The organism is Lujinxingia sediminis (assembly GCF_004005565.1).
Classification (GTDB): domain Bacteria; phylum Myxococcota_A; class Bradymonadia; order Bradymonadales; family Bradymonadaceae; genus Lujinxingia; species Lujinxingia sediminis.
Genome location: NZ_SADD01000005.1, coordinates 230,685 through 288,355 on the forward strand (window position 1 = coordinate 230,685; position 57,671 = coordinate 288,355).

Genomic DNA, 57,671 nt, shown 5'->3' on the forward strand with positions numbered 1-57,671 from the left:
AGGGGCCTTCACCTTCGTACGTCAGCGCGGAGGCTTCGGTACGCAGATCGACGGTGGGATGTGATGCGGTGCCGCCCAGGGTCAGGGCGAGGTCGATGTGACCGCCGATGTCGGGAAGTTGATCGAAGTGGAAGTCGTGCGCCAGCTGACCGGGGGCGAGGTTGCGCAGGCCGAGCTCCAGATCCTGGGAGCGTCCGGGAGTGAAGGTGCCGTGGGCGCGGATGGATTGGTTGCCGTCCTGTCGGTTGAGCTCCACGTCGTCGAGGGTCAGGCGGCGTCCGTCGAAGCCGATGCGGGACTCCTCGGTGGTCTCCCAGCGGGTCAGGTCGCTGGCGAGGTGGAGCTCAGTGAGGGTGAGGTCGGTGTAGCGGCGGCGATGCTGCACGGTGACACCGACATCGTAGCGGCGTGTGGCATCGCGGAAGAGGTCGGCGTCGAGGCGGGCGGTATCGCCGGAGGCCATGGCCAGGTGAAGGTCGGCGCGCTCGAATGTGTCGGTGCCCAGCGTGAGTTCATGAAGTTGGAGGCGTACATCACCCAGGGGCGCGTCGAGCTGGCCTCGAAGGTCGAACTCAAGGGTTGCCGAGGTGATGGTCGCGTCGGAGGCCGGGGCGCGCAGGGCCTCGGCGGAAAGATCTCCCTTTAAGGTGAACGCGCGAAGGGACTCAAAAGGATCCGTGCCGCTTCCCAGGCGGGCGGTAGCGCGCAGGTCGCTCTCGACGCTGCCGACGGAAGCATCCGGGGTGTGGATGCCCGAGGCCCGCAGGCGCAGGCGAGATTGAAGGGAGCGGGGGGCGTCGGGGCGCTTCTGGCTCGTGGCGCGGAGCGATGCTCGCTCAAGGCGATTGCCCTGAGCGCGAAGGTTGGTGAGGTCGATCCGCAGGTCGTTGGTAAGGTCAGTGAGACTGGCCAGCGGGTCTTCGAGGGGAAGCTGAAGCTCGATGCGGCCCTGATCGCGGGCGCGCAGGGTGCCCAGGCTCATGCCGTCGAGACGCACGCCAGCGGCGCGTGCATCGAGGGTGTAGCGAGCGCGGTAGCGTTCGTTGGCGTGCTCCACCCGCTCCAGATCGGCGGTGAGGGTGCCGCGGCTGTTGTTGATGACGATGTCGAAGGCGTCGAAGCCCTCAAAGCGCCAGGAGGCATCGAGATCGAGAGAGCGGGCGGCCTGAAGGAGATCGTTTTGCTCAGGGTTGAACCTGGCGTCGAGGTCGATGTCCAGGTCGGCGGTGACGGGTGGTGTGCCGGTGAGTTCGGCGGCGCGCTCGGCCTGGTCGGGATCGGCTGTGGTGCGTACGACCGCACGTGCACGTCCCTCGGGATCCAGGTGCGCCGAGGCGAAGAGGTTGAGGTAGGGCGAGAGTGCGGCCAGGCGCTGCGCGCGAATGTCGCCCTCGGAGAGGTCGCCGGCAAGGTAGGTCAGCGAGGCTTCGTAGGCGTCGTATCGGGTCTCGTCGAGCCGGGCGCGCAGGCCGGCGTGGAGGGTCTTCGGGTCAAAACCCATGCCCATGACCTGGGCGCGCAGGCGGGTGCTGGCCTGCGGAAGATCAAGGCCGGGGGCCAGCGTCGTGGTGTCGAGGCGTGGGGTGCTCAAGGTGGCCAGGTAGCGGGGTGTCTCGGAGGTGAGGTCCGCAAGTTGGGCGCTGAGCCGGATGGGTTCTGCGAGGTCCGGGAGGTGAAGTTCGGCCAGCGCGCCGATCTGGTCGCCTCCGCCGATGCGGGCGCTCAGGCGAAGATCGCCGGGAAGGCCGAGTGACTGGCCGCTGAAGCGCTCCAGGGTGGCCGCCGGGAGGGTCAGGGTGTCGAGGTGCGCGAAGATGTCCTGGACGGGGGGCGCGTCGGTGGTGGGCTGGTCTGTCTCGCCCGGGCTCGTGTCGGCGGGAGCCTCAGGGGAGATCAGGGTGGCGCGAAGCGCACTGAGCGAGAGCAGCTCGCCGACGTGAAGGGCGCCGAGTTCGACGTGGGTGAGGTTGTCGCTGATGCGAACCTCGCTTGTGCCGAGTGTGATGGTGTGGGTGCCGGCAAGCCAGTCGATTCCCGCGTTGACCTCAAAGCGGGTGAGGTCGGCGAGGATGTCGCCCTGGTAGAGGCTCGCGGTAACCCCGGCGTTGAGCGCGGTGAGGGTGGCGCTCAGCGGTGCGGCCGGAGCGCCGTCGGTCAGCCGAGGGGAGGCGTTCCACGCGCTGAGCCAGATCGTTCGGAGCTCGGCCGGTGAGGCCGATGCCTCAGAGAGGGCGTTGAGCAGAGTATCGCGCAGGCCGAGGAGGTCGGGCGTGTCGGGGGATTCGGTGGCCTGGTCGACATAGGCCAGCATCGCGTCGTTGATCGAGACGCGTTCGACGAAGATCGGGGTGGCCAGGGGTTGGCCCTCTTCGTCGGAAGGGGCGGTCAGGGTGGTCCAGTTGAGGGTGCCGTCAGGGTAGGTGCGCACGACGAGTGAGGCACGTTCTGCCGTGACATCTTCAACGATCAGTTGGCCGCGGATGAGTGAGCCGAGCGAGTACGAAAGGGTAGCCTCGGGGATAAAAGCAGCGAGGTTGCTACGACCATCGTAGATGGCGATGTCGTGAATGGAAGCACCGCCGAGCAAGGGTCCGTTAACCTCCCCGACTTCAATGCGACCTTCGAGGGATGCGTTGACGCTGGCGAGGATACGCTGGACGAGCGGGTCGCGCACCGCGCCGATCTGGACGACGAGCAGTGCGAGCACAACAAGGCCCAGGATGATCGCCAGGATCAACCCGAGTGCTTTTCCAATTCTAATCATCCAGCGTTTCATCATTATCCGGCGCCAGGCGCGACATGAAGCGGCGCGTCATCTTCCCAGATTCCATCGAAGGCGCAAGGCCGGCCGGTATGACTGCGCGGGGATATCAGGGAGGGCGATGGGCAAAGGCGGAGGTTGCGCGCGTTGGCGGCCCGGCGTTACGATGACACGCGTGAGACGATGTCCAGGATACTTTAAGCATTCTACGTGAAGCCCGGCTCGCCGGAGTCACGCATCGACGCGCAAAAACTCGGCGCGTCAGTCATTTTGAGGAGGCAGGTGATGGTGGTTTTTCGTAACAACGCGCCGGGCGCGCTCTGGCGAACGCTGGTGGGGCTTTGTCTTCTGGTGGGCGCGTTGGCGCTGAGCTCGCCCGTGATGGCGCAGGGAATGTCGATGTTGGAGACGATCCGCGCAGCCAACGACGCGTTCGAGTCCGAGGACTACCAGACTGCCTACGACCTTTATAGTGAGGCGTATGAGGAGCTTCCGGAGCCGACGATCCTGTATCGGATGGGGCAGGCCGCCGAGAGCCTCGGGATGTATCGCGAAGCGATCGAACACTACACGACCTATCTCGATGAGGGGCAGGATATCGAGTTCATCGGGCGCATCGCCGAGGTGGTGCCGATGTTGCGCGAGAAGGTTCCCGCGATCCTCGATGTGAGCAGTGAGCCTGCCGGTGCGACGATCGTAGCCGTGGATGCCGAGGGAGGAGAGCAAGAACTCGGTGTGACGCCTGCCCGGGTGGATGTGGGCCCGGGAGAGGTGACCGTGGTGCTGCGCGCCGAGGGGTATGAGGAGGCGATCTGGCAGGAGAGTGCCGAGGCCGAAGGCAGCTACACCTGGGCTCCGGTGCTCGTTGAGGCGGCGCCGGTGTTGGTGGCTCTGGAGGATGTCAGCAGCGTGGAGGGAGAGGGCGGCACGCTGGGAACGTGGGGCTGGACGACGACCGGTCTGGGGGTGGCGGCGCTGGCCACCGGCGGGGTGTTTACGCTCCTTCAGAACAGTGCGACCGAAGAGGTGAACTCCTACGACAAACAGGCTGTTGGCGCGACCCGCGGGGAGCTTGACGGGCTGAAGAGCGACGCCACCGGTTACTTTCAGACCGCGCGGGTGGCCTACATTGCCGGCGGTGTGCTGACCGCGGCCGGTGTGGGTATGCTCATTTATAACGTCAGCCAGGGCGAAGGTGCCTCGGATGAGGGCTTGAGCTTTGAGGGCGGTGTTAGCCCTGAGGGCGGGTTTGTGCAGCTGCGTGGTCGATTCTGAGGGTATCTCCATGAGCGGAACAGGCGTGTGGTTGGTGGCGCAGGTCGCGGATTACGTGGACCTGGCTGAGGGTGTGGGCTATGGCACCAGCCTCTCGTCCTGGATTGCGCTGGTGGGGGGACTTGTCGCCGTCGGTGTGCTTGTCGGGGTGGTATTTGCGGGGATGCGTTGGGTGCGCGTGGCGATGAGCGCGAGCAACAGCGCGCCGGTGCAGATGCTGCCGCGGGAGACTCGGGCTCGGGTCGATAAGGCGATTGCGTCGGGAGAGTTTGAGGTCGCCGGCGATCTTTTGACGCGGGCCGAGGCGCTCGATGAGGCGGCGGAGGCGTACTTTAAGGGGGGCGTGTTTTTGAAGGCTGCGCGCACCTTTGAGCAGGCGGGGAGCCGACTTCAGGCGATCTATTGCTTCAAACGCGCCGGGGATCACGAACAGGCCGCACGGGTTTATGAGCAGATGGGTGACGAGCGCTCGGCAGCCGCGGAGTACTTTCAGTCGGGGGCCTGGGAGCGTGCGGCGCAGCATTATGAGCGGGCCGATGATATGCGCCGCGCGGCCGAGAATTATGTGCGCGCGGAGCGTTGGCTGGAGGCGGCCCGGGCCTACGACGCGGCCCGGCGCCCGGGGGAGGCGGCGGAGTATTATGCGCGCCATGTGGAGCGGCATCGCGCCGAGCATGGTGTTGATGTGGCGGCGCTTCCCGATGAGCTTCGGGAGCAGGCTCGACGCGCCGGGGAGTTGTTCCGGGAGGCCGGCGAGAATCAGCGCGCCGGTGAGATCTTTCTGGCAGCGGGCTTTGCGGCGGAGGCCGCTGAGACGCTGCGCGTCTCGGGTGACTTTACCCGGGCAGCAGATCTGTTGATCGAAGCGCGTCAGCCGGAGCTCGCCGCGAAGTTCCTGGAAGAGGCCGGTGAGGCCAAGCGGGCCGCGCGTATGCGAGCGCAGGTAGCCCTGGCCGATGGCGAGCGTGGAGAGGCGGCGGCACATCTTCGCGACGCCGGGGAGTACGCGCAGGCAGCGGAGCTCTTCGCGGAAGTCGGTAAGATGGAGCAGGCAGCGGAGCTCTACGAGCGGCTCGGCGAGTTTGAGGAGGCGCTCAAGCTCTATCTGGAGATTCCACGTTTTGCGCATGCCGCGCGTTGCGCCGAGCAGGCCGGTCAGTTGGCGCGGGCCGCCGAGTATTACCAGGAAGCCGGGGATGTGGAGGGGCAGCTGCGGGTGCTTGAGGAGCAGGGCGACTACTTCAGGGTGGGACGTCTGCGTTTTGAGCATCGCATGTACGAGGAGGCCCTCGGTGCGCTCTCCAAGATCGACTCTCGCGACGCGATGTACAGTCGCAGTCTGGAGCTGCAGGGCGATGTGTTGCGCGCGCAGGGCCGTGCGGAGAAGGCCTATGGCAAGTACCGCGCTGCTCTGGGCAATCGTGAGGCATCGCCAGCGACGCTGCCGCTGCTCTACAAGATGGGGCGTGCGCTGGAGGAGGAGCCCGACCTGGCCGGAGCCCTGGAGTGCTACAGCAAGGTCCTGGAGGTTGAGCCCAACTTCGAGGATACAACGATGCGTGTGGGGGCGATTCGCAAACGGATGCGCCGCGGGACGCTGACCGGTCGAACCACCAGCGGGCTTTTCGGTGGGGGTGGGGCTGAAGGCGAAGAGACGCGGCGCTACGAGATTCTCGAAGAGATCGCGCGGGGCGGGATGGGCATTGTCTATAAGGCGCGCGATACGGTGCTGGGCCGCGTGGTGGCGTTTAAGATTCTTGGCGAGAACCTGCGCGATAACGAAACTGCGGTGAAGTACTTTCTGCGTGAAGCGCGCGCTGCCGCGGCGCTCTCCCACCCGAACATTGTCACGATTTACGACGCCGGCGAGCAGGATGGCGAGTATTATATGGCCATGGAGTTTGTGGAGGGGACGACGCTTAAGGAGCTTGTTCGCCGCACCGGAGCGCTATCCGACGACAAGGTGCGCCATATTTTGATGGGGTGCAGTCGAGCGCTGCACTATGCGCACGGCAAGGGCATCATTCACCGCGATATCAAGAGCGGCAACGTGATGACGACCCGCGACCGGGCGCTCAAGGTGATGGACTTTGGTCTGGCGAAGTTTTTGAAGGAGTACCAGAACAACCACACCCAGCAGGTGGGCACGCCCTTCTACATGTCGCCAGAGCAGATCATCGGCAAAGACATCGATTTTCGCAGCGATCTTTATAGCCTGGGATGCACCATCTTTGAGTGTGCGACGGGCACCGTCCCCTTCTTCAAGGGGGATTTGAGCTACCATCACCTGCATACGCGTCCGCCCTCGCCGCGCTCGATCAACCCGGGGTTGAGCGAGGAGACGGACGCGATGATCTTGAAGCTGCTGGAGAAGGAACCCAATCGACGTTATCAGTCGGCCAATGAGGTGATCGACGCGCTGAGTGCTGCCATGCCAGCGCGTGCCTGAGGGTTTGCTGTTGCATTAGCGCAGGGGGCGCATGTCGTCGCGTTGCTCCAGGGCGGGCATGGCGTCGCGGGCGCGAGCCTGCATCTGGCGGGCATCTTCTGGACGGCCCTGACGCTCCAGGAAGGCCGCGTAGCGAAAGAGTAGCCCGGGCTGCTCACCGAGGCGATCCAGGAGCTCGTCGAAGACTACAGTGGCCTGAGAGGGGCGATTCAGATGCTCCAGGGCGTCGGTGAGGTTGAGGCCCACCTGAAGATCGTCGGGGTGACTCTCGTAGAGGGTGTTTAGGTAGGAGAGCGCTTCGCGGTGGCGGCCCTCGGAGAGGAGAAGGATGCCCAGGCGCAGGCCGGCCTGGCGGTCGCCTGGCGAGGCGGTCCAGAGCCAGAGGTAGTGGGCGATGGCATCGTCGATACGGCCGAGCTCTTCGAAGGCGCGGGCGGTGTCGCGGTGAAGTTCGGGGTCATTGGGAAAGAGATTGAGGGCGTCTGTGAGCAGGGGTTGCAGGCGATCGGCCGGCAGCGTGATCTCGCGGGCCATGGTGAGGGCCTGGCGCAGGTCGACGCGGCGCTGCGCTGTGGCCGGCTCCACGGCAGCGGCCTCGCGGAGCCTGGCGATGGCGTCTTCCGGGCGGCCCTCGGCCCGGGCCTTCTCAGCCAGGGCGCGGTGGGTGCTGGCAAGCAGCAGGAGGGCGTCGCGCCGGGAGGTGTCTTCCTCATCAAGGGCCAGTTCAGCGAGCGCGCGAGCTTCGTCGGGGCGATCGCTATCGAGCGCGGCGCGTGCGTCGGTCAGGTAGAGCTCACCGGGACCAGGCTTGTGGGCGCAGGCTGCACTGCTGAGAAGGGTCGCGAGGATGGCTGCTGAAGACAGGCCTCGCCAGCTGTGGTGGGACATAGGTAAACTCCCGAATGAGGGCGTCGCACGGTGAAGCGGGTGGCGAGGGGGGCGTCGCCATTCGCATCGCCCGGTGACGTCATGAGGACGAATCACCTTCTTCGCTAACATTGACGAGCGCGCTTTTGAAGATCTTCGATCCCCATATCCGAAGTCGCACCCAGAGCGACGCTGACCTTAAGAACCTGGCCTACTTCGGAACCGAGCGCGTGGTGAGCTGCCTGTCGCTGGGGCAAGCGCCAGAGCGGGCCGAGGAGCTTCTTGCGGCGATGGAGGCGCATGCAGGCGCCGAGGTTCGCCGGATGGAGCGCTGCGGCCTGGAAGCCAGCGCAGCGCTGGGAGTGTTGCCGGGGATGCGACCGCGGCGTGCACATTATGAGGTGTGGCGTCGCATGCCCGAGCTCCTGGCCTTGCCTGCAGTGGTGGCACTTGGAGAGGTGGGCGTGTGGGAGGACTCGGCGTCGCAGTGGGAGCTCTTTGAACGGCAGGTGAAGATCGCGCAGGAGGCGGGGATCAAGGCTGTCATCGTGACGCCGCCGCGCGATCTTCGTGTGACGCTGACCTATAAGATGATGCAACGCCTGGAGAAACTTCGGGCCGATCCGTCGCGGGTTTTGATGATGCACGTCGACGCGACGACCCTGGTCAATGTGGTGCAGAGCGGCTTTGGGGCCGGCGTGGCGGTGGGGGCTTCGACGCTGGAGCCTCGCCGTGCGGCCCGGGTGGTGCGCGATGCGATGGAAGCGTTGGGCTCATGTGAGCGCATCGCGTTGAGCTCGGCACTTCGGGTGGGGGGATCGGACCTGCTCGCGATCCCCAAGACGGTCGAGGCGTTGCGAGCGCTGGGCTCAGGGGATGGCGAGGTCGAGGCGCTTGTGTGTGGAAACGCCCGCGCGGTCATCGATGGTTGAGCGTGCCTGGTGGTGCGCTGGAGCCGGCGAGGGGCTGGGGGCGACGTCGAGGGCAAGGCCACGGCGCGTGCGGGGTACGCCGCGCGCGTCAAAGCGGGTGTTATAAACCAGCGTCGAGATCAGGGTCCCCACCGCCGCGCCGACGACGACGTCGGAGAGAAAGTGTTTCTGATCGTAGAGTCGACTCACCGCAACGGTGGTCGCCGCGCCGTAGAGCAGGGTGTAGGGCAGCGCGCGACCGAGCAAAAAACGCTCGGTCGGTTCGGCGTCGGCCAGCACGCGGTGGTAGAGCCCATCGCTTATATCTCGGGCCAGAAAGGTCGCCGCCGCAAAACTCAACGAGGAGTGACCCGAAAAGAACGAGAGGTAATCCTCGCCGCCGTGCCAGCCGTAGGCGCGTCGCTCCAGTGCGACGTAGGGGCGCGCGCGGCCCACGAAGAATTTGGCGGCGGTGGTCAGGAGCGCCGTCCAGGTAAAGCTCTCCAGATACGCCATCGTGGAGTGCAGGTGGTAGGGGCCCTGCCAGGGGTAGAGGCTCTTGCCTGTGAGTCCTGACCAGGTGGCGCCCAGTCCGTAGTAGAGCATCGGGAGCGCGCTGAGGGCGTACCCACCATAGTCGGGGATGCCTCCCAGGAAGGGCGCGCCGGTTTCGAGATTGCCGTGAAAGGTTTCGGCGACGCGGTAGTCGAGGCTCCCCGGGGTGGGCGTGCCCATCGCGGGCACCGGTGCGGCGAAGAGGCGACCGCCGAAGACGGTGAGCACCGCCGAGGTGGGAAAAAGCACGCCCAGGGTGCCCAGAGCCACGGGGGAGTAGTTCTGGGACAGGGGAACCGTCGCCGTAGTGGAGGGGGGCTGTGATGCTTCTACGGCAGGCGCGGGCTCCGAGGCGGGCTGTTGGGCGAGGGTCAGCGCGGGCGCGCTGAAGACGAAGAGCAGCGCCGCGAAGAGCGCGCTGAAATGGGGGCGAGTGAAGTTCATGATGTATGCGTGCACAGAAGGTGGGCGCTGTCGGAGCGCATGAGAGTGGCGCTGTCGGAGCGAGGCGTTTGCCTGCAAGCGGGCTCGCTGCCTATAAGGAGCGGGTGTGGCGGTCGGCGAACTTATGGTTCCGACCTTCAGAAAGATCAAGGATGCCGCAGTGGCGTCCGGTCGAATATGTGAAAGTTCAATCAAAGCAGGTGGTTGTGGCAGATCAATCGCAGAAGCATCCTTCGCACGCGCTGACGCCGGGGGATCTCTTACGCGCCTTCGGGCAGCGTACCAAGAAGCAGTTTGGGCAGCATTTTCTGGTGGATCCGAGCATTCTCGATGAGATCGTGCGCTGCGCCGGGCTCAAGCCTGGTGAGTCGGTGTTGGAGATCGGGCCGGGCTGCGGGACGCTTACCCTGATGATGTTGCAGGCGGGGGCGCGGGTGGACTCGATCGAGATCGATCGCGACGCTGTGGCGTTTTTGCAGGAGGCCCTGCCCCAGGCGTGGGGATTTACGCTGCATCCGGGGGATGCGCTGAAAACCGACCTGGCCGCGATTGTGAGCAGCCGCCCCGGCCCCTGGAAGGCGGTGGCGAACCTCCCGTACAACGTGGGGACGGAGGTTACCTTTCGGCTCTTTGAGCTGCGCGAGACGATTGGCTCGATGACGTTGATGTACCAGCGGGAGGTGGCGCAGCGCATGGTGGCGAAAGCCGGCGAGGAGGACTACGGCGCGCTGAGCTTGATGGTGGAGCTTTATGCGGACGCGGAGATCGTCATGAGCCTGCCGCCCGGAGCCTTCGTGCCGCCGCCGAAGGTGCATAGTTCGGTGGTGAACTTCGAGATGTTGCCGAAGACACGCATTGAGGATCATGAGCGACGCGCGTTTTTTGAGCGGGTGGTCAAGTCGGCGTTTCAGGCGCGTCGCAAGACCTTGCCGAACGGGCTTAAGGCGCTCAAGCTCCCCAAAGATCAGGTTGTGGCGGCGATTGAGTCGGCCGGGCTTTCGCCGAAGGTGAGGCCGGAGCGGGTGGGGTTTGACGACTTTCTGAAGATCGCCGACGCGCTTCGGGCTTAAGTGGGGCGGGGGGAGGAGCTGCGGTGAAGGTGGGGGGGGAGGAATGTCTCGGCGCGGCGGGCCTCAACTTCGTAAGAGATGTTGAGGTAGGCCTGGCGGTCGCCCAGTCCCGCGAGCAAGCCGGCGGCGTACTCACGGAAGTAACGCGCCAAAAAGTTGGCGGAGCCATCGCGGAGGTATTGCACCACGTGGGCCATCTCGTGGGTGACGAGGTAGAGAGGCAGGCGCAGGTCGGCCGAGAAGATGCGCTGGCGGATGTAGATGCGATCGTGCAGGGCAATGCCTGCGGCGCTACGACGGAGCGCGGTATGAGCGATGAGATCGCGCGGTCCGTAGAGGGCGGGGCGATCGTCGGGGTAGGCGATAATGCGCGCGATGTGGGCGGCGCGCTCGACCAGGAGGCGCGGGCCGACCCCGGCGTTGGTGAGCGCCTCGATGACTACGGGGCGCTCGTCATCGAGCAGCGGGCGCAGGCTCATGCGCCGGCCCGGCGTCGACGCCAGATCATGCCGAGCGCCAGAAGTGCGCCGGCGAGCAGAGCGCTATGGTCGGGCTGGTCCGGGGCGACAAGTGAGCAGATGCCGCCCTGTTGCGCAGGTTGCGAGGGTGGGGTGACATCGGGTGTGCCCAGGGGATAGATCGCGCAGAGTCCCTCGATGTCGCCGGGGTGCAGATCGCGCTTATCGATCTCACCCTCGCGGGCAGTGGCATACATGGTGGTGTCGGGATTGGGGGCGTGGTCCAGTCCCAGGAAGTGGCCGACTTCGTGGGTAAGGGTGTTGCGAAGATCCATGGTGCCGGCTTCGCCGCTTTCGGCGTTGCTAAAGACATAGTCTGCGCCGTTCATTTCGATGTCGGCGTCGAGGATGCGGCCGTCGAGTCGGCTGAAGGTCACGGTCGTCAGCGCGATGGCCTGGCCGTTCTGGCCTGGCCAGGATTCATCCCGGAAGACGAAGACGTTGACGTTCTGCGATGGAGGTCCGTTGATGTAGTCGGCCTGAAATGCAGTGGTGCCGCGGTAGTCCAGCAAGAACTCGGAACATTCGGGGGCGTTCCACGCGTCAAATGCGCTGACGATGTCGGCTTCAAGCGCCGCCGGGATGGTGGTGTCGTCGGGGTGCAAATTCGGCGAACCCGATTCGTTGATATAGTAAGGGACGGTGAGCGAGGGCCACTCCACCGGTACTTTGGGGTAGCCGTCGCAGGGCAGCCCCAGATCGGGCTCGCAGGTCATGGTGCGACGGAAGTCGTTGCTCAGCGGGACTTCCTCTTCGACCATCGGCTCTTCATCCCAGGCATCTTCGTGAGTGCACGAGGGAAGGGCGATGGCGGCGAGGAGGCCCAGGAGAGTGATGTGACGCGTATCAGGCAGCATCATCGCGGCTCCTCGGGCTGAGTCTCGTCGACGATGGTGCGAATGCGGGCCTTGAAGGTGTTGAGGTCATGGGCCTGCTGGTGCAACTCGGCCGGAGCAACACTCCGGAGCTGCGAGGTTGTCGCGGCGGTCTGTGCGCGATCGCGGACGACGAGGTTCAGGTTGTTGACCTGGGGGATGGCAAACTCGGTGGCGCTATCGGGGCCGAGTGCCACACGGAAGAAGCCCTGGGCCAGGCCCGTGACAGAGGCAGGGTGTTGCGCGACATTTCCGCTTAAGAAGAGGACGCCCCGATCGGCGATCTGAAAGACGGGCATGCCGGGCACGCGGGTGCCAACATCGCCGTGGTAGCCGCCGAGTTGTCGAATGGCGACGGTGCGCCGGGCGGGGCCTTTGAGGGTTTCGCGCACCGTGAGCGTGATGGTGGAGACGACGCGGCCGCGCGCATCGAGTTCTGTGGTGATCGTCTCGACCTGGGCGACGACCACCGCATCGGAGCGCACGACAAGCTCCTCGAGATCCATACGGGGCAGCGTGGCGGCCGTGGCGTTCGCGGCCAGCAGCCATAGCGTCAGCGTTGACATCAGTGCGATGAGAGGCTTGAACATCGTGACCTCGAAGGTCGGGCAGGGGAGGAGCTGGCAAGGGGCGGAGAGCACATATCGGAGAACCACACCTGCGCGCCTGGCATTCTCAAGAAGATAATCAGGGCAGCTCCCCTGACGAGCGACAGCTTATTTGAAGACCTTGCCAATGGTGTCTTTGGCGCGAGCCAGCGTGACGCCCTGGAGCATCTTGCGGATTTTCTCGTCGCGCTCGACCACCGCGAGCAGGGCTTCCTTGCGGAGGGCGACGACCTGGGCTGGACCGGTCTTGACTTCGACGGTGGCGGTGGCGGTGTTGCCGCTCATCAGCGAAACCTCCCCGAAGTAGGCGCCGGGGCCCATCGTTTTAAGTTCCACCTCACCGGCGGGGCCGAGGGTCCAGACGCGGATGCGGCCGGTGAGCACGATGTAGAGATGATCGACAGCCTGAGCCTCTGCGATAATGCGTTCGCCAGGCTGAAAGATCTTAAGATCGCTGGCGCTGATGAGCGCCTTCACATCGGCCTCACTCAGGTGTTTGAAGAGGGGGCTTTCCTGGATGGTTTCGGCGATCTTTTCGGTCATTGTGTTCTCATCACAGGGGGTCAAGGGGATGCCAGACGTCTGCCTGGCAATGCCATAGGCCGGGGAGGGTATCAACGGGGACGAGGGCGATGCAATCATCGTGGCAGACGAAGCGTCGTGATGGCGTTGACGGGACGTCCGCGAGGGTGGGGGAAGTCAGGGGCAATTTCTTGAGCGCGAGCCGATGCGTGGTAGCTCTAAGGGGTGCACGGGGCTCGCGGGTTGCGGCCTTGATGCGATGCCATGGTGGCGTGTGATGAAGGGTCTTGTGAGAGGCCCAAGACGACAGGGAGGTCGATATGACGGAGCAACGTAAACAGCAGCGCGTAGGCTGTGATATGATCCTCAATAAGATCGAGTCCGGGCATACCAACATCTGCCGGGCGACCGATGTGTCGCTGGGGGGCATCCGGCTGGAGCGGGTGGCCGAGGCCTACCGCAGTGAGGGCGAGTCGGTGCAGTTGCAGTTTGCGCTTCCGGGTGAGGAGGAGCCGATCTGGGTGGCCGGCCAGAAGGTTTATGATGCAGACGGGCAGGTGGGCGTGCGCTTTACGAACATCTCGCACGGACATTTTGTGAAGTTGCGGGCGTGGCTGCGGGCTCAGGCGATCTCGGAGGGGTTTCCGGAGTTTTCGCTCTGAGGGCATGCAGAGCATGATCGCCTCGGGTTTTCGGGGAGAGCCGTGACATCGTAACATTGACTAAGAAAACGCCCCGCCGGCTGATGCCGGCGGGGCGTTTTCTTAGTCAGACTGGATGCGTGGATTCAACCTCAGTCGCGCTTGAGGCCGAAGAAGCCGATCGCAAGGCTGAGCAGTCCGTTGGCCGCGAGCCAGACGCGGTCAAGGATGTTCATGCCCGGGATCCAGCTGACGTCGGAGGTGAGCTGGAACGCCTCGGTGAGGCTGAAGCCGGCCATGCCCAGGGCGATGCCGCCGGCCAGGGCGCGCCCGACGCGGTGACCACCGAGGAAGGCGTAGGCCACCAGCGGGATGAGGAAGCTGGCGAGCAGCGGGTTCTGGTGTGCGCCAAGACCGGAGACGAGCACGTTGGCCTCGGCCAGGGGACGTCCGATGACGTTGGCCACGAAGCCAAGTGTGCCGCCGGCCGGGACAAGAAGGGGGACGAAGAAGAGGCCGCCGGCGACCACTGCGGCGCTGGTGGCAACCAGGGGCAGGTGGTCGGGGAGGCGTCCCATCATGTCGCGACGGCGCAAACCGAAGGCGGTGAGGAGCACCAGGAGAAGGGCACCGCCGTAGCGGGTGGTGCCCTGGTCGGTGGTGGATTGCACGACGGCCTTATCGGCCTGAAGCAGGCCGGCGCCGTAGCGCTCACGGTACTCTTCCTCGCTCTTGTACTTGTCACGCATGGAGGTGTTTGCCGCCTTCTGCAGGACCTCCTGTACCTTGTCAGGGTGGGTGACGCCGGTGGCGATGACGAGTGCGGCGGCCGCGGCGACATGCGGGCTGGCCATGGAGGTGCCCATGTAGAGGGCAAACTCGTGCTTGTTAGTCTGCCCGGCAGGGTGAGTCTCCTGCATGATACCGTCGGGGCGTCCGTCGCCGTTCTGGTCGATGCGGGTGTTTCCTCCGGGAGCGGCGATATCGACGTAGGTTCCCCACTGGGAGTAGAAGGTGGTGCGCTGATCAAACTGGGTGGCAGCCACGGCGAATGCGTGGTCGTAAGCCGCCGGGTAGCTCGGCGAGCGCTTTCCGCCGTTGCCGGCGGCGGCCACGACGGTCACACCTTTCTTGTGGGCGTAGTCGACGGCTCGTTTAAGGACCAGGCTGGGAAGCGGGCCGCCCAGGCTCATGTTGATGACCTGCGCGCCGTTGTCGGCGGCGAAGCGTACGGCATCGGCGATGTCGGCGACCGAGCCAAAGCCCCGGCTGTTGAGCACGCGCAGCGGCATGATTTTGGATTCAAAGGCCAGACCGGCCACACCGTAGCCGTTGTTGGTGGCCTGAGCGATGGTGCCGGCAACGTGGGTGCCATGGCCATGACCGTCGTAGACGAAGTCGGTTTTATCGACGAAGTCATAGCCGGGGACGGTCGCAACACCCTGGAGGTCTTTACCGACTTTGATGCCCCGGCGGGCGTCGTCGGAGACAGTCACGCCGGTGTCGATGACGGCGACGACCACGTCGCGGCCGGTGGAGACTTTCCAGGCTTCTTCGGCGCCAACCTGCTCAAAGTTCCACTGGAACTGGTAGAGCGGATCGTCAGGCACAAAGTAGGCCCGGTATTCGATGTTCTCTTCGATGCTCTCAAGCCAGCCGTCCGGGGCTGTGGCACGGAGGCAGTCTTTGACGTAGGGAACGGCGCCCTCTTCGACGCGGGCTACGAAGACGTTCTCGTCATCGGAGAAGGGGCTGTTGAGCTCAGCGCTTAAGTTCTGGGCCCGGGTAAAGGCCAGGATCTCGTCGTTGGAGAGATCGTCGTCGAAATCGAGGACGACTTCATCGTAGGCCGGGTTGGTGTCGAGGATGTCGCGATCGGCGGGGATGGTGTCCAGGCCGCTGATGTCGACGCCGGGGACGTTTTGTGTGGAGGGAGTGGCACCATTGAGACAGGCCTGCCAGGGAGCGGCCGGGCTGACGTCGGGGGCGCTTTGCGCGGTGGCGACACCGCTGAGGCCCAGGAAGAGGGCGAGGCCGGCGAAGGTAGCGCATGCCGGCGCGAGGCGGCGTTTCAGGGGGCGTGTCGGTCGCATCATCCGTCCAGTCCTCGGTCAAGTAGGTTCGTTGCAGGCGCGAGCGGCGGCAAAGCCGCGGTGACGCGCTGGTGAGGCGTTGCTCAGAACTCAAACGAAGCTAAGCACCGGCAGAATTCCCGGCAAAGCGTCGTCGGTCTGCACCTGGAGTGTAGCGCTTCAGGGAACCTCGGCCAAATCCTGGGCCGAGAGTGTGCTCTCGATGGCGTCGAGGCGCTCGCGGGCCAGGCGTGCTGTAAACTGTGCGATGGGTGGGTGTTCGGAGGCAAGGATCTCGAAATCTTCTCGCGCCAGGAATAGGGCGTGGCCTGCGGCAGTGCACACGACCGTGGCGGTGGCCTGATCGCTAGCCACCAGCCCTACCTCGCCGACGACTTCGCCGATGCCCAGGGTGGCGACCGTGATCTCCCAGTCGTCGTCTTTGCGGATGATATCCACTTTGCCATCGAGGAGGATGAAGAGGCCGGGGCTGGGGCGTCCCTGACGCACGCAAAGGGTGCCCTTGTCGAGGGTCAGACCTGTGAAACGCCCGACGACGCGGGCCCGCTCCTCCGCGCTGAGGTGGGTGAAGAGCTCGTGGCGATCGAGAAGTCCTTCGGTCAGCGCGTGGCGTCGAAGCGTGGCCAGGCGGTTGAGGAAGTCGGGAAGCTCGTCGTTGAGTTTGCCGATCGCGCTTTGAGCCAGTCGAAGGCACTCGCTGCCGCGCTCGCTGAGCACACGGTAGCGAGGGGCGCGCTCGCTGCCGCCGAAGGCGTTGAGTCCGAGCAGGGAGCCGGCCGGGATACGGAAGGTTTTGGTGCCTTCGTTGACGGTGAGATCGTTGCTGACGGTCCATAAGAGGTCCGCCGACTTCTGGGAGGGCTCGAAGACGAGCTGAGCGTTCGGGAAGATCTCGTAGTCGACAAAGTCGAGCACCCGGCGAAGGGCGTCTGGCGGTAGCACGCTGAGCAGGGGGAGCGCCGGGAGGCTGCCCGGACGCTCGGCGGTGCCGTCGGGGTCGGTGGCGCGCTCGAGCACACGTTCAAAGAGTTCGTCGAGGTCGGGCTCGCCGCCATGCACCTGAGTGGTGAGGTTGCCGGCGGGTTGGGGAAAGCTCGGCTGGGGGCGCCCGTTCTCCAGGTAAGGGCTGCGCACAGAGTAGAGGGTGGCGAAGTGGTCCAGCAGCTCGGTGGAGGCCGGGTGAAGTGCGTGCATCTGTTTGATAGCGGCGATCGCGCGGGTGGGAAAACCGGCGTTGGCGTAGTGGCGAGCTGCCAGGGTGTAGACTTCGACCGCCTCGCGTTTTCGGCCCACCGTGGCAAGGATCACCGCGGTGCGCTCTCGCAGCGGCGAGGGGTCGGGGAGGTTGTACCAGTTGGCCATGATGAGCTGGAGCGCGCGGGCGTGCTCTTGAGACTCGACGGCATCATCGATGGTGTTGAGGAGGTCGAGGAGGCGGATTTGCACCATGACCGAGGTCCTTCCGAAGCAGTTGTTTTTGGCAGCGAAGTCGACGCCCCACTCTAAAAGATGGGCGCAAGGGGGACAACCCGGGAGCTCAGGCGGTGTCGGCTTTGAGCACAGCGTGTGCTCTGGGGACCGGCCAGCCTTCGAGGACCAGGGGGAGGTAGAAAGCATGGGTGGCGGCCAGCGCACGGGCCGACTCCAGGATCTGGCGAGCTTCGGGGCGCTCCTGGCGGGTGAGGATGAGGCCCAGGGCCTCCTGGTTCAGCGTCTGGCTGAGCACGCTCTGGGAGGGAGCGCAGAGGTCGATGGCCTGGCGCACAAAGCGGGCAGCGCGTGAGTGGTGCTCGCGTAGTAGCGCCAGGCGGGCGCGGAGTCGTAGCCATGCGGCTCGTTCCGAGAGGCCCAGGTGCTGCTCATGTCGTGCAAGCCGGCGGATGACCCTGGCCAGTCGATGGAGCGTGGCAGTCAGTGTCTCTTGCTGGAGGGTGCGTTGGCGCTCGGCCTGGCTGGCGAGAGCACGCGCCAGCGCACGGTTGAGGGCGAACTCCACGTGAGGCAGCGCCAGGAAGTCGCGGTCGAAGACCTGATCGCGAAGAAGATCGAGGTGGGCGATCACCAACTCGGGACGACCCAGGGCCAGATCGATGGTGGCGCGTCGGGAGGTCACCTCAAGGAAGAGCAGGCTGTTGGGGGTACGCTCTGCAAGCTCACTTGCCGGGCTGAGTGCGAGAGCTGCTTGCTCGATATCGCCCCGGGCCACGAGCAAATCGACGCGGCAGAGGGCGATGTGGGCGCTGGCGGCGCGGTCGCGACGCAGGCGATGGGCGAGGTTGTCGACGATCGGCATCACGTCGGAGATCTGGCCGAGTTCCAGGGCCACACGGGTGATATGACTGAGCCAGCGGGTTGCAAAGATGGCGTCATCGATACCGACGTGTTGAAGCGTGTCGATGGATTGATGCAGCAGCTCGCGCGCATCGCTCCACCGACCGCGGTGCGCAGCGAGTAAGCCCTGAAGCTCCAGGGCGCGGGCGCGGCAGCCGGGGTCGTCGAAGCGTTCGGCGAGGGTCAGGCTTTGCTGCAACCAGCGGTCCACCGGTGCGGCCGGGTCGACCATCAAGGGAAGATGCGGCGCGCTGACCATCTGCAGTCGATCGCGGGCCAACCAGGGGCCGTAGTTATGGACGGTGGCCAGGCGCGCAAAATGTGTGGTGAGGCGGTCGCGGCGAGCGCTTTGCAAGAGGTGGGATGCCTCGCTGGCGCGCCAGAGCAAACGGGCGGTCTCAAAGGTGCGCGCCGGCGGGCGTTGATCGCGCGCCACCGCGGTGGCATCGGACCAGCGCGCCAGGCCTACGGCCAGGCGCCGGCGCCAGGCACGCAACCCGGCGCGAAGCCGCCCCCGGCGGTACGCGCTGCCCACCTCTTGAAGGGCGTCATCGAGGGTGTCGATCGCTTCATCGGGGTGTCCCGAGGCCAGCAGCGCCTCCATCCACTGGCGTCGTATCGCAAGGCGATCCTCAATGGAATCGGTGGCAAGCAACGCATGAAGATGGTTGCGCGCCTGATCGGTGCGAGCCAGGGCGACGGCAGCCTCGAAGAGCGCGCGGTGGATCTCGTTTCGACGTGGCGAATCCTCGGGCTCATGGGCGTTGATCACCTGCCAGAGTTCCAGGGCGCGATCCCAGGCGAAGCGGTTTTGTGCGCTGTGGGCGACCCTGAAGGCCACCTCAACCGCTTCCCGTTGCCGGCCGGCGCGACGCAGGTAATTGAGCCGCCTGGCGTCGCTTCCCGTTTTGGATTCGCGCAACGCGTCGGCGATAAGGCCACAGAGGCGCGCGTGATGATCGCGGCCGAGTTCATTGAGCAGAACGTTGCGGGCGCGGTCGTGAATGATTGCGTAGGTCGCGTCGTGGCCTTCGCCGGCACGGGCGCGAGACTGGCGAGCGAGACGCCGGTGAAGAAGAGTTTCGATGACCGCCTCGCCGCCCTGGGCGCTCATGGCACTTGCTCCGAGCTCCCGCCCCATTGCCAGCCCGAGGGTCTGGGTGGTGAGTGGCGATGAGGCCACCGCGAGCAGCTGAAGTCCCAGGCGCTCGGGCCGGGTCAGCTGGGCGACACGACGTCGGATAAAGGCTGTGAGGAGCTCGTCGACCGCCATCGCTTCGTCGGCGTCGAGCTCTTCGGAGGCCTGGGTCGGGGCCTGCTCAAACTCGTAGATAAGTTCATCGATCAAACGCGGGTGAAGGTTGCCCCGTCGCAGAATCAACTGCTTGCTTCGCAAGGAGAGGTTGGCGGCGTTGGCCAGCACATACTCGCGAGCTTCTTCTTTGGAGAAGCCGTGGACCTCGACGCGATGCAGCGTGATAGGAGAGGTCGCGAGCTCGCCGAAAAAGGGAGGGGTGTCGTGGTCTTTGCGAGGATCGGTGAGGATGCTTGTGAGCATGAAGACGCGCATGCCACGGGGATCGTTTGTCAGATCGGCGAGGAGTGCGGCGGTGTCCAGCCCGGCAAAGTGGGTGTCTTCGAGGGCGATGAGCACCGGGCGTTGCTCGCTGAGTTCGACGAGCACGCGTCGAAGCGCGTCGATGGCCGAGCGTCGGCCAACTGCGCAGTCGGATTCGCGTCGCTCGTGCAGCGCGGGGAAGATGCGGGCGGCCTGATAGCGGGCCGTCTCCATGCGCTGGCGGGACTTCTCGGGGAGGCGAGCGATGATCGTGGCGAGTTGCTCGGCGATCTCGTCCCACCCCTGGTAGGTGCTGGTATCGCGATGAAAGCATCGTCCCCGCAGCACGATCCAGCCGAGCTGAGAGGCCCAGTGGGCCAGGGCGTCGATCAGTGCCGTTTTGCCGGTGCCCTGGGGGCCTTCGACCACGCTTAGGCCCAGACGACGCTCCTGAGCGCAGAGGCTGGCGCGGGTGGTGAGCTGGTCGAAGATCTCGCGACGTCCGTAAAGCACCTCCCGGTCTTCGACGACGGTGGCCGGGATCGTGACCGAGCGGTTCTCGCCGGTGGACAGAAGATCGAGCACGTCGTTGAGAGAGGGGCGACGCTGAGGATCGCTGGCGAGCAGGCCATGGATAAGGTTAACCCAGGCGGCCGGGCAGTGCGGAGCAACCTCCGAGAGGAAGATGCGCTCAAGGCGTGGTCGGGCGCCTTCCTCGCGCTCAACCAGGCGCTGGCAGGCGTCGAAGGGTTTGCCGGCGAGGGCCTCGAAGAGGATCACGCCCAGGGCGTAGAGGTCGGCCGCCGGGCTGAAATCGCCTCGGCGAAGCTCCGGCGCGCTGTAGCAGGCACGTAGATCGCCGGAGCCCGGGCGCTCCAGGTGGGGGTGGAGGCCGAAGTCGGTCAGGCGAACCTGGCCGGCTTCATTGATCAGGATGTTGGTCGGCTTGAGCCCGCCGTGAACTTTACGAAAGCGGTGGAGGTACTCCAGGGCCGCGACGATCTGCGGGCCAATTGCCTGGATGCGCAGGATGATCAGATCGAGCGTGCGATCGGCAGCCTCGGAGTCTTCGAGCAACGACTCGGGGATCTCCAGGGTGTTGGGGCGATCGGTGGCGAGGGCTTCGGGGACGGCGTCGGTGTCACGGGACGATGGTTCTTCGGACTCGGTGGGAAGATCGCTCTCTTCATCGAGGCTGGCAGGAAGTTCGATGGTGGGCAGATCATCTTCGTGGTGCGAAGCGGCAGGCGTCTCGGGGGAGGAGCTGGCGCTTAGGATGACCTGCTCAGCGTCGGTGATCGGACGAAGCAGGTAGGCGTCGAGCGGCATTCCGTCGACGTAGTCGCGCATCAGTCGGGTGACCTGCTCGCCACGGAAGATCTCGTGGTAGCGAGCCAGATTGCGATGATCGAGGCGAGTGAGGCTATCGAAGTGGCGCGCAAACTCGTCGGGGTCGCGGATTCTTGCAAAGGTCAGCTTCTTGAGAACGAAGCGCTCCGGACGAGGAATCTCTCCGCTGACCTCGGTGGGCTCCCCCTCGGCCAGGCGCATGCGCAAGACCTCAAACGACTCCCCGAGCTCACCGGTGCCGATGAGTCGGACCTGCTCGAGGGACTCGTCGGCGCGCGGCGCCTCCTGAAGTTCGTGGGGGGCGTCGGTGTTCATTCCACCTCACCGAAAGCTGAGCGGGTCACGTCCTGGGACCACGCCTTGGGAAAGAAGCTCTGAACCTCGCGCTCACCGGGGTCGGTGCCACGCAGGAAACCCACGCCGAGGCCATGGCCGCGGTGGCGGATGAGCACGTAGCCACGCGAGGTACATGTGCTGACCTGAGGCTCACTGAGCGCAAAGTTCTCGCGGGTCAGGTAGGCGTCGCATTGCTCGGCGGTGGTGTCGATGACGTTGACGCTGGCATAGCGGGCAAAGGTCATCGCCGCCGGTGTTGTGAGCTTGGGTACTGCCATATCGTCGCGCATAAACGAGAGGCCGACGGCGTCAGGGCGCGGCTCGGTGGGAAGTTGATGATCGCGGTGGACGACGCTGACGATGCGTTTGTTGGCGCGGATAAACACCAGCTCATCGAGAATGGCGGGGTCGATGCCAAAGCGCTCTTTGAGGATCGTCAGGTAGGGGGTGGCGTCGATGGCAGGTGTGCCCAGTGCATCGAGTGCCCTGGCGAGGGTGGGTGGGATCGCGCTCATGAGTGGCCTCCTTTTTTGAGGAGGGCCACGAAGAAGCCGCCGCTGTCGTTATGGTGGGGGTAGACACGCATGGCGTTTTCAAGCCGGGGATCGAAGGACTCTCCCTGCCACTCTAGCAGACCCGCCGCGCTATGAAAGCCCGGGATGCGGGTGGGCAGCACCTCGAAGTCGCCCAGTTCGGGGTCGTTAAGGCAGGCGTTGATGACGGCCTCGTTCTCTTCGGGGGCATAGGTGCAGGTGGCGTAGGCGATCAGGCCACCCGGACGGCAGAGATCAAGAGCGCGTTTGAGGATCGCCTGTTGGACGCGGCTCATACGGCTGAGTTCGGCGGGGCGGGCAGCGCCTACGCGCGGGTTTTTGCGGGAGGTGCCTTCGCAGGAGCAGGGGACATCGGCCAGGATGCGGTCGAAGCTGTCGAGGTCGGCCGGGAGGTTGGCCGCGTCGTGGCAGATCAGCGAGGTGTTGAAGACGCCCAGGCGGTCGAGCACTCGGCTGACGGCGCGCATACGGCGGTAGTCGCGGTCGTTGGCAATCAGTGTTCCGGTGTTTTGCATGGCTACGGCGATCTGCGCGCTCTTGTTACCCGGTGCGGCGCAGGTATCGAGGATACGCTCGCCGGGCTGAGGATCGAGCACTGTCACCGGCAGCAGTGAGACTTCCTCTTGCACGTGGTAGAGCCCGGCGGCGTATTCAAAGCGGGTGCCCGGGCTCAAGGTCGGGTCGAGGATGTAGGTGCCCGGGCGCCAACTCCGAGGCTCATACGCGATGCCGTGGGAGTTAAAGGAGGCCTCAAGTTCAGCAGGTGCGATCTTCAGATCGTTGGCCCACACGCAGAGGGGCAGGGGCCTTGCGAGTGCAGCCTCAAAGGCCTCGAAGTCCTCGATGATATCGCGGTAGCGTGAGAAGTCGGGGATGGCGTTCATAACGTCTCAAGGTAGCCGGTCTGCTCAAGGAGCGACCAGACACGGGTCAGGGGCAGGCCGATAATGGCGGTAAAGTCGTCGCCTCGCGCGGCCTCAAAGAGGCGGATGCCGCCGGCTTCGATGCGGTAGGAGCCGGCGCAGAAGAGCGGTTGGTCGGTCTCGACGTAGGCCCGAGCCCGCTGCTCGGTGAGCGGGCGCATGACCATCTCAAAGGCAACCTCCGAGGCCAGCTCCGCGCCGGAAGGGGTACGCAGCGCGATCGCCGTGATCAACCGGTGGGTCTTTCCCTGCAGGCGCATCAGCTGATCCACCGCACCCTCCACGGAGCCCGGTTTCTGGAAGATCGTCTGATCGAGGGCAATGACCTGATCGGCACCCAGGACAAAGGCATTCGGGTGATCGGCGGCCACGCGTCGTGCTTTTTGAAGCGCCAGGCGCGCGGCCATCGCAGCCGGGGCTTCGCCGGGCAGTCGCGTCTCGTCGATGTGGGCGGCACAGGCCTCAAAGGAGAGGCCCAGGCGTTCGAGAAGTTCGATCTTGTAGGTCGACTCGGTGGCCAGAATGAGCTTTTGCGGGGAGAGTTCTGCCATGGGATGTTTGACCGAAGGTGGCGTGTTCGACAAAGAGGAGAGGTGTCCGGCAGGAACGCGTCCGCCGGCGATGCCAGCTATCTCAAACAGGGAAAAGGAGGAGCGCCATGAGCGATCCACAGACGATGATCGACCGACTCAACGCCATGCACACCTTTCCGGGGCCATTTTTGTTCAAGGTCATCGGCGAGAATGAGCCGACCTTTGTCAGCCGCGTGGTGCAGGCTGCGGTCAACGCCATTGGTGGCGACGCCGATGTTGACGTCGAGACCCGTGAAAGCGGCAAGGGAAAGCACATCGCCGTGACGCTCTCGGCGCAGGTCCAGAGCCCGCAGATGGTGCTCGATGTCTATGAGCTGCTGCGAGCGGTGCAGGGCGTGCGATTTATGATGTAGGCAGGTGGGGATCAGTCCAGGAGCTCCACGGGAGCGTCGGAGCGCCGGGGGGCGGGCTCCTCGGAGGGGGCGATGGGTTCATCATCGCCCGAGGCGAAGACATCCCAGACGAAAAGCCCGCTGCTGGCCAACAGGGAGACGGCCGCGCCGATCCAGAGGCCGTTGGCGGTGCGTTGCTGGGAGATGCCGGTGTCGAGAAGTTCGCGGTTGACGCCGCCAAAGGCGTTTTGCTGCTGCTCGAGGGCGTCGTAGGTGGTGCTGGCCTGCATGCCCATGATGGTCGCCGCCGCCCCCAGGGCAATACCCACCCCGCCCAGGCCCAGGGCCGCACTCTGGCGCGGGTTCGAGAACACGCCTCCCTGCCCCATGGCCGAGGCGGGGATAAAGAGGGTGAGTGTGTCATCGGCGGGGACTTCCACGCTCTCGGAGAAGTCCGCGCCGCCTCCGCGAATCGCAAAGGTCGTGGTGCCGGCTTCCACTTCAACGGCGCGCTGCAGAGGCAGCGCGTAGCTCTGCCCGCCGACGATGAGTGTAGCACCGGAAAGATCGCTCTGGACCATCAAGCGCCCGGTCTGCACGGCAGCACGAAGGGTCATGGCGAGCTCTTCGCGCTGACGGGCTTCCAGCGTGATGCTCTGTCGGGCCTGATCGAAGTCGGGGAGGCTCGCGATGAGGGTGTAGGTGCCCGGTGCAAGGTCGAGCTCACAGGGGGCGTTGCAGCGCTCCCGGGTTTCTTCGACGAGGATGGTCGCACCTTCCGGGGAACTCGTCACGTTCAGGGTCGCCATGGAGGCCGCGATCGCCTGCTGGATCTCAATGACCGTGTCAGCGACCTCGCCGGCGTTGGGAGCACCCGGGAGCTCCGAGAGGTAGCGCTGGAAGTACGCCTCGGCGTCGGTGAGCTTTCCGGCCAGGCGGTAGGCCTGTCCGACGTTGTAGAGCAGCTCGGAGCGGCCGGAGAGTTCGTAGGACTCCAGAAAGGCCTCGGCGGCCTTCTCGTACTCGTCGTTATCGTAGAAGGCTCGCCCTTCCATAAAGCGTTCGCGAGCCTGCTCAATCGTATCCTGCGCGAAGGCCGGGGCTGGCATCATCAGCGAGAGCGAGAGCGGCAGGGCGCAGGCCACGAGCAGCCGCTTAAAGGTACGAGTGTGTGAGGACGAAGTAGCCATAGGGTTCTCAGCCATGAGGGCATTGCAAAGACGCGGGAGTTTAAAACGCGAAGGGGTCGATGATGTCGTCGCGCGCGGGTTCGGGCTCCGGCGCTTTCTCTTTCTTCTTTTTGGGCCGCGGGGGCGGATCGCGTCGGGGTTTGGGTCTGGGTTCGGGCTCGGGCTCCACTTCGACCTCTCTGCGGCGCTCTTCTTGCTGACGCTCAGGCTCAGGCTGCGGGGCCGGCTCCGGGTCATTCGCGGAGGCAACTTCCTCGTCAGCGGGCAGCTCATCACCGGCATCGTTCAGGGCGGTCAACTCCAGATTGACCTCGTTATCTTCGCGCGCTGCATAGCGAAATCCGACGTCTTCGTAGCCCTCGAGCTTCAGTTCGTAGAGGGAAGTCTCATCGGAGACGGGCAGCTCCAACGTGATCGGCGTGATGCCGAGAAGCTCGCCATCTCGAAAGACCCGAGCGCTCTCCGGGGTGGAGGCCAAGCGAAGCGTTGTGATGGTCTCGGGCGGGGGCTCCTCTTGCGGGGGCGGCACGACAGGAGGATCTTCGGCGCGCACGATGGCATCGGCCGGGATCGCGCTGCGCGGGTCAGGGGCCGGGGCTTGCGCGTCTTCGTTCATGACCACGAGCGCCAGAAGAACAACGACAACCACGCTCATGACCGCGGCGGCGATGGCCGCCGGCGGGATCTTCTTCTTTGTGCTCGCCGGTGCGGCCGGCCGCAGCGTAGCGGGGCCTGCGGCGGCGGGGAACTCCCCGGTGTCAGCGGCGCTGGTCGAGGCGCGCATCGGCTGCGAGAAGCCGGGCTGGGCCTGGTGGGCGGCCATCTGCGCGTGGAAGGCCGGCGCGCCCACGTCGACCGTATCGCGCTCATCGTCGGCGTGGGCTGCTGCGTACGGGGCGGGCGTGGCAGGCTGGCCGGTACTCAGCGCGGGGTGGGCAGGAGTGTGGGGCGCCAGGACGCCTGGTCCGCTGGCCGCTCGCGCCTCTTCGGCCCCGGGCGAGAAGTTCTCGTCGATGTAGCGGCTCAGTCGGTTGACGGTGTAGCCAGGCGCGACCTGGTGGAGTGCGCGATCGAGGTCTTGCTTGGCGGAGTAGCCGTCCTGGTAGCGCTGGTCCGGATCGCGAGCGAGCAACTTCATCACAACCTGATCGACGACCTCGGGCACCTGCGGGTTCAGGATGCGCGGAGGGGTGATCTCCTTGGACATGATGTTGTTGTAGATCTGAAACTCATTGTCGCCTTCGAAGGGGAGGCGATTGGTGAGCATTTTGTAGATGATCAGACCGGCTGCGAAGAGGTCGGCGCGGCCGTCGATGTCGCTTGTGTTGGCCTGCTCCGGGGCCATGTAGAGGAGCTTACCCTTGATGACGCCGTGCTGGGTATGGCTCTCTTTGACGGCGGCTTTGGCCACGCCGAAGTCGATGATTTTGACGTCACCGGCATAGCTTAAAAGCACGTTGTGGGGGCTGACATCGCGGTGCACGATCTTGAGCGGGTTGCCTTGTTCATCGGCCTTGGAGTGGGCGACGTGGAGTCCGGCGCAGATGCTGGAGCCGATATAGACGGCGTGGGGCACCGGCACGGTTTGGCCGCGGCGGGCCATGCCCTTGATGATATGGGCCAGGTCCACGCCGTGGATGTACTCCATGGCGATGTAGTAGGTGTCGTCGATGCACCCCAGGTCGTAGACCTGCGCGATGTTGAAGTGGTTGATGCTGACGATGATGTTGGCTTCGTCGATGAGCATGGTGATGAACTCATCGTTTTCGGCCAGGTGGGGCAAAATCTTTTTGATGGCGACGGTTTTCTCAAATCCGCCGATGCCCGGCATGGTCGCCCGGTAGATCTCGGCCATACCGCCGCGCGCCACCAGCTGGTGCAGCGTATACGGACCGAACTTTTGGGGGAACTTAGCAGCCATATGCGGACCATCCCTTTGCGCGCGGTAACAAAAGCTCGAAAGCGCCCTTCACCGGACCCGCGGGTCGGTGTGAGAAGCCTCGCAGCGTCTTACCACAGCGGGGGCGCGTGGCCAAAGGCAGCGAGGCGGCAGTCGGGAGCATCGAAACGCTTTCAGGGGGCGAGTTGAAGCTCGACGATCGGATTATCCGCCGCCCCGGCAGGCAGGTAGCGAAGTTTGGAAAGCGTAGCGTTGGGTGAGTGGACCCAGATCATCGGAGTGTCAGCATCCGAGCTGGCGGCGAAGACAACCTGTCGCGGTACCGAGCGGTTGATGCTCGTAAAGTTCACGCTCTCAAATCGGTCCAGAAGCGTCAGGGGGCCGAATGCGTTGCCGAAGGAGGAGCCGCTGAAGCTGAATTCACCCACGACCGCCGCGCCGGAATCATCCGTCCAGCTGGTGATGAAGCGAGGGCCGCTGGCGGGGTGATGCAGCCCTTGAGCACCGGCCGGGATGGTGCCGAGCAGCATGGGTTGCGGGGGAGCACCGTTGAGGTCGAGGCCGTAGGTCAGCGCGCAGTCCCGGCAGTCGGTGTCGTAGGCCGTGAAGATCACGCTGTTGCCGCTCTGCGAGGATTCCCAGATGTGGTCGATGCCGGAGAAGATCGTGGTGACGTCGACGTCGGGATTGATGCGAATCTGAGAGATACGCCAGCGAGACGTGTCACCAAAGCGTTGCTGAGTGGCGACATAGGTGTCGGGGCCGTCTGGCCCCTCTTCGACGATGTTGATGGAACGCAGCGCCGCGCCGACGTTTCGCTCAAAGAGGAAGGCGTCGTTGGTCAGGTCATAGACGCCGAAGGACTCCGTTTGTCCGGGGGCCGCGGTGAGGAAGCTCACAAAGCGGCCCGAGGGGCTCATGCGCAGACCGTGAGGATTGATGGTCGCAGGAAGCTCCACCACGACGGCGTTTTCTACGTCATTTTTGGAGGCGCGATAGAGGGTGCGCGAGCCGGAGTCGTCCTCGGTCAGGAAGATGATGTTGCGTGAGGTGGGGGTGTCGAGGGGGTGGAAAGGGTTGGAACCCTGCGAGCGCTCCAGGCTGTCGGCGGCACCGTCGCCGTCGGAGTCAATGGACCAGGTGTTTCTCAGGCCGTTGTTGGAGCTGTCGCGGGGGAATGGGTCGTAGCGGTCGAGGATGCCGTCGCTATCGACGTCGGTATCGTCGTTATCGGGGGTTCCGTCGTTGTCGGCGTCCATCGACATGTCGATGGTTTGAGGATCGGCACCGTTTTCGCCGGGGATGGTCAGTATGTCGGAGCCGTTCGAGATGTTATCGCCGTCGATATCATCATCGCAGGCGTCTCCGAGGCCGTTGCCGTCGAGGTCGAGTTGGTCGGCGTTGGCGGTGATGGGGCAGGTGTCGATGATGTCACCGGTGCCGTCTTCGTCGCCGTCGAGAGCTGCGCTGACCGGGTGACAGTTAAAGTAAAGCTCGCGGACCTCGACCTGGTCGGGCGCGTCGGCGGGGCGGCCCACCACGCCCAGCCCCAGCGCTTGAGGCAGCACGTAGACATGCGTCTGAGTTAACCCCTCAAAGAGCTCGGGAATATCGTAGTCGGCCAGACGCTGGAAACCTGGTCCGTTGATGCGGCCGGCTCGTCCGGTGTTGCGGTCGAAGAGGTAGCGTTGGCCGGCTGCGGCAGGGAAGATGATCGGATCGAAGCCGGAGAGATCTTCGGCGAGGTCTTCTTCACCGATGACCGGAACCGCAGGCCAGGTGGTCGGGATGCTGATTCGCGTCGTGCTGGAGATTCCTCCGGTCGCCGAGAAGGTGATTGCGACGATTTCGCGAAGGGCGCTGTCGTACTGGGCCAACTCGGCGTCGTCGTAGGGCGTGGGTACCAGCTGCAAGGGGGCGTTGGCGTTGAGCGCAGTGGTCCATCCTCTAACGTTGACTCGGCCTCCTCCGAGAATGTTCAGGATGGCAAGGGACTCCTCTTGCGGAGGGCGGCCCAGGCCCTTGACCACTCCCGAGGGCATCATGATGGAGTTCAGGGAGCTTAGGTTCGCCCCGAAATCGAGCTCTGCGCCGAGCGAGCCGCCGGGCATCACGGTAAGCCAGCGACCGGTTTTACGTTCCGAGAGAGGGCTGTGGCCGGGGCTGATCAGGGTGTAGCGCCCCTCGACCTGTGTGACCGAGCGGGCAACTCCGGGATAGGGCAAGTCCGAAATCTCGGTCCAGGTACTCGCGGCCCGGTCGAGTACTGCGGCCGTCGAGGCGCGAGCCGGATCGTCGCTGTTGCTGAGGAGCACCAGATCGCGGTCGTAGATCGCCAGTGGCGCGCTGAGTTGTCCTTCCGGCAGCGTGACCCGAGGGTAGATGATCAGTCCGTCGGCGGCGTCGGGGTGGCAGCTCGGCTCGTCACTGCAGGCGTCTCCCAATCCGTCGCCATTGCTGTCTCGCTGAGTGGGGTTAATGACGTCCGGGCAGTTGTCAATCGCGTCGGTGACACCGTCGTCATCGCTGTCGACCAGACAGGCGCGATCCAGTCGAACGTCATTGGTGCCTGCGGCCAGGCCGGACTGCTTCAGGTAAACACAGCTCAAATCATCGCGGCCAACATTACGGGCATCGCATGTTCCGCGATCGTCGCAGGCGGGCACACAGAGGTCTTCGGCACCGACTTCCGAGCAGAAGAAGCCTGCGGAACACGTGTCTTCAGCGAAGGTGCAGGGCGTCAGGCAGACGTTGCTTCTGCAAACTCCTTCGCCGGTGCAGTCGCTGTCTTCGGCGCAAACACTACCCGGTTCCCCCTCGTCGGGCGGAAGGTCGGCATCGCCACCGTCGGGGGTTTCGGCGTCGGTATCGACGTCGTCTCCGGCATCGGTGGCGTCGGGAAGATCGGTATCGACGAGGATGCCGGTTTCGCCGGAAGTGAAGCCATCGAAGTCCATCATACAGCCGCTGGCGCTGCTGCAGAGAAGGATGAGGGCGAGCGCGGTCAGGCCGGGAGCCTGACGGGCGCGTCGGAGCGTCGAGACGTTCTTCATGGTAGGCCGGGAGAGGGGGCCCGGGCGGTGAGCAGTGCGCTTTGATGCGCGTCCCGCGCGGGCGTTCACGGAGTCGCTTCGACGGTAACACAGCGCAAAAAAACTTTGCAACTAAGTAACCGTTTACCGGCGGCGGATCTCGAGCGCTGCGGGGCGCGCAAACTTTGAGTTGGGTTCGCGATAACAGGTAGGAAGGCTAGCGCCTGGGGCCTCCGCGCATCGGGTGAGGGGGGCGAACGGCTGGCAACACCACAAAGGAGGGTGGGAATGGGCGAAGGCTTCTGGCGTCATGTGTTTGGAGGGGGCGTTCGACGATCGGATGCTGCGGTGCAGTTATGCGATGGGATGGTGCCTGAAGAAGAGGGGAGGTTGTGGGTTGCACCGGGCAGCGCTCGCCCACCCGGGGGCGATCGGGACCTGTGGTGGTATCGCCCGCTGAGTCTTGACGAGCTCGCGTTGGTGCTGCGTTTTGTGGGCGAGGCGCATGTTCCGCCCATCGTTCGCGTGGTTATCGTAAAGCCGTCGAGTTGGGCACCATCGGCGCGAAGGTGTGCCTCGGTGTTGCGAGCTGCGTTGGAGGCGCAGCCTGACGTTCAACTCAGCGTGGTCGCCGAGGCGACACAACCTCGCTGGTACGCGGCACTTCGGCGCGAGCTGCACCGCTGCGGTGTGCGGGTGGAGGAACACAGGCAACATCCTCCCGGAGCTTCGATGGCGGTAGACGAATAACGAAGGTGCCCGTGGGTGTTCAGGCGTCGAAAGGCGGCTTCATCATGAGATGACGGTGAATCCGAGGAGAGAGGCGATGAAGGTTGAGACGATCGCGAGCGGTGTGAGTGATAACTTCTTTTACGCGGTGGTTGACCCCCGGGGGCGGGCCGGATTGATCGACCCGGTCGATGCCGAAGCGGCTGTAGCGCGGGTGCGTGAGGCCGGATGGGAGCTGGAGTGGGTGATCAACACGCACTGGCACCCGGATCACGTGGCTGGCAATGCCGGGGTGTTGGCAGCCTTTCCCGACGCTCAGGTGGTGGGCCCGGCCGGCGACCGGGAGCGCATCGATGCGCAGTTTGCCGGGGATGCGCGCGGAGCGGTGGACGTTGAAATGCGTGGTGGCGAGTCGCTGCGCGTGGGTGAGCTGAGCCTGGATGTGCTCGATACCCCCGGACACACCGAAGGGCATGTCAGCTTGAGGTATGGCAAGCATCTGTTCAGCGGGGACGTGATCTTCTCGGGTGGGGCGGGCCATTGCCGCGCGGGCGGGGATGTGGGCGTGCAGTTTTCGACCTTTGCACATGTGCTCGGAGCGTTGCCCGATGACACGATCTTCTATGCCGGCCACGACTACACGGCACGAAACTGCGAGTTCATTCTCTCGATCGAGCCGGAACATCGTGAGGCCGGGGCGGTGTTAGAGCAGGCGAAGGCGTCCGGGCCCCGTGAGCGCTTTGAAAGTACCCTGGGCCAGGAGCGCGCCTATAACCCCTTTTTGCGACTTGCTGATCCGGGCTTGCGTCAGGCGCTTTCGTCGCGCTACGGGGAGTCGTTGGAGGCTGCCCGGGCGCAGTCTCAGAGCGAAGATGAGGCGGTGTTTCGGTGTCTGAGGGCGCTTCGAGACCGCTGGTAACTACCAACGAGCAGGACCCCATGTTCGATCGACAGGTACGATGGATGATTGTGGCGGCGCTGGTGGCGCTGATCGCCGGTGTGGGCGGCTCATCGTGGTATTTCTACCGCGATCCGGGTCTGCTCGATGCCGTGGTGGCGCTGGAGGGGCAGTGGGTGGACCGCGCTGCTCCTGGCTTTGAGCTCCCCGATCGCCAGGGGCAGATGCACGCCCTTTCGCGCTACCAGGGGCAGGTGGTCTTTTTGAACTTCTGGGCGAGCTTTTGCGAGCCCTGTCGAAAAGAGATGCCCTCGATGGAGGCCCTGGTGCGCCAGTATCGGGACCAGGGCATGGTGATGGTGGCGGTGAGTCTGGATGCGGAGTGGACGGAGGTCGACGGGTTTATGCAGGAGTTTTTGCCCGGTCAGCGCAGCGCGATGACGGTGTTGCTGGACGCTGAAAACCAGGTTAGCCGCCTTTACGGCACCGAGATGATCCCGGAGACCTACATCATCGATCGCGATGGCACGGTCATCGCGCGCTTCGTTGGCGACTATGACTGGACGCGACCTGAAGCGCGGCAGCTGATTGAGGCCTTGCTATGAGCAAGGGGTGCGCGAGCTTTTTGACGTGTGGGGTGTTTCTGCTGGCCTTCGGTGCCGGGGTGAGTGCGGAGGAGCCCGCGCGCCTGACCGAAGAGCATCAGTTCGACGCGATCTGCGCGTACAGCTCGCCGCAGATGTCCGCGATGGCCGAGGGCAGCGGTGAGGCAGGGCGCTCGCCAGATGCGATGTCCTCCGGGCATGTTTCGGTTGAGCCTGGCGAGCTCGGGAGCGCGGGCGCGGAGCGGCGCTGTCCGGATGAGGCGCATACACGTTACTATGAGGCGCGGCGCGATGTGGTTCATCGCCTTTACGAACTCGATATCTACGGGGTGGATGAGTCCTCGCTGGGCTACGATCGGGTCAGCGGCTTGCTCAGTGTGAGTGGGTTTCGTTACCACCCGGTGGTGGGCGCCGGCGACACGCTGCGTTTTCGCAATGAGTGTGTGCTCTATTTTGAGGTGGGCGAAGATCAGGTCGAAGACGTGATGACCCGCGCGGCGATGGGGGAGGTGTTCCTGCGCGTGGAGGTGTTGCTGGCTGCTCATGATGACTATGAGCAGACCTTCTGCGGCGAAGGCGAGGACGGGCAGCGCGTTGTGACGAGCGATCTTCTGCGCGCTGCGCTGGTGGACGCCAGTGAGGGTGTGCTGGCGACTTACCGTACCGAGTTCGGACACCAGTGGTATCTGCAGCAGAGTGCGCTGGCCGGCGCGGGGAAGGAGCCTGCGGAGCGAGCCGCACCGCAGGTCGAAGTTAGCGACCTGATGTGGTGGTCTGGCGAGACTCCCCTGGATGACGCGACGCTCAAGCAAGAGGAGGCGACCTGGCGGGGCCGCGTGGAGCGCGCGGTGTACCCCTGTTATGTGCGCGCGCTGGCGGAGAATCGCTCGCTGCAGGGGGCGGTGGTGTTAAGAATGTCGCTCCCGGGTAGCGACGAGGGAGCCCGTGTGCTGCTCGATACGTTGCAGCGACCCACACTTCAGAGGTGCATTCGCGACCGTATCTCGGAGTTGGCTGCCCGTGACGATCTCCCTGCTCAGGCCGACGCCCTCAAGGTGACGGTGCTGATGCGGCGACGCTGATTGCACCTCAGAAACCGGGCGGGACGGTTGGAAGTGACCGTGACGCCGTCGTTGTGGTAAAGCCCTCTGCGGTAGTTTGCTCAATGACGGTGGTTGGTAAGGGGCGCTCGCCGGGGCTCTCCGCGACATGAAAGAGCGCGATGTTAAAGCGCGGTGTTGAAAGAGTGGGGGAGAAAGTCATCGGCGCGATCGAAGAGATCGGTCAGCTGACGACGATGCTCATCTCGGCGCTGGTGTGGATGTTTCGTCCCCCGTTTCGGGTGCGAGTCGTCTTCCAGAGCTTTGAGTCGGTAGGGGTGGGGAGTCTCTTTATCGTGCTGCTCACCGGGCTCTTTGCGGGACTTGTGCTGGCGTACCAGTCGGATATGGCGTTTCGGATGTTTAACGCTGAAACGCTGGTCGGAGCGACGGTTGCGATCAGCCTTCTTCGCGAGCTCGGCCCTGTGTTTACAGGGCTGATGGTCGCCGGACGAACCGGCAGTGCGATGACCACGGAGCTCGGGACGATGCGGGTCACCGAGCAAATCGATGCGATGGCGGTGATGGCGGTCAATCCCATTCAGTACCTGGTGATGCCGCGCATTCTGGCAACCACGTTGATGGTGCCGGTGCTGAACATGCTTTTTAACTTTGTGGGGATTGGCGCCGCCTACCTGTTGTCGGTGGAGGTGATGAACTCCGACCCGGGGATCTTCCTTCATCACATCACGCGTTTTATCACCGCGCAGGATTTTCTGTTCAGCACGATCAAGGCGGCGAGCTTCGGGCTGATTATCGGGCTGGTGGGGTGTTACAAGGGGTTCTATGCCTCGGGCGGGGCCAAAGGCGTGGGTGAGGCGACCACCTCCTCGGTGGTGACCAGCAGCATTTCTATTTTGCTGGTAGACTACGCTCTGACCGTGTCGATGTGGTCCCTTTGAAGTCGGTCGTAGAGATGTCTCTGAGTGAGGCGGTAGCGCGATGAAGTTAGCTGATGTCATGACACCGTTTAAGGTGGGGTTGCTGGTGATCGCCGGGGTGGCCGCGACCATCGTGATGGTGACGTTGCTCAGCGGCGATATGGACATGGATGCCGAGGCGTCCAAGCGCTACTACGCCCATTTTGAAGATGTGACCGGCCTGGCAGTGCGGTCGCGCATTCAGATGGCGGGCATACCGGTGGGCACGATCGACTCGATTCGTCTCGATGGCAGCCGCGCCCGGGTGGAGGTTTCGGTTCGGGGTGATGTCGTGCTCTATGAGGGGCAACTCAACCCCAATGGGCTCGATACCAACGGGGCCGCGCTGGCCAAGCGACAGGCCAGTCTCATTGGCGATTATTATCTGGAGCTGACCCCCGGGACCGAGGGTCGTGTCCTGGAGAACGGCGATCCGATTCGCAACATTATCAAGGATGTGGGTCCGGATGAGCTCTTTGAACGTCTCAACGACATTACCAAAGATATTCAGGCGGTCACCAACTCGCTCGCCACGGTATTCGGCAATGAGGACGCTCAGCGCAGCATCCAGCAGATGCTCGACGATATGCAGAATGTGTTGGCGACGCTCAATCAGTTCGTGGTGACCAACAGCGTGAAGCTCGATCAGCTGGTCACCGATGCGTCGAATATCGGGCGTGATATCAGTTTCTTGACGGCGCGGGGCTCGGAGTCGATCGATACGATCTTGCGGGATACCGAGGCGATTGTGCAGGAGGTGCGCTACATCATCGGGCAGTCCACCACCGATGTGCAGGCGGGCCTGGGGACCATGCAGGGCACGCTGGCCAGACTGCAGCGCACGCTCGACTCGCTCAACTACAGTCTGCAGAACGTTCAGGACATCACCGAGAAGATCAATGAGGGTGAGGGTACGGTGGGTGAACTCATCAACAACCCGACCATTGCCTACCGCACCGAGCAGATTCTTGAAGACGCCGGCGACTTCCTGGGCAGGGTGACGCGGCTGCGCACGATTGTGGAGCTTCGCAGCGAATACCACCTGCAGAATCAGCAGCTCAAAAACGTCTTCGGGCTGCGGCTCGAGCCCAACGAAGACAAGTATTATATGTTTGAGTTTGTCGACGACTTCCGCGGCTCGACCTCGGTGGTGACCGAGCGAGTCAATACCACGGACCCCTCGGTGGATGACGCGCTCTATCAGGAGACGCGCACCACAACGACCGATGAGTTCAAGTTCAGTCTGGTGTTGGGGCGCTCGTTTCAGGCCTCGGACTGGCTGCGCCTCGGGGGGCGTTTTGGGATCATCGAGAGCACCGGCGGAATCGGTGCGACTGTGGGACTGTTCCCCGACAGGCGGCTGGAGGTTCAGACCGACCTCTTTGATTTCAGCGCCGCCGAGAATCCTCGCCTTCGCGCCTACGGCACGTATCGCTTCTTGGAGTTTGCGTATATCTCCGGGGGCATCGACGACGTGATTAACCCCGATCGGAGGGACTACTTCATCGGGGCGGGGATTCGCTTTGATGATGAAGACTTGAAAGCGTTGTTGACGACCACCGGTGTGCCCACGCCTTAAGGTGCCCCGAGTCCGGGGCGATGGTGGGGCTGCTACGATGCATTCAGCAAGCGGTGCTCGTCGTGACATGCCTCCATCGAGAGCACCGGGTGCGTAGGGTGCGTCCTGGCGAGGCGACGCGTGGGAGAAGGGTGTGCGACGAAGGCTGGCACAGCGGTGGCGATGGCGCGTGATGGGGACTACGGCAGCGGTGGTGTTGGTAGTGCCGGCGCTGCTCTGGTCCCAGGAGTCGCGACGTGGCGATCGCTTGCTGCATCGCCACCTGGACGCAGCGCGTTTTGAGGCTGTGGACACCGATACGCCGGGGGGAGGCTCGAGTTCTGGCGAGCAGGGGAGCGCGGCGCCCAGCACCTGGAGCGGGGAGGGGCAGCCCGGCTTGAGCGTGGAGGCCGGTGACCGGGAGTGGTTCTGGACGGCGGACGGGCCTGTGGCGCAGTCGCCCCTGGAGCCTCCTCACGGCGGGCTCGACCCGGCCACCGGCAATGCCACCCTCGATACCCATACCGATCGCGTTCGAGCGCTTGATTATCAGGCGAGTTTTGAGCCCAGCGTGGTGCCCTGGAAGCGGGGTGTGGCGCATGATGGGGTGGTTCGTCAGGTCGATGGTACGTACAGCACACGTCGGCGCTCGTCGTCGTTAACGTCGGTGCCGGTGGGCGGTGGCGCCGCCCGGGGTGGGGAGGATCGGTTCTGGGGGAGCTTTCTGGTGCGAATGGAGGCCGGTCGAGCCCACCCCATTCCCAGCGTGTCACCCGAGCAGCGCGTGGTGCAGGTGGTCGCGGAACCCCTGGTGGACGTCGAGGTGCTGCGCGATGGGTCCGACAACTTCTTCTTGCGCGGTGATGTTGACGGTGTTGTGCGGGTGAATCTCGAACTTGCAGTTAGCCGCTTTTACTTCGATGGGGCGCTCGATGAACGCGTAGGCTGGGAGCAGTTCGCGACGCCGGAGCGCGTGTTAGCTGACGCGGATGCCCGCGCGGTGGCTGCGCGTGTGCTGGGGGCGCGTGGTATCGATCGAGGACTTTCGCCGGTGGAGGCGCTTCGTGCCCTGGTCGGATATTATCGTGACTTTGAGGCGCGCCCCTTCCCGCAGGACGAGGCGGGGGGCGACCGCTACGAGGCCATCTCCGCGTTGCAGGTAGGCGTTTGTCGCCACCGGGCGTTGGCGTTTCTGGTGAGCGCAGGGTCCCTGGGGCTGGAGAGCCGCTATGTGTACAACGAGGCTCATGCCTTCGTGGAAGTGCGTTGGCCGGCGCAGGGCTGGCGGCGCATCGATCTGGGAGGTGCGGCCGATGGGTTTAACTATCAAAACATGGGCTCGAACTCCGTGCATCGAGGTGGCGAACGCGACGGGTTTCCGCAGCCGCAGCGCTACCTCGACGAGATCATCGCGTTCGAGAGCGGTGAGAGCGCCGGTGGGCTCTCGAGTGACGCAGCCGGTGAGACCGTCTCTGAGGCAGAACGTGAGAGCAGCGGTGACCCTACACGCGACGCTGCGTCGATGGCGGCACAGCGGGTAAGCCCGCCGGGGGACGAGTCCCGAGAGCTTGAGCTGGCCGTCCGGCCGCCACAGGTCGAGATCCTCGACGCCAGCGGGGCGGTGATGCGCGGAGCGGCGATGCGTGTGCGCGGTCGTGTGGTGCGGGGAGGAGCACGTCGGGTGGAGGTGTTGCTGGTGCCGGCCGGGGCCGCCGGTTTTGAGCGTGGTGTGTCGCTGGGAGAGGCTGACGTGCAGACCTCGGGGGACTTCGTCGGGGAATGGACCGTGCCACGGCAGGTGAGCCTGGGGAGGTGGGTTCTCAAGGCTCGTCCCGTCGGCGAGTAGGTCGATCAGCCTCTCGGGCTGGTGGCGCGGTGTTGCGGGTTGATTCGAAGCACTCGCGTGTTAGACTTCACGCACTGGAAAAAGCTCAAGAGGACGTCCACACGTTGTGAGGGGGACTTCTCTGGCAAGTCGTTTGTGACTGAGCGAGGAAGTTTCGTCGTAGGCTCGGCCGCGTGGTGAAAACGCGATGGACCGGTGCAGCACTGCGGGTGCTGGCCAGCCTTACGAGGGCGTGCGATGCGACTGGATGATCTTAATGGACGGGTGATCGCGGGGCGTTTTGAACTTAAAGACATGATCGGCAAGGGGGGCTACGGTGCGGTGTTTGAAGCACGGCAGCTCTCGGTGGACCGGCGTTGTGCGGTGAAGGTGCTTTTGCCGGGGCGCGCTGACGATCATCGTGTCGAGGAGCGTTTTCGGGCTGAGGCGCGCGCCACAAGTCGGCTGACCCATCCGCATACGCTGGTGCTCTACGACTTCGGGGTCGATGAGGAGACGGGGTTTCTCTTTTTGGTCACGGAGTTTCTCGACGGTCAGACCCTCGATGAGCTTCTGGAGTTGGAGCAGTCCATCGCGCCACAGCGGGCCGTGGCGATTCTCACGCAGGTCGCGCAAAGTCTGGAGGATGCGCACCTCCAGGGTCTGGTGCATCGCGATGTGAAGCCCAAGAACATCATGCTCGTAGAGCGGGCTGGCCAAAGGGACTTTGTCAAAGTCATCGACTTCGGAATCGCAAAGGCGTTGACCGGGGCGGGCGAGGATGAGGGGCTCACGCAGACGGGCACGCTGGTGGGCACGCCGCAGTATATGGCCCCGGAGCAACTGCTGGGCGGTGAGGTCGACGCGCGATCCGATCAGTATGCGCTGGCGGTGGTGGCCTATCGGATGTTGACCGGACGCAACCCCTTCTCGGCGGCCACACCGATGGAGACAGCGCTGCGCCATATCAATGAGCGGGCCTTGCCGCTGCGCACCTATTGCCCGGAGCTTCGGGTGAGTCAGGCGTTTGAAGACGCGATTTTGCGCGCTCTGGAGAAGGCTCCGAAGCATCGCTACTCCTCAACGGTGGCAATGGTCGAGGCACTCCGAGAGGCCCTGGGAGACACTTCCGACGCCGCGTTTCAAGACGCCTCCGAGAGCGGGCAACGCACCACCGAGGAGTGGCCACAACTGAACTCCCAGGTTGCCGCAGCCCATACCCGGGTGCTCGACGCGGTGGATACCGGCCAGGAGCACACGGCGGCCACACACCGGCGCGTGGCCTCCGCCTCGGCCGAGGATGGCGAGGTGGTCGGCTCGGGCGAACGCGCCACAGGAGAAACGGGTGTGTCCGCCGGAGCTCCGGCCGACGCACTTGCCGGGGAGAGCGGTGGGGCCGGGGATGGCTCGTCGGCCCCCGGTGGCGCAACCACCTCGGAGGTGGCGGCTTCGATGGTTATCGAAGAGGTCACAGGCGATGGCGGTGAGATTTCGCTTGAGGAGTGCTCCGGCCCTCGCGTTATTCAGGCGCCGGGAGCCCGAGAAGATACCGCTGTGCTGGCTCTTGCTGAAAGCGGTGTGACGCCTGCCGCACATACGGAAAGGCGTCCTTTGATGCTACGTCGGCGCTTTCGGCCGGCGATCGCCGCGGTGCTGGCCGCTACCGCACTGCTCGCGACCATCGTTGTGATGACAGGCTTTCTGGGCAAAAACGGCGGCGCTTCTCAGGCTGCCCCGGTGGTCCATTCCCCGGATGAAGCGCGGGGCAGCACCCGGATGGCGAGCGAGGCGAAGCACGACGCGCTTCAAGCAACACGCTCCGAACTTCAGGCCGCCTACCTGAAGGCGACGGGTACTGCAGCCGAAGAGGGCGCGAGATCGGGGGCGTCGACCGGGGGAGCCACCGCCGTGCAGGTCGCGTCCTCGGTGGCGGAAGCTGTTGAACGTGCCACGCCCCGCACGGGCACCGTGCAGGTCACGTTGATTCCCTGGGGCACGCTCTACGTCGGACGACGCGCGCGCGGCGAAGCGACCCGCCAACGCCTGGAGCTTCCTGCCGGGCGCCACGAACTTTCCCTGCGCCAACACGGGGAGGTGCGGGCGCGCCAGACAGTTGACGTGGTGGCGGGGGCTCATAGAATGGTGGTCTTGGAGGCTCCATTTTAACCCGGAGCCCCACGTGATGCGGTCCTTAACGGTGCGGGAGTAGGCGATGGTCGAAGTGCAGCACGAGCAAAGCGGGCTTGAGTTTGGCCCCTCTCCAGTTCCTCTCGCTCAGCATCGTGCAGATGTCGAAGCGCTGATTTCGCAGGGAAGCGTCGAGAAAGCACGCCTTCGCCTCGAAGAGGTCGCGCGCCAGGCCGATGCCACGCGAGATGCGGTCGAAAACCTGTGGCTTTACAGCTGGTTGGGGCAGGTTTATGTCGCGGTCAACGATGGCGATCGCGCCTGTGATGCCTTCGCCAGGGCCTACGCCATCGATCCGCGCGAGCAGGAGGTCGCCTCGACCTACTCCGAGTTGCTGGAAGCCAGGGGGCAGCATCGGGAGGCCCTGCAGGTCGCCCAGGTGGTGTTGCTCAATCATAAGCAGGGGCTGGAGGCCGGCGAGGTTGCCGCGCTCTACGATCGGATCGGTGCGCTGCGCGAGGCGCTTGGTGATCATAAAGAGGCCCGCGCCGCCTTTGAGATGGCGCTGGTGGAGTCCCCCGAAGACAAGCAGGCCCTCACCGGGCTTCTCCGCGCTGTTGGCGAGCTCGGTGACCCGGCTGATGTGGTCGAGGCTCGCCTGAAATTGATTCAGGGGCTTGATGATGACCGCGCCCGCTCCATGGCGCTGGTTGCGCTGGGCGATGACTGGGTTAAGACCTTCAACGATCCGGAGCGCGCGCTCGATACGTTTGAAGAGGCGGTGGCCCAATGGCCTCAGAACCGTCACGCCGTCGAGCGCATCGCGGAGGTTGCCCGTGAGCTGGGCGACTTTCGGCGAGTCTGTCGTGCCTATTTCACGCTGAGCGTCATCGCTGAGAGTTTCCCGGAGAAGGCCGAGTACCTGATCCGCTCAAGCGATGTGGCTCGCACCGAACTCTGGGAGTCCGAAAAGGCTCTGGCCGGCTACCGCAAAGCGTTGGAGTACGACTCCACGCGCCTCGATGCCTTCAAATCGGTGACCTCGATTCTGGTCGATGCACTGGACTGGGAGGAGCTTGAGGCGGCCTACGTCCAGGTGATCGCTGCGAACACGGAACGCCAGGATGTCGATCCGAACCTCCTCGGTGTGCTCTGGCAGAAGCTCGGAGACCTCTACCGTGACCACCTCGATCGGGCCGGTGACGCGATCTTTGCCTTTAATCAGGCCCTGGCCTACCTGCCGGACCATGCCGGACTCCGCGGGCAGCTGGTGGCGCTGACCGAGGAACACCCGGAGCACTACGAGACGGCGGTGGCGCATCTGCGTGCGATGGGGCAGACCCCGGGCGTGCAGCCCGGTCAATGGCTCGATCGGCTGGGTAAGGTCTTTCTGCGTCAGAAAGAGGTCGATAAGGCCTACTGTGTCTACCGCGCGCTGCGGGCCAGCGGTGTGCGCCTTGATGCCAAAGCGCTGGGGTTTGTGGAGCGTTTCGACTCCAAAATCCTCAAGCCGATTCGTGGTCAGATCAATCCGGCGATGATGCGACGGTACGTCTTTGCCCCGGGGCTGGAGTCGGAGCTCAACGAGTGTTTTCGACTTCTGAAGGGTCCACTCCAGGAGTGGACCGGGGAAGCGCGAAGCACCTACGGGCTCAAACGCCGCGACCGTGTCAAAATCAGTGATAACGTCGCCTTTAACAACTTTTACAAAAACGTCGGGGCGGCGCTCGGCTATGTGGAATTGCCCGACCTCTGGCGAAAAGACGATCAGATCGGGCTGGTCAATGGTGCGATGATTCCGGAGGGGCTTATTGTGGGCGGTGACCTCCTGGCATCGGCGCGTGAGAAGCACATCGCGTTTGTGGTCGCCAAGCAGCTTTTTCTCTTCCTGGACCCTTTCTATCTGGCGGCGATTCGCCCGCAGTCTGACCTGGAAGCCTTCCTTTACCGCGCGGTTGCGCTGGTTCGGCCGGAGGTCGACTACGCAGCGAGCTTCCAGAATGAAGACGCCTTTAAGGTGATGAAGCGCGCGTTCCGCGGGGAGGAGATGGGCAAACTCAAACGCGTTATTGAGGAGATGTTGCAGGGACGCGATGAGATTGCGTTGGGCCCCTGGGTGGAGGCGATTGAGGACACCGCAAACCGCATTGGGCTGATTTTTTGCGATGATCTTTCGGTTGCAGAGGCATGTTTGAGAGAAGAGCCGCGTTGCATCAGTCAGCGCTCACTGGAAAGTCGAATGCGGTCTCTTATTGACTATTCAGTGAGTGAGCAATATCTGTCCCTGCGGCCTCAGTTGGGAATTCAGGTAGCGTAAGTGCCTTGGACGTCCAAAGAGCAGCCGTACCAGCGCCGCCTCGGAGAGGCCAGGGCGGAGAGCTGACTTCGCTTTTGGACAATCCCGGCACAGATCCCATGACCAACATTCGAAACATCGCCATCGTCGCGCACGTCGACCACGGCAAGACCACTCTCATCGACGAGCTTCTCAAGCAGAGCAATACCATCGCGGGCCACAGGGAGCTGGCCGTACGTGCGATGGACTCCAACGATCTGGAGAAAGAGCGTGGCATTACCATCGTGGCCAAGTGCACGGCCATTGACTGGGAAGGCTACCGCATCAACATCATTGACACCCCGGGCCACGCTGACTTCGGTGGTGAAGTTGAGCGTGTGCTCAAACTTGTCGACTCGGTGCTCCTGCTTGTCGACGCGTTTGAGGGCCCGATGCCGCAGACGAAGTTCGTGCTGCGCAAGTCGCTGGAGCTCGGGCTTAAACCGGTGGTGGTCATCAACAAGATCGACCGCCCCAACGGCCGCCCCGACGCCGTGCTCAACATGGTCTTCGATCTCTTCGGGGATCTGGAGGCCAACGACGAGCAGCTCGACTTCCCGGTGGTCTACGCCTCCGGCCTGGGTGGATTTGCCAAAAAAGAACTCGAGGACGAGTCCACCGACATGCGCCCGCTGCTCGAAGCGATCGTCGAGTATGTGGACCCGCCCAAGGATGATCCCGAAGGCCCGCTGCAGATGCAGGTCGCCACGCTGAAGTACGACGAGTACCTCGGGCGTGTGGCGATCGGTCGCGTCTTCAGCGGCAAGATGCGCATCGGTGATCGTGTGGTGCGTTGCCAGATCAACGGTGAGCAGGTTGGCGCTCGCATCACCAAGCTCTTTGGTTTCAAGGGGCTGGACCGCGTCGATCGCGAAGAAGTCAGTGCTGGCGACATCGTGGCGGTGGCCGGTCTGGAGGGCATTCTGCCCGGTGAGACCATCTGCTCGCCGGACGCGGTCAACCCGCTGCCTATGATCGCCATTGATGAGCCCACCGTCTCGATGGTGCTCATGATCAACAACTCGCCCTTTGCAGGTACGGAGGGCAAGTACCTGACCAGTCGCCAGATTCGCGAGCGTCTGGACCGTGAGCTTGAGCAGAACGTGGCGCTCAAGGTGGAGCCAACCGAGAACAACGATGCGTTTATCGTCTCGGGTCGTGGTGAGCTTCACCTCTCGATTCTCATCGAGCAGATGCGACGCGAGGGGTTCGAGATGCAGGTTTCGCAGCCGCGCGTCATCTATCGCGAAGACGAGAACGGTAAAAAGCTCGAGCCGATCGAAGAGGTCATCGTCGAAACCGAGCAGGATTACGCCGGGACGGTCATTCAGAAGCTCAGTGAGCGTAAGGGCGAGCTTGTGCGTCTGGATGTCAACAGCGACAACACCCAGCGCCTGGAGTTCAGGGTGCCGTCGCGCGGGCTCTTCGGGTACCGCTCGGAGTTCCTGACCGATACCCGTGGCACGGGCATCATGTACACCAACTTCGCCGGTTACGAGCCCTTCCGCGGTGAGCTCTTGAGCTCGCGTAACGGTGTGCTGATCGCGCTGGAGCGGGGTGATACCACTGCGTACGCGCTCTTCAACCTGCAGGATCGCGGCACGCTCTTCGTGGGTGCCGGTGAGGCGGTTTATGACGGTCAGATCATCGGTCTGCACAGCCGTGATAATGACCTGGTTGTGAACCCCAACAAAAAGAAGCAGCTCTCCAACATGCGCTCCTCGGGAAGCGATGATGCGCTGATTCTCTCTCCGCCGGTCTCGATGACGCTGGAGAAGGCCATCGAGTTTATCGAGGCCGATGAGTACGTGGAGATCACGCCGACCTCCATTCGTCTGCGTAAGGCCGAGCTCAACCACAGCCTGCGCAAACGTAAGTAAGCTCGTCAAAGCTACATAAAAAAGCCCCCGGAGTAGGCGCTCCGGGGGCTTTTTTTGTGGGGTGCTCGGGGCCATTGGACCCGAGCCTGGGGCTTTGGGGTTAAGCCGACTGATGACCGACGCGTTTAAGCGTCACCATCTTCGAGGAGAACATCTGAAGCCAGATGGCATCCTCGGTAGTGACAACCGCCTGGTAGCGCCAGGGGGCACCGCGCTCGGCACCGACGCGGGAAGGGCGTCGTTCAACGATGCGCATATGCAGATCGGTGCGTTGCTGACAGCTCTCGACGATGATGCCCACGCGCACAACTTCGCCATCACGAAGTCCGAACGCTCCCAGGAAGGCAAGCGTGTCGCCGTGGCGGGAGTGCTCGTTGTAGCGTTTCAGCTGCTCGAAGTAGTCGTCGGGCGTTTTGAATGTGCAGAGAATCTGTCGCATTGTTGCTCCTGTTGCCGTCCGTGGCTTCGGGAAGCGTGTCCGGCCAGGGTGGCAGCCCGGGCCGGGCATTGAGGGGGATCGTCGGTTGCCCGACGTTCTGGTTGTAATGCGGATTGCGACGATGCCCAAAAATTTCACTTGCAAAAGATTGCAACGCCAGGGGGGCCGATGGAGCTCAGCGTGGAGATGTGGCCGCTGGTGGTTCTGGCCGGACTCGACCCCAGAGGTGGAGGCGTCAGGGAGGGGACGCACGCAAAGAAGGCTTCGCCACGGCGCGTGCGCTGCTGTTGGTTGCCGTCGGCATCTGGGGAGGGTTTTTACAGGCCGGAGTCGGCGTGCTGCTCTTGATGGCGATGGTGATGGTGCTCGGCAAAGACGTTGCGCGTGCCAACGCGCTTAAACGTGTGGCGGTGAGCGTGTTTACACTGGCCTCGTTGCCGATCTTTATCACCCGGGGCCAGGTCAACTGGCCGGCCGGGTTGGTGGTCGCGCCGGGGGCAGGGCACCGGAGGGTGGCCTGGCGCGCGGATGATGGTCCGCTGGCCTCATGCCGGCCAATGGGTTCGGTGGGTACTGCTCGCGGTCGTGAGCATCTCGGCGTTTGAGATGGTGATCGGCGGCGCCCGCGCCGGGCGGTGGATCAGCGGGGGCTTCTAAGCCGGATTTCGCCTTATTGGAACTGCTCAAAGAGAAAGCTCTCGCCAGAATCCTCTTCCTGGCGGGGCGCATAGTCCGTAGGAGCGGTGCCGACCAGGAAGACTTCCTCAAAACCTTCGGCCTCGGAGCGAGCGAGTTTCCCGGAGATGGGATCGATCAGCGCCGTGGTGATGCCGGTGACCGGGGGCTCGAAGGTCTGGGGTCCGTCGTGACCTTCGAGTGCGTCGATGAGGAAGTCGCGGAAGATCGGACCAGCGACCGTGCCGCCGTACTGACGCGGCCCCAGCGAGCGGTTGTCACCAAAGCCAACCCAGGCCCCGACGACCAGGTCAGGGGTGTAGCCAACCAGCCAGGCATCGCGGCTGTCGTTGGTCGTGCCGGTCTTTGCGGCCACCGGGTGCCCGACGGCCTTGAGTAGGCCTGCGGTGCCGCCGCGCTGGTTGCCTTTGCTATCGACATAGCCCTCGACTGCGCTCTGGAGCATGGAGGTCGTCAGGTAGGCGACCTCCGGAGCGAGCACGGGCTCAGCGTGGGTCTGGAAAAGATCGCGATCGCCGCCGGCCGACTCCACCCGGCGCAGGTAGCGAGGCTCTGCAAGCTGGCCGCCCGCGGCGAAGGTGGCGTAAGCATTGGTGATCTCAATGGGCGGCATCTCACTCGAGCCCATCACCATGGTGTAGTTGTCGACGATTGGACTTTCGATCCCGATGCGTTTGGCGAAGTCGATTGCTTTGGGGAGCGTGAGGTCGTCGAGCACTCGCACAGAGACGACGTTGCGGCTGGCTGCGAGGCCTTCACGCGCGCTGATCGGGCCGCGCCACTTGCCGTCGGAGTTGCGCGGCGACCAGCTCTCGCCGCCGGGCAGCTGATAGACGGTGGGGCTGTCGAGGTAGATGGTGGCCGGGGTGATGACTTTGGCTTCGAGTGCTGCGGCATAGACCAGAGGCTTATACGAGGACCCGGTCTGGCGGCGCGCCTGCAACGCGTGATTGTACTTGTTGGTGTTGAAGTCGTAGCCCCCCACCAGCGCACGAACCTCGCGTGTGACCGGATCGATAGCGACGAGCGCGACCTCGGCGCTGGTTTCAAAACGCACCAGGACCGGGTCGGTGTTGTCCGGACCCACCTCGGCCAGAGGTTGCACGCGTAGAACATCGCCGCGGGCAAAGACCTCGTCGATGGTTTTGGCATCGGGGCCTTCCCCGAGGATGCGCGTGCGCGGATCGAGTGCGAGCGTTGCCTTGACCTGGCCGATTTGCAGGTCGACGCGCTCTTCGTCGGTGTCGACGCCTGTCACCACGCCTTCGTACACCTGAGAGGGGCGCAGCGTGCCGCCGTGTTCTTCATGGTTTTGGGCGACGTGCTTGGCGATGTCGTTTTCTTTCAGGCGGCGTTTGGGTTTGAAGTAGCCACGGCGCTGGTCGTAGGTGCGCAATCCCTGGCGTGCGGCGCGCTCAGCGGCCATCTGCATGTCGAGATCGACGGTGGTGTGGATGCGCAGGCCTCCGGCGTAGACCTTCTCTTCACCGTAGCGCTCAATGAGGTCGCGACGGATGTGTTCAACAAAGTACGGGGCGCTACCCAGGTGGGGTTTGGATTGCGAGCGGGGTATGATCTCGATCTCGGTAGCGTCGGCTTCGCGGTAGACGCCCTCCTCAATGAAGCCCTTCTCCCAGAGTTGGCGAAGCACGTAGGATCGCCGGGCCATCGCCCCCTCCATGTTGCGGAAGGGGGTGTTGGCCTCCGGGCCCGAGGTGAGTCCGGCGATAAGAGCGGCCTCCTGGACGTTGAGCTCGCTGACACTCTTGCCGAAGTAATGCTGAGCGGCTTCTTCGACACCGTGGGTGCCGTGCCCCAGGTAGATGGTGTTGAGGTAGAGGTAGAGGATGTCCTCTTTGGTGAGGTTCTTTTCGAGCTCGCGCGCGAGGATCATCTCTTTGATCTTACGCTCGTAGGCGCGCTCCGGTGTGAGCATGAGGTTTTTGATGGTCTGCTGCGTGATCGTCGAGGTGCCGCGCATGCCCTGATCGTAGCGAAGCGCGTAATACACCGCGCGCACCAGGCCGATGTAATCGACGCCGGAGTGTGTCATGAACTCGGCGTCTTCGGCGGCCATAAACGCGTTCTGAACCACCGGGGGAATGCGGTCGAGGGCAACGAGTGTGCGACGTTCGCCGGGTTTATGAAACTCGGCGATAAGCTCACCCTCTGCAGCAAAGACCTGCGAAACCTGGGGAGGGTTGTAGTCTTCTCGCTTGAGGATCTCGGGAAGATCACGCCCGAAGTAGTAGAAGATGCCGGCAAGTCCGGCGACGCCGGCGAGCCCGGCCAGGATGATGAGGATGATCATCCATTTAAAGAGAGACGCCAGGCGGCTGCCGCCGGAACGACGGGATTTTGAGCGTTTGGAAGAGCGTCGGGATCGGGCCATAACTTCGTCCTGGGGGCCGAGGGGGCACCGGGAAAACCCGGTGCGCGACCTGTCGCATTCCCTGCTCCGGGCGTGGGGTGTCCCGCCCAAAGATGGCCGGGTCAGGTGCCGGGGATCAGGGCGGCGAGGGGGAGTCCTCGGGCAGATTAGATGGCGGGGGTAGGGTGTCAAGGGTGGGGGGCGATGTGCATCCCCGATCGCTGGCCTGGATCTCCAGGATGGCCAGATCCGAAGCGTTCGTCGTCAGGTGCAACTCCGAGATGGGGGTCGGGCTAAACAGCTCGTAGCGCCATCGACCCTGCCCCAGGGGCGAGGCGGTGGCGGGCTGTGTGGCTGGAGTGGTTGCCATGCTCAGGGTTGGCAGCACCTCTGTGGGAGAGGTGACAAGGACGGAGGCGTGGCAGATGCGTTGCGAGGGAGCGAAGCGGGTTCGCAGATGGCCGCCGGCCAGATGCAGGGGATGCTCGCGACGAAAGGCGTTCTGGAAGTGGTAGGTCTGCCCCTGGTGCGAGAGAAAGAGTCCTGTATGTGGGGTCGAAGCGCGGAGGCCCGGGTTGAGCGTGTCGATGAGCGGTGGCGAGAAGAAGGGCTCAATGGCACCCGGGGTGCAGTGCGAAGAGGGGGGCCTGGGGGTGCCGAGTTGGTCCAGCGTGGTGGGGGAAGAGCGCAGCAGGGCGCAGTGTTCCGGAGCGAGCGTGGTGGCGCTAAGGGGGGCGACGTCGGCCGGGAGAACCGTGTCGGCCAGCCCCTGCCGATATCCGATGCGTGCCGTGTCGGGATCCACAGTGACGTTGAAGCGTTCGCTTGAATGAGTTGAGTTTTCATAATTAATATTATCGACGCTTTTTCGGAAGAAGAGACTTCCCTCGATGCGCAGACTCGCTTCGGAAGTGGCATGCGTGTCAGGCGCGCGATCAGCGAGGTTGGCGTAGAAGGTCGCCCAGGCGATCGTCACATCGCCACGAGTGCTCAGCGCCCCGCCAACCCGGGCCAGGTTGGAGCCAAAGGTCGTATGCGAGAGGTGCGCGTAGGTCCGCGAGCTGATGGCGCCTCCGGGGCCAGCCATAGCGCGGGTGCGGTTGTACCAGAGCGACAACCGCTCACCACGGAGTCGACCGGTGTTGTAGACCGCGCCGCCCTCATCGGCCTGATTGAGTGTGAACTGCCCGTCTGCCAGCATGAGTTCACCCTCGTTGGCGATCGCCCCCCCGTGTCTTCCCTGATTGTCGATGGCCTGAAGGTGACTGACCATGGCGAGACCGTCGGGGCCCACCCAGATCCCGCCGGTGCTCTGAGCGCTGCGGTTGCCGACCATGATGAGATCATTGGCGATGAGGCTGGCTTGTACAGCGAGTGCGGCAGGCGCGCGCTCGCTGACGTTGTTCTGAAAGCCCACGTCGTAGAGTTCCACATGGCCCTGGGAGTGAATCGCCGGTGCATCCGGGCTGGCCGCGTTCTGCAGAGTGAGGCGCGCCAGGGTCAGGGTGTGTCCTGCTTCGACGTTAAATGCCCCGGTCTGTGCGTGGGTGGTGAGGACGCTGTGTTTGGGGCCGCTTCCCACGACGACGAGATCTTTGTCGATGAGGATGACGTCTTCCAACACCAGTGGGTCGAGCGTGTCCGGCAGGTAGAGCGTGGTGCCATCGAGGGCTTCTGCGATGGCGCGCCGGAGGCTGTCTTCGCCGCGGTCGAGCGAAGAGGTGATGGTGCGGGCATCGACGAAGGTCGGTCGGAGCTCGATGCGGCTTCTCTCGGTGAGTTCGAGGATGTGCTGTGCGGGAAGAGGACGGCCCAGCCAGGGCGAGCCCTCAGGCAGGGTGCCATGGGCCCAGCTGTAGGTCAGCGTGTAGGTTCCCGCAGGCAGCCCTTCCACGACGCGGTCTGGGCTCAGCGCGATGGCGGCTCCATTGGCGGCGCGCAGCGCAATGGTCATCGAGGCGCCGTCGGGTAGCCCCTGCGGAGATACTTGCACTTTGGCGGCCTGCTCACCGGGCGCGGGCACGAAGGACAGGACGACTTCGTGAAGACCTCCAGGCAGAAGTTGAACGTCGACCTCCCGAAGATCGGGAACGAAGCGTTTTCCTGCAGCGGCAATGTCGGGAACACGTAATCGATAGCTTCCCGGCGGAAGGCTATGTGGGTTTGTGTCGGCTTTCAGTGGAATGCGTTCTCCCGTCGGCGCGAGCAGCATTGCCGGCGTTGCCACGCCTTCGGGAAGGCCGTTAAGGCCTACGCGCAGGGTGGCGTGTTGGGTTTCAGGAGAGACGCACATCATGGTGATGGGAAGCACATCGAGGCTTCCTTGATGAAGCGCGCGAACCTCAAGCTCGTGCGTGTAGCCCCCCGGTGATGTCGGGCAGCGAACCTCTACCTTTACCTCGGCGCTTGTGTAGCCGGGCAGCGTCACCCGCGACGGTGAAGGCACGACATGTGGAGTCGAGGCGCCCAGGGCGTAGGTCTGGGTGTGGTCGCGCTGGTTCTCAATGACGATCCGCACCACGTGCGACTGGCCCGGAGCGGCTTCAAGCTCGAGCTGGCGAGGTTCCAGCTTGAGTCGGGACGTGCCTGTTGCCTCCACGCAGGAGACAAGCGCAATGGCCACCCAACAGAAAAGGATCGTTACGAAGGATGTGCGGAACATGCTCTTCCCCCCGGAATGAACGCTGATGCCGTCGCAAGGAATCGTCGCGACGCTCTCAAACTACGTCCTCGCTCCCATCCGGCAAGCGCCTCTGCGAGGATTTCGCGCGTAGCAAAGCCGGGCTGGCCTTGTTACGTTTCGTTCCCAGATTGCGTCCCCTGAAAGCCCTGTGGCGCGCTGCCGCGATCGATCCATTGAGTCAGGAGTACTATGAGCGCCGACGCTCTACCCCCACAGTCGACCGAGGTGATGAGTCCGGAGGCTGCATCGCGCATTGCCGCGGATCTTGTGCAAAACGTCTCCAGTGTGTTTCGGGGCAAAGAGCAGGCGGTACGATGGACGGTAGCCAGTGCGATTGCTCGCGGGCATGTGTTGCTCGAAGACGTTCCGGGGGTGGGTAAGACGACCCTGGCTCTGGCGCTCGCCAGGAGCCTGGGGTTGAGCTTTCAACGCGTGCAGTTCACGAGCGACCTTTTGCCGGGGGATATCGTCGGGGTTTCCGTCTTCTCGCAGTCCCGCGAGGCCTTCACCTTTCGGCCCGGACCGATCTTCAACGGCCTTGTGCTCGCTGACGAGATCAACCGCACCACCCCGCGCACTCAGTCGGCCCTGCTGGAGGCGATGAGCGAGGGGCGAGTGAGCGTTGACGATACGACCTACGAGTTGCCCGATCCTTTTCTGGTGCTGGCCACGCAGAACCCCCTCGACCATCACGGCACCTACCCGCTTCCCGAGAGTCAGCTTGACCGCTTTATGATGCGCCTCTCCATCGGTTATCCACGCCGCGACGTGGAGCGCGCGATCATCATGGAGCGCGGCATGGTCGAGCCGGTGCAGGCGTTGGAGGCGGTCTGTAGCAGTGACGCGTTGCGCGCGGTCCAGAGTATGGCCTCCCGGGTGCACGTGGAGGAGAGCCTGGTGGACTACGTCCTCGAAGTCGTCGAGCGGACGCGCACCCACGATCAAATCCGGGTCGGGGTAAGCACCCGCGGCGTGCTCGCGATGATGCGAGGAGTGCGGGCGATTGCGCTGATGGAAGGTCGAACCTTCGCGGTTCCCGATGATGCCAGAGAGCTTTTCGTGCCCACTCTGGCCCACCGTCTGAGCATGACGTCGGGGGGGCAAGACCGAGGGCGGAGTGAGGCGCTTATCGAGTCGATCGTGGCGTCGGTTCCCGTTCCGATTTGAGCGCTGGATGTCGGAGTCTCAGCGAGCGGCGCGCCGTAGCGCCAGGACCACCTGACGGGCATGGCGGCGGAGCTCGCGCGCCTGCGCCGGGCCGTAGGGACCACCCCCAAAACGCACGTTGAGGTAGCGCCTCTGAAACGCCTCGACATGCCCTCGGCCGGCCTCATCCAGACTCGCTGCCACGCGCTCCAGATAGCGCTGGGGGCCCTCATCGTCACGGCGCTCCAGACCTCGCCGAGCCCCGGCCCTTGCGATGGTTTCGAAGGCCCGGCTCACCTCGTAACGCGCCATCTTTTGCGGTCGATTCACCAGCATCAGCGCCACCGAGAAGGCGCCGCCTACGCTGAAGGCACCCAGCAGCGCGTGCTCGATCGACCAGCCCAGAAACCAGCTCACCCAGAGCGCGCCGAGGCCCATCCACATGGAGATGCCCAGGGCGCGACGTGCAGGGCTGCGCGCCGGGCCGGTGGCGCCTCGCCAGCCTGAGGCGGCCATCAGCGTGAGCCAGCCCAGCCCGAAGATCGCATCTTTAAGCGGTATCGTTTCTTGCTCCCGGTCCTCTTCGGCGGAGGATCCTCGATCTGAGGGCGCGCCTTGCGGAGCGACCACCCGCGCAACGCGTCGCAGCACCGCGATCTGGGCCTGAATGTCGTACTCCAGCACCCACTTAAACCAGGCCTGGCGCATGGCATCGTAGGCGTCGGCTCCCAGGCGCATCCATGCCGATCGCTGGCCAAAGCCGCTCTCAATCGCCGGGGTGGCCTCCACGGGCACCCACCCGAGGTCGGGTACGAAGACCTCAATCCAGGCGTGTGCGTCGCCCTGGCGGACGGTGAGGTAGTCGCCCACCTCGTTCCAGGTGCCGCCCAGAAAGCCATTGACCAGGCGCGTGGGAATGCCCTGAGAGCGCAACATCAGGGCGGCGGCCGTGGCGAAGTACTCGCAGTGCCCGGCGCGGGTTTCGAAGAGAAATGATGCGATGGGCTGGTCGGGATCCACCTCCGGAAGATCGGTGGTGTAGGTGAACTCGCGGGCGAAATATCCGGCGATGGCCCCGGCGCTGCTGTACGGATCGCCAGATGTGGCGGTGATCTCCCTGGCGAGCGCGCCGATACGGGAATCGAAGTTCTCGGGGAGCTGTGTGTACATGTCCTCCAGTCGCGCATCGAGCATGCGGCCTTCGATGCGTTGCAGAGCGGTGGGGGGCGGCGCATCGAAGTAGCCAAGCGAGTAGGTCAGCCCCAGCTCGGAGTCCATGGTGTGGCGAAGATCGCCATAGTGGTCGCGTGTGAGGCTGGCCGCCCTCGTGCCGATGAGCTGCGCCATCTCACCGAGTCCCAGTTCGATGGTGGCCGGTGGCCAGAGTGTGGGCAGGATGTTGGTGCCCAGCGGCTCCAGATAGATCTGCACCTGGCGAGGCGTCTCGTTGGCCAGGAGCCTGTCGAGGGGCGGAGGGCGCAAAAATTCCAGATCGTAGCTGGCGTTTCGATTGTAGGGGGCGGGGCGCTCGCTCTCTGCCAGGGTGCGGCTCCACCTTCGACCGTCGTAGCTGTCAAAGGTCATCGCTCGCCAGCGCATCGATGCGATGTCTGTAGGAGGCGCGGCCTCGGGGAACTCCACGCGCATCACCACCTGAGGGTTGGAGCGCAACACGCCGTGACTTCCCAGCTCGACGTCTTCGGAGAACCCCGCCACTGAGAGGCTCTCGCGGGATTGGGTGACAAAGAGCCCCAGCCCCACCCGCGGGAAGGTAAAAAAGATCAGCAGCGAGGAAGCAAAGATCGCCAAGCTAATGCCAGCGAGCACCGAGACGTAGAAGCGATCGAAGGGGGATTTCCGCGGCGACTGCAACAGGGGGCGCCGCTCACTTTCGCTCTTCAGATGGAAGAGCGCCATGGTGAAGGTCCCCGAGAGGATGTATGCCCCGAAGAGCAGCCCAAAACTCAAACCCTCGTTGGCGGCGCTGGCCGCGGCGAAGGTCAGCAGGCTTAGTGCATGAAGTTGAAGTTCATCGCGGGGGCCCCGACGGCTGATGAGCTTGATGAGAATGAGCACCAGTACAAAGCGGATACCCAGCGCGATGATGTCGGCCAGGGGGTTGGTCAAATACTCGGCGATGGTGAGCACGAGGACGGTCAGGATGAGGATGTTCCATAACCAGTTCTGGCGAATCAGCCCGGGAAGCACATGGCGAATCGCGGGGGCCCCGAGAGCGAAGAGCGGAAAGACGACCAGCATCCCCGCACCGGCGGCACCGCCGAAGACGACTGCCAGAAAGGCCAGCGCCAGCGAGATGTAGAGAAAGATGGCGTGGAGGCGCTCCAGTCGCTGAACAAAGGGCGTCATGCGCGCTCCTGCGTTGCGCTGAAAAGGTCGTCAAAGGTCAGTGAGATGCTGCCTTCAACGCTCTGTAAGGCCGTAAAACCGATGCGTATTTGCGCCGGGGAAGGGCTCGCGACGGTCGAGGAGGGTAGCTGCGGCTGCCGCGCCGAGGAGGGCAAAAGCTCCACCAGCGCCAGGCGTGCGAGCATGGCGTCGAGATCGAGGGCCGGAGGGTCTGCCTCCGTGCCGTCGGGACGTGGGGCGCAGATAAGTTCGGTGCGGTAGCCCGAAGCGATCAACGCTTCGAGCAGGCCGGCGACGTGTTCGATGCCGCGTTCAAAGCGTTGCTGCTCACCAGGTGAAACCACCGAGGCGCTCGCGCGGTTGTCGAGCAGGATGATGATGTCTCGCCGGTCATTGGACTCGGTCTCGCGCACCACCGGGGCGGTTCGTCGGGCGGTGGACTTCCAGTGAATGGCGCGCTGGTCTTCTCCGTCGCGGTAGTCGCGAAGGCCGAAGAAGTCCTCGCCACGTCCTGCGCGGCTTTGCGAGGTGTCGCCCAGCCGCTGGTTAAGCTGAGCGATCCGGGTTGGGGTGGGGCGGATCCGGGGATAGACGATGATGCGTTGGGCCTGGTCGATCTCGCGGGACTTTTCGAAGAAGCCGAAGGGAAAGCGCGTTGAGATTTGCACGCCCGGAAGCAGGTAGGCACCGCGCACCGGGAGGTTGTAGTGGGTGGCGAGCGCAGTCTGTTGGGAGGCGTCGGCGCGCAGGCAGTAGGTCGCGGCCAGGGGCCGCTCGTCATCACTGGTCTGGGTGCGCCAGAACTTCCACCAGGGGTGCCGGGGAGGGGCCAGCGAGCTGCCTCGCCAGGGGCCGGCGACGACAAAGGGGCTGTGTTCTGCAACTTCGATGCTCAAGGAGGGCCATCGCCCCCGGTTCTCCAGGATAAAGCGTCCAGCCGCAGGCTCCCCGGCAAACACGCGACGGGGAAGATCGCGTTTGACACGCAGCGTACGCAGAACCGCTTCGCTGAGCAGGCCGCTCGCCACGATCAGCGAGAGCATCATTCCCAGCAGCAAAAAGAGGAGGTTGTTGCCGGTGTTGATCGCCCCGAACCCCACCGCAAGCGTCAGCACAACAAAAAATTTACCCGGGGTCGTCAGTGCCAGATGACGAGGCGGCCGCAGCCAGGCGCGGCGGGGGCCCCCCGGGGGCGGTGCGGAGGCTTCGGTGGTGTTGAGCATAGGGGGGCCGGAAGAAGACTGCGATCGACGCGGACAAACTCAGCACCACCTCGTCGAGTGCAAGATGCGCCCGGGCATCAGGGGGAGGCCGGGGCGAAATAACGATCGATCGCGTCGAGAAGCGCGAGCGCCTCCAGTCGGGCGAGCCTTCCCTCTGGCGAGAGTGTTTGCGGATCGCGGGCGATGAGCTCGTCGAGATGGGATTTAAAGCTGGCGCGGTCATTCTGAGCGATCGCCAGAAGAGAAGCCCTGGCGAGCGTGACGTCCGGATGGTCCGGAGCGATCTCTTCGGCGGCGTCGATGTGGTTGGCGCAGGCGGCCCGGTCACGACCGAAGTCCGCCTCACAGGTGCGCCTGGCAAGTATCAGATGGACCTCGGCCTGCAACGCTTCGGGAGGGCTTGTGGCGAGCGCGTCCAGCAGGGTGTTGAGTTCCGTCGATCTCTCGAGTCTGGCGGCTGTGCCCTCGGCGCGGGCACCCAACATCAGGTTTTGAGCCAGCCAGTAGCGCGCCTGGCTGGAGTCATCGCGGATGTTCAGGGCAGCGCGCGCCGCCTCCGCCCCGGAGTTGGCCGCGCGGGCAGCCTCATCCGAGGGGGCCGCTGCACCCGCCAGAGCTGCCCGAGCCGCAAACGCGTAGGCGCGGGCGCGCTTGCGTTGAAGCTCATAAAGCTCGCTCTCATCGAGCAGCGCCTCTTCGAGGTGACGGGCAAGTGCGTCATCGTAAGCGCTCAGTGCACGGTCCAGCGACTCGGGGGTGTGGCGTGCCTCCCAAAGCGCATCCGCCTCTTGCAGCAACGCGAGCACCTCGGCGCGGGGGGGCGTCGCCGGGCGATGTGAGGTGGGACTCTCACTCTCCGGCGGGGGGGCAGAGGAACAGGCGGTCACGCTCGGAATGAGCGCCATCATCGTCAGAATCAAAAAGCTGCGCAGCGACATCTGTAAAACCTCGGAGTCAGGTGGTGAACACGTCTCAAATTAGCCTAGACCGCCGGATCGCCTGTGGTAAAGACGCCTGCGCGCTTGCCTTTTTTGAGGGGGGTGTCTATTGCGTACGCCATTGGAGGTCCTCCAGTGACGGTGGTTCCTGGCCGTTTCACGTCACCTCTTGAGGATTCGTATCATCGACCCGTGATGGAAGGAGTGTTGTATGAGTTTCGATTTTGCCGCGCTGACCGACGCTGCCAGCACCTGGCTTGCGACCGAGGGGTTGGCGCTGGCGCGCAACCTGCTGGTGTTCTTGCTGATTGTCGTCGCGGGCATGATGGCCGCACGCATCGTCCGAAAGGCGGTAGGCGCTGCGTTCGAGCGTTCGCGTCTGGAGCCCTCGGCGCTCTTTACACAGTTTGTGGTCAATGTCTCCAGCAAGTCGGTGATGCTGCTTGCGCTGATCATCGGCCTTGGGAATCTGGGCATCGACACCGGGGCGTTGATCGCCGGTCTTGGGGCCACCGGTCTGGTGCTTGGTTTTGCGCTCAAAGACACCTTGTCGAACTTCGCCGCCGGCATGCTCATCCTGCTTTATCGCCCCTTTGATGTGGGCCACTACGTGGAGATCAACGGCATCGCCGGTACCGTCAAGGATCTGACGCTCGTCTCCACGATGTTGAGCACGCCGGATAACAAGCGCATCACGATTCCCAACTCCGGGGTGTGGGGCAATCCCATCATCAACTTCTCCCAGGCGGACACGCGTCGCGTTGATATCGTGGCGGGCATTGCCTACGACGCGGACATCGATGAAGCGAAAGCGATCTTTGAAGATATCCTGGCGACGACCGAGGGTGTGCTTCAGGATCCGGCTCCTACCGTGACGATGAACGGGCTGGGTGGAAGCTCGGTGGACTTCGATCTGCGCGGCTGGGTCAACACGGCGGACTTCTGGGCGGTGCGCTCTCGGCTGCTTCGTGAAGTGAAGTATCGTCTTGATGCTGCTGGCATCGGCATTCCCTTCCCGCAGCAGGAAGTCTGGATGCATCAGATCAAGGACTGAGCGTCAGCCAGCTTCTGGCAAGAGCCGCGTCCCTTCGGGACGCGGCTTCTTTCAGTGTTTTTGATTTTACATAAAAAATAATATCTTCTTTCGCACTACGCGAGCCTTCCTGACGCGCGCGTTCGGCGAAGGGCAGGGCGCAGCCAGGGAGCCCGGCACGGTAGAGGTGCGCAGCCAGGGCCCACCATCCGTAGGAAGGGGATGGCCCGCGGGCGTGCAGGCTGGCAAGGTCGAGCAGTTCAGGAAGTAGCCTCGCGCGGGAGTCCGCCGAGGTCTGCTCCAGAAGTTCTGGCCAGATCAGGGCCAGAGCACGCAGCGCACCTGTGTCATCCTCCAGCGCCCGAGCTGCGGCGTTGAGGCGGCCGAGCAGACCCGCGGGAGGATGCTCTCGGTCGAGGCTCGCCAGGGTTTCGGAAAGCGTGGCGTAGTACTCCGCGAGGGGATCGCGGTTGATCGGAACCGGGCTGTCGGGATGGTGTTCTGTCCGGGTGAGAAGCATGGCGGCGTGTTGTGCCACCGGTTGCCAGCGCGAGGGGGCGTCGAGCGCCAGGCGCTCCAGAGTGGCTTTGACCTCGGCGGCGGCGTCGGTCTTCTGGAGGGGAGAGCTCACCAGATGCTGCAGGCGCTCGCGGGCCTGAAGGTGGCGTTGCCAGTGCGCGCACTCCGTTTCGTCGAAAAGCGTGGCGATGAGTTCCGGGAGACGTTCCAACTCAGCGGGGTGAAGCTGGAGCGGGGCGTTGCTGAGAAGCTCCCGGGCGATGGTGCGAAGCTCGTCCGGGTCCTGTGCAGACGCTGTCCGGTCGGGCGTCTCCCGCAGCGCATCGAGCAAGAGATCGATGACGCGGACTCGGTCGATCCAGCGCTCGCTATGGGTGAGAGCATGTGCCATCCAGAGCTGCTCGGCGCGAGAGAACATGCTCCAGTTGAGATGACCCAGGGGCGTCTGAGTTGCGCGTCGATCGAGGCCGGTGTTCAGGGAGAGCGCGCCACGGCGGAGCTCGCAATGGCGTTGCAGGCGCCCGTACTCCGCCGGATCTTGCGTCGTTGCGAGCTCGGCGCGGTGGGCGGCCAGTGCGAAGGCCTGGTCCG

General features: G+C 64.1%; 42 protein-coding genes (2 of these 42 cut by a window edge). 19 read left to right on the forward strand and 23 right to left on the reverse strand.

The genetic code is table 11. The annotated features are described in order from the left end of the window. On the reverse strand, positions 1-2,764 hold the 5' portion of the coding sequence (locus tag EA187_RS11315) for a translocation/assembly module TamB domain-containing protein (RefSeq protein ID WP_164856206.1). 2,630 nt of this gene lie to the left of the window's left edge; only the first 2,764 of its 5,394 coding nucleotides appear in the window; its start codon is at positions 2,762-2,764; its stop codon lies off the left edge, out of view. Between the two features lie 282 nt (positions 2,765-3,046). Here EA187_RS11315 and EA187_RS11320 point away from each other — a divergent pair, with 282 nt between their 5' ends. After that, a complete protein-coding gene (locus EA187_RS11320; RefSeq protein ID WP_115604357.1) occupies positions 3,047-4,036 on the forward strand; it encodes a PEGA domain-containing protein in 990 nt (329 codons plus the stop codon). 10 nt (positions 4,037-4,046) lie between these two features. After that, entirely contained in the window at positions 4,047-6,485 is a 2,439-nt protein-coding gene (locus tag EA187_RS11325; RefSeq protein ID WP_127780319.1) for a protein kinase domain-containing protein, read from the forward strand. Between the two features lie 15 nt (positions 6,486-6,500). Here the strand turns inward: EA187_RS11325 and EA187_RS11330 are convergent, their stop codons facing one another. After that, entirely contained in the window at positions 6,501-7,373 is an 873-nt protein-coding gene (locus EA187_RS11330; RefSeq protein ID WP_164856207.1) for a tetratricopeptide repeat protein, read from the reverse strand. A gap of 125 nt (positions 7,374-7,498) precedes the next feature. On the opposite strand from EA187_RS11330, the gene EA187_RS11335 reads away from it, so the two are divergent. Then, on the forward strand, positions 7,499-8,284 hold the full coding sequence (locus EA187_RS11335) for a TatD family hydrolase (RefSeq protein WP_127780321.1): 786 nt from the start codon (positions 7,499-7,501) through the stop codon (positions 8,282-8,284). Here the strand turns inward: EA187_RS11335 and EA187_RS11340 are convergent. Next, positions 8,222-9,262 carry a phosphatase PAP2 family protein gene (locus tag EA187_RS11340; RefSeq protein ID WP_127780322.1) on the reverse strand — a complete coding sequence of 347 codons (1,041 nt, stop codon included), beginning with the start codon at positions 9,260-9,262 and terminating at the stop codon, positions 8,222-8,224. The genes EA187_RS11335 and EA187_RS11340 overlap by 63 nt on opposite strands. A 206-nt stretch (positions 9,263-9,468) precedes the next feature. Here EA187_RS11340 and rsmA point away from each other — a divergent pair, with 206 nt between their 5' ends. Then, on the forward strand, positions 9,469-10,332 hold the full coding sequence (gene rsmA / locus EA187_RS11345; RefSeq protein WP_164856208.1) for a 16S rRNA (adenine(1518)-N(6)/adenine(1519)-N(6))-dimethyltransferase RsmA: 864 nt from the start codon (positions 9,469-9,471) through the stop codon (positions 10,330-10,332). On the opposite strand, the gene EA187_RS11350 is transcribed toward rsmA, so the two are convergent. The 4 genes from EA187_RS11350 to EA187_RS11365 form a co-directional block, all read right to left on the reverse strand. Beyond that, positions 10,329-10,811 (reverse strand): hypothetical protein, encoded by a 483-nt coding sequence (locus EA187_RS11350; protein WP_127780324.1) that lies wholly within the window; start codon positions 10,809-10,811, stop codon positions 10,329-10,331. The two genes, rsmA and EA187_RS11350, sit on opposite strands and share 4 nt — an antisense overlap. Continuing rightward, the gene (locus EA187_RS11355; protein WP_127780325.1) at positions 10,808-11,710 is read right to left on the reverse strand and encodes a matrixin family metalloprotease; all 903 of its coding nucleotides are present in this window, start codon (positions 11,708-11,710) and stop codon (positions 10,808-10,810) included. Before EA187_RS11355 ends, EA187_RS11350 begins: the two co-directional genes overlap by 4 nt. After that, the gene (locus EA187_RS11360; RefSeq protein WP_127780326.1) at positions 11,707-12,315 is read right to left on the reverse strand and encodes a hypothetical protein; all 609 of its coding nucleotides are present in this window, start codon (positions 12,313-12,315) and stop codon (positions 11,707-11,709) included. Before EA187_RS11360 ends, EA187_RS11355 begins: the two co-directional genes overlap by 4 nt. A gap of 126 nt (positions 12,316-12,441) precedes the next feature. Beyond that, the gene (locus tag EA187_RS11365) at positions 12,442-12,876 is read right to left on the reverse strand and encodes a cyclic nucleotide-binding domain-containing protein (RefSeq protein WP_164856209.1); all 435 of its coding nucleotides are present in this window, start codon (positions 12,874-12,876) and stop codon (positions 12,442-12,444) included. A gap of 299 nt (positions 12,877-13,175) precedes the next feature. On the opposite strand from EA187_RS11365, the gene EA187_RS11370 reads away from it, so the two are divergent. Then, a complete protein-coding gene (locus EA187_RS11370; protein WP_115604376.1) occupies positions 13,176-13,517 on the forward strand; it encodes a PilZ domain-containing protein in 342 nt (113 codons plus the stop codon). A 131-nt stretch (positions 13,518-13,648) separates the two neighbouring features. Here EA187_RS11370 and EA187_RS11375 read toward each other — a convergent pair whose 3' ends face one another. The 6 genes from EA187_RS11375 to EA187_RS11400 all read right to left on the reverse strand — a co-directional run bounded on the left by EA187_RS11375 (position 13,649) and on the right by EA187_RS11400 (position 23,192). After that, the gene (locus tag EA187_RS11375) at positions 13,649-15,592 is read right to left on the reverse strand and encodes a S8 family serine peptidase (RefSeq protein ID WP_127780327.1); all 1,944 of its coding nucleotides are present in this window, start codon (positions 15,590-15,592) and stop codon (positions 13,649-13,651) included. A gap of 156 nt (positions 15,593-15,748) precedes the next feature. Continuing rightward, positions 15,749-17,038, reverse strand: coding sequence for a cyclic nucleotide-binding domain-containing protein (locus tag EA187_RS11380; RefSeq protein WP_164856210.1), 1,290 nt, complete (start codon positions 17,036-17,038; stop codon positions 15,749-15,751). 88 nt (positions 17,039-17,126) lie between these two features. Next, on the reverse strand, positions 17,127-21,143 hold the full coding sequence (locus EA187_RS11385; protein ID WP_127780328.1) for an ATP-binding protein: 4,017 nt from the start codon (positions 21,141-21,143) through the stop codon (positions 17,127-17,129). Next, positions 21,140-21,679 (reverse strand): hypothetical protein, encoded by a 540-nt coding sequence (locus EA187_RS11390; RefSeq protein ID WP_127780329.1) that lies wholly within the window; start codon positions 21,677-21,679, stop codon positions 21,140-21,142. Before EA187_RS11390 ends, EA187_RS11385 begins: the two co-directional genes overlap by 4 nt. After that, entirely contained in the window at positions 21,676-22,602 is a 927-nt protein-coding gene (locus tag EA187_RS11395; protein WP_127780330.1) for an RsmB/NOP family class I SAM-dependent RNA methyltransferase, read from the reverse strand. The genes EA187_RS11390 and EA187_RS11395 overlap by 4 nt, the downstream gene beginning before the upstream one ends. After that, complete coding sequence (locus tag EA187_RS11400; protein WP_127780331.1) at positions 22,599-23,192, reverse strand: Maf family protein; 594 nt, start codon at positions 23,190-23,192, stop codon at positions 22,599-22,601. The genes EA187_RS11395 and EA187_RS11400 overlap by 4 nt, the downstream gene beginning before the upstream one ends. A 107-nt stretch (positions 23,193-23,299) precedes the next feature. Between EA187_RS11400 and EA187_RS11405 the strand changes: the two genes are divergently transcribed. Next, complete coding sequence (locus EA187_RS11405; RefSeq protein ID WP_115604390.1) at positions 23,300-23,587, forward strand: DUF493 domain-containing protein; 288 nt, start codon at positions 23,300-23,302, stop codon at positions 23,585-23,587. Between the two features lie 11 nt (positions 23,588-23,598). Here the strand turns inward: EA187_RS11405 and EA187_RS11410 are convergent, their stop codons facing one another. From EA187_RS11410 to EA187_RS20635, 3 genes are all read right to left on the reverse strand, one after another. Continuing rightward, complete coding sequence (locus tag EA187_RS11410; RefSeq protein ID WP_164856211.1) at positions 23,599-24,756, reverse strand: PEGA domain-containing protein; 1,158 nt, start codon at positions 24,754-24,756, stop codon at positions 23,599-23,601. A gap of 40 nt (positions 24,757-24,796) precedes the next feature. Next, positions 24,797-26,677 (reverse strand): serine/threonine-protein kinase, encoded by a 1,881-nt coding sequence (locus tag EA187_RS11415; protein WP_127780333.1) that lies wholly within the window; start codon positions 26,675-26,677, stop codon positions 24,797-24,799. A 152-nt stretch (positions 26,678-26,829) separates the two neighbouring features. Then, positions 26,830-29,709: an EB domain-containing protein gene (locus EA187_RS20635; protein ID WP_206524275.1), complete on the reverse strand. Its 2,880-nt coding sequence runs from the start codon at positions 29,707-29,709 to the stop codon at positions 26,830-26,832. Positions 29,710-30,036: 327 nt separating this feature from the next. On the opposite strand from EA187_RS20635, the gene EA187_RS11430 reads away from it, so the two are divergent. The 10 genes from EA187_RS11430 (at position 30,037) to typA (ending at position 43,665) form a co-directional block, all read left to right on the forward strand. Next, positions 30,037-30,438 carry a hypothetical protein gene (locus EA187_RS11430; RefSeq protein WP_164856212.1) on the forward strand — a complete coding sequence of 134 codons (402 nt, stop codon included), beginning with the start codon at positions 30,037-30,039 and terminating at the stop codon, positions 30,436-30,438. Between the two features lie 76 nt (positions 30,439-30,514). Beyond that, positions 30,515-31,336, forward strand: a complete 822-nt coding sequence (locus EA187_RS11435) for an MBL fold metallo-hydrolase (protein WP_164856213.1) — start codon at positions 30,515-30,517, stop codon at positions 31,334-31,336. 20 nt (positions 31,337-31,356) lie between these two features. Next, entirely contained in the window at positions 31,357-31,920 is a 564-nt protein-coding gene (locus EA187_RS11440) for a peroxiredoxin family protein (protein WP_127780336.1), read from the forward strand. Further along, entirely contained in the window at positions 31,917-33,002 is a 1,086-nt protein-coding gene (locus tag EA187_RS11445; RefSeq protein ID WP_127780337.1) for a hypothetical protein, read from the forward strand. Before EA187_RS11440 ends, EA187_RS11445 begins: the two co-directional genes overlap by 4 nt. Positions 33,003-33,142: 140 nt before the next feature. Further along, complete coding sequence (locus EA187_RS11450; RefSeq protein WP_115604401.1) at positions 33,143-33,922, forward strand: MlaE family ABC transporter permease; 780 nt, start codon at positions 33,143-33,145, stop codon at positions 33,920-33,922. Positions 33,923-33,962: 40 nt separating this feature from the next. Continuing rightward, positions 33,963-35,519 (forward strand): MlaD family protein, encoded by a 1,557-nt coding sequence (locus EA187_RS11455; RefSeq protein WP_115604403.1) that lies wholly within the window; start codon positions 33,963-33,965, stop codon positions 35,517-35,519. Positions 35,520-35,652: 133 nt separating this feature from the next. Further along, positions 35,653-37,344 carry a transglutaminase-like domain-containing protein gene (locus EA187_RS11460; RefSeq protein ID WP_127780338.1) on the forward strand — a complete coding sequence of 564 codons (1,692 nt, stop codon included), beginning with the start codon at positions 35,653-35,655 and terminating at the stop codon, positions 37,342-37,344. Positions 37,345-37,581: 237 nt separating this feature from the next. Continuing rightward, positions 37,582-39,489, forward strand: a complete 1,908-nt coding sequence (locus EA187_RS11465) for a serine/threonine-protein kinase (protein ID WP_127780339.1) — start codon at positions 37,582-37,584, stop codon at positions 39,487-39,489. Between the two features lie 46 nt (positions 39,490-39,535). Beyond that, positions 39,536-41,767: a tetratricopeptide repeat protein gene (locus EA187_RS11470; RefSeq protein WP_115604410.1), complete on the forward strand. Its 2,232-nt coding sequence runs from the start codon at positions 39,536-39,538 to the stop codon at positions 41,765-41,767. Between the two features lie 98 nt (positions 41,768-41,865). Further along, complete coding sequence (gene typA, locus EA187_RS11475) at positions 41,866-43,665, forward strand: translational GTPase TypA (RefSeq protein ID WP_115604412.1); 1,800 nt, start codon at positions 41,866-41,868, stop codon at positions 43,663-43,665. Between the two features lie 100 nt (positions 43,666-43,765). Here typA and EA187_RS11480 read toward each other — a convergent pair whose 3' ends face one another. After that, complete coding sequence (locus EA187_RS11480) at positions 43,766-44,104, reverse strand: hypothetical protein (RefSeq protein ID WP_115604414.1); 339 nt, start codon at positions 44,102-44,104, stop codon at positions 43,766-43,768. A 188-nt stretch (positions 44,105-44,292) separates the two neighbouring features. On the opposite strand from EA187_RS11480, the gene EA187_RS11485 reads away from it, so the two are divergent. Then, complete coding sequence (locus EA187_RS11485; protein WP_164856214.1) at positions 44,293-44,709, forward strand: sulfite exporter TauE/SafE family protein; 417 nt, start codon at positions 44,293-44,295, stop codon at positions 44,707-44,709. Positions 44,710-44,774: 65 nt separating this feature from the next. Here the strand turns inward: EA187_RS11485 and EA187_RS11490 are convergent, their stop codons facing one another. Together EA187_RS11490 and EA187_RS11495 are read right to left on the reverse strand one after the other, a co-directional pair. Continuing rightward, the gene (locus tag EA187_RS11490) at positions 44,775-47,192 is read right to left on the reverse strand and encodes a penicillin-binding protein 1A (protein WP_115604418.1); all 2,418 of its coding nucleotides are present in this window, start codon (positions 47,190-47,192) and stop codon (positions 44,775-44,777) included. A 115-nt stretch (positions 47,193-47,307) separates the two neighbouring features. Then, positions 47,308-49,833, reverse strand: coding sequence for a COG1470 family protein (locus EA187_RS11495; RefSeq protein ID WP_127780341.1), 2,526 nt, complete (start codon positions 49,831-49,833; stop codon positions 47,308-47,310). A 210-nt stretch (positions 49,834-50,043) separates the two neighbouring features. Here EA187_RS11495 and EA187_RS11500 point away from each other — a divergent pair, with 210 nt between their 5' ends. Further along, positions 50,044-51,021: an AAA family ATPase gene (locus EA187_RS11500; RefSeq protein ID WP_206524277.1), complete on the forward strand. Its 978-nt coding sequence runs from the start codon at positions 50,044-50,046 to the stop codon at positions 51,019-51,021. Between the two features lie 18 nt (positions 51,022-51,039). Here EA187_RS11500 and EA187_RS11505 read toward each other — a convergent pair whose 3' ends face one another. The 3 genes from EA187_RS11505 to EA187_RS11515 all read right to left on the reverse strand — a co-directional run bounded on the left by EA187_RS11505 (position 51,040) and on the right by EA187_RS11515 (position 55,528). Further along, entirely contained in the window at positions 51,040-53,367 is a 2,328-nt protein-coding gene (locus EA187_RS11505; protein ID WP_127780342.1) for a transglutaminase TgpA family protein, read from the reverse strand. Beyond that, on the reverse strand, positions 53,364-54,590 hold the full coding sequence (locus tag EA187_RS11510; protein WP_127780343.1) for a DUF58 domain-containing protein: 1,227 nt from the start codon (positions 54,588-54,590) through the stop codon (positions 53,364-53,366). The genes EA187_RS11505 and EA187_RS11510 overlap by 4 nt, the downstream gene beginning before the upstream one ends. Positions 54,591-54,667: 77 nt before the next feature. Beyond that, entirely contained in the window at positions 54,668-55,528 is an 861-nt protein-coding gene (locus EA187_RS11515) for a hypothetical protein (RefSeq protein WP_127780344.1), read from the reverse strand. 211 nt (positions 55,529-55,739) lie between these two features. Here EA187_RS11515 and EA187_RS11520 point away from each other — a divergent pair, with 211 nt between their 5' ends. Next, a complete protein-coding gene (locus EA187_RS11520; protein WP_115604428.1) occupies positions 55,740-56,582 on the forward strand; it encodes a mechanosensitive ion channel family protein in 843 nt (280 codons plus the stop codon). On the opposite strand, the gene EA187_RS11525 is transcribed toward EA187_RS11520, so the two are convergent. Next, positions 56,572-57,671 carry the 3' portion of a hypothetical protein gene (locus tag EA187_RS11525; protein WP_127780345.1) on the reverse strand. The gene runs 442 nt beyond the window's last position, so only the last 1,100 of its 1,542 coding nucleotides appear in the window; its start codon lies off the right edge, out of view; the stop codon is at positions 56,572-56,574. The two genes, EA187_RS11520 and EA187_RS11525, sit on opposite strands and share 11 nt — an antisense overlap.

Bases quoted from the DNA above. Each gene is read 5' to 3' on its own strand.
- EA187_RS20635 (WP_206524275.1), bottom strand. From the start codon at position 29,709: ATGAAGAACGTCTCGACGCTCCGACGCGCCCGTCAGGCTCCCGGCCTG.
- EA187_RS11410 (WP_164856211.1), bottom strand. From the start codon at position 24,756: ATGGCTACTTCGTCCTCACACACTCGTACCTTTAAGCGGCTGCTCGTG.
- EA187_RS11350 (WP_127780324.1), bottom strand. From the start codon at position 10,811: ATGAGCCTGCGCCCGCTGCTCGATGACGAGCGCCCCGTAGTCATCGAG.
- EA187_RS11320 (WP_115604357.1), top strand. From the start codon at position 3,047: ATGGTGGTTTTTCGTAACAACGCGCCGGGCGCGCTCTGGCGAACGCTG.
- EA187_RS11480 (WP_115604414.1), bottom strand. From the start codon at position 44,104: ATGCGACAGATTCTCTGCACATTCAAAACGCCCGACGACTACTTCGAG.
- EA187_RS11375 (WP_127780327.1), bottom strand. From the start codon at position 15,592: ATGATGCGACCGACACGCCCCCTGAAACGCCGCCTCGCGCCGGCATGC.
- EA187_RS11415 (WP_127780333.1), bottom strand. From the start codon at position 26,677: ATGGCTGCTAAGTTCCCCCAAAAGTTCGGTCCGTATACGCTGCACCAG.
- EA187_RS11325 (WP_127780319.1), top strand. From the start codon at position 4,047: ATGAGCGGAACAGGCGTGTGGTTGGTGGCGCAGGTCGCGGATTACGTG.
- EA187_RS11515 (WP_127780344.1), bottom strand. From the start codon at position 55,528: ATGTCGCTGCGCAGCTTTTTGATTCTGACGATGATGGCGCTCATTCCG.
- EA187_RS11445 (WP_127780337.1), top strand. From the start codon at position 31,917: ATGAGCAAGGGGTGCGCGAGCTTTTTGACGTGTGGGGTGTTTCTGCTG.
- EA187_RS11395 (WP_127780330.1), bottom strand. From the start codon at position 22,602: ATGAACGCCATCCCCGACTTCTCACGCTACCGCGATATCATCGAGGAC.
- EA187_RS11470 (WP_115604410.1), top strand. From the start codon at position 39,536: ATGGTCGAAGTGCAGCACGAGCAAAGCGGGCTTGAGTTTGGCCCCTCT.
- EA187_RS11505 (WP_127780342.1), bottom strand. From the start codon at position 53,367: ATGACGCCCTTTGTTCAGCGACTGGAGCGCCTCCACGCCATCTTTCTC.
- EA187_RS11330 (WP_164856207.1), bottom strand. From the start codon at position 7,373: ATGTCCCACCACAGCTGGCGAGGCCTGTCTTCAGCAGCCATCCTCGCG.
- EA187_RS11440 (WP_127780336.1), top strand. From the start codon at position 31,357: ATGTTCGATCGACAGGTACGATGGATGATTGTGGCGGCGCTGGTGGCG.
- EA187_RS11495 (WP_127780341.1), bottom strand. From the start codon at position 49,833: ATGTTCCGCACATCCTTCGTAACGATCCTTTTCTGTTGGGTGGCCATT.
- EA187_RS11390 (WP_127780329.1), bottom strand. From the start codon at position 21,679: ATGAGCGCGATCCCACCCACCCTCGCCAGGGCACTCGATGCACTGGGC.
- EA187_RS11465 (WP_127780339.1), top strand. From the start codon at position 37,582: ATGCGACTGGATGATCTTAATGGACGGGTGATCGCGGGGCGTTTTGAA.
- EA187_RS11510 (WP_127780343.1), bottom strand. From the start codon at position 54,590: ATGCTCAACACCACCGAAGCCTCCGCACCGCCCCCGGGGGGCCCCCGC.
- EA187_RS11355 (WP_127780325.1), bottom strand. From the start codon at position 11,710: ATGATGCTGCCTGATACGCGTCACATCACTCTCCTGGGCCTCCTCGCC.
- EA187_RS11520 (WP_115604428.1), top strand. From the start codon at position 55,740: ATGAGTTTCGATTTTGCCGCGCTGACCGACGCTGCCAGCACCTGGCTT.
- EA187_RS11380 (WP_164856210.1), bottom strand. From the start codon at position 17,038: ATGGTGCAAATCCGCCTCCTCGACCTCCTCAACACCATCGATGATGCC.
- EA187_RS11500 (WP_206524277.1), top strand. From the start codon at position 50,044: ATGAGCGCCGACGCTCTACCCCCACAGTCGACCGAGGTGATGAGTCCG.
- EA187_RS11385 (WP_127780328.1), bottom strand. From the start codon at position 21,143: ATGAACACCGACGCCCCCCACGAACTTCAGGAGGCGCCGCGCGCCGAC.
- EA187_RS11400 (WP_127780331.1), bottom strand. From the start codon at position 23,192: ATGGCAGAACTCTCCCCGCAAAAGCTCATTCTGGCCACCGAGTCGACC.
- EA187_RS11435 (WP_164856213.1), top strand. From the start codon at position 30,515: ATGAAGGTTGAGACGATCGCGAGCGGTGTGAGTGATAACTTCTTTTAC.
- EA187_RS11340 (WP_127780322.1), bottom strand. From the start codon at position 9,262: ATGAACTTCACTCGCCCCCATTTCAGCGCGCTCTTCGCGGCGCTGCTC.
- EA187_RS11405 (WP_115604390.1), top strand. From the start codon at position 23,300: ATGAGCGATCCACAGACGATGATCGACCGACTCAACGCCATGCACACC.
- EA187_RS11360 (WP_127780326.1), bottom strand. From the start codon at position 12,315: ATGTTCAAGCCTCTCATCGCACTGATGTCAACGCTGACGCTATGGCTG.
- EA187_RS11365 (WP_164856209.1), bottom strand. From the start codon at position 12,876: ATGACCGAAAAGATCGCCGAAACCATCCAGGAAAGCCCCCTCTTCAAA.
- EA187_RS11370 (WP_115604376.1), top strand. From the start codon at position 13,176: ATGACGGAGCAACGTAAACAGCAGCGCGTAGGCTGTGATATGATCCTC.
- EA187_RS11450 (WP_115604401.1), top strand. From the start codon at position 33,143: ATGTTAAAGCGCGGTGTTGAAAGAGTGGGGGAGAAAGTCATCGGCGCG.
- EA187_RS11490 (WP_115604418.1), bottom strand. From the start codon at position 47,192: ATGGCCCGATCCCGACGCTCTTCCAAACGCTCAAAATCCCGTCGTTCC.
- typA (WP_115604412.1), top strand. From the start codon at position 41,866: ATGACCAACATTCGAAACATCGCCATCGTCGCGCACGTCGACCACGGC.
- EA187_RS11455 (WP_115604403.1), top strand. From the start codon at position 33,963: ATGAAGTTAGCTGATGTCATGACACCGTTTAAGGTGGGGTTGCTGGTG.